This is a genomic window from Algoriphagus yeomjeoni (assembly GCF_003259505.1).
Taxonomy (GTDB): Bacteria; Bacteroidota; Bacteroidia; order Cytophagales; family Cyclobacteriaceae; genus Algoriphagus; species Algoriphagus yeomjeoni.
On sequence record NZ_QLLK01000015.1, the window covers coordinates 1 to 57,671 of the forward strand.

At 39.7% G+C, this 57,671-nt stretch carries 54 protein-coding genes (1 of these 54 running past the window's edge); 23 read left to right on the plus strand and 31 right to left on the minus strand.

Annotation, left to right across the window (positions count from 1 at the left end):
- On the minus strand, positions 1-2,178 hold a 2,178-nt coding region (locus LV83_RS18940), incomplete at its 3' end, for a DUF7507 domain-containing protein (protein WP_158530628.1).
- Between the two features lie 422 nt (positions 2,179-2,600).
- On the opposite strand from LV83_RS18940, the gene LV83_RS18945 reads away from it, so the two are divergent.
- Both LV83_RS18945 and LV83_RS18950 read left to right on the plus strand, forming a co-directional pair.
- The gene (locus LV83_RS18945) at positions 2,601-4,034 is read left to right on the plus strand and encodes an aldehyde dehydrogenase family protein (RefSeq protein ID WP_111613143.1); all 1,434 of its coding nucleotides are present in this window, start codon (positions 2,601-2,603) and stop codon (positions 4,032-4,034) included.
- A gap of 2 nt (positions 4,035-4,036) precedes the next feature.
- Positions 4,037-4,912 (plus strand): alpha/beta hydrolase, encoded by an 876-nt coding sequence (locus LV83_RS18950; protein WP_158530629.1) that lies wholly within the window; start codon positions 4,037-4,039, stop codon positions 4,910-4,912.
- A 34-nt stretch (positions 4,913-4,946) separates the two neighbouring features.
- On the opposite strand, the gene LV83_RS18955 is transcribed toward LV83_RS18950, so the two are convergent.
- Together LV83_RS18955 and LV83_RS18960 are read right to left on the minus strand one after the other, a co-directional pair.
- Complete coding sequence (locus tag LV83_RS18955) at positions 4,947-5,180, minus strand: hypothetical protein (RefSeq protein WP_111613145.1); 234 nt, start codon at positions 5,178-5,180, stop codon at positions 4,947-4,949.
- Positions 5,155-5,757, minus strand: coding sequence for an RNA polymerase sigma factor (locus LV83_RS18960; RefSeq protein WP_111613146.1), 603 nt, complete (start codon positions 5,755-5,757; stop codon positions 5,155-5,157). The genes LV83_RS18955 and LV83_RS18960 overlap by 26 nt, the downstream gene beginning before the upstream one ends.
- 349 nt (positions 5,758-6,106) lie before the next feature.
- On the opposite strand from LV83_RS18960, the gene LV83_RS18965 reads away from it, so the two are divergent.
- A complete protein-coding gene (locus tag LV83_RS18965; RefSeq protein ID WP_111613147.1) occupies positions 6,107-6,451 on the plus strand; it encodes a DUF3127 domain-containing protein in 345 nt (114 codons plus the stop codon).
- Positions 6,423-6,926 (plus strand): hypothetical protein, encoded by a 504-nt coding sequence (locus LV83_RS18970; protein WP_245947101.1) that lies wholly within the window; start codon positions 6,423-6,425, stop codon positions 6,924-6,926. Before LV83_RS18965 ends, LV83_RS18970 begins: the two co-directional genes overlap by 29 nt.
- On the opposite strand, the gene LV83_RS21490 is transcribed toward LV83_RS18970, so the two are convergent.
- Genes LV83_RS21490 through LV83_RS18985 form a run of 4 tightly spaced genes read right to left on the minus strand, consistent with a single transcriptional unit; the run spans position 6,923 to position 10,575 of the window.
- On the minus strand, positions 6,923-7,066 hold the full coding sequence (locus LV83_RS21490; RefSeq protein ID WP_170124587.1) for a hypothetical protein: 144 nt from the start codon (positions 7,064-7,066) through the stop codon (positions 6,923-6,925). The genes LV83_RS18970 and LV83_RS21490 overlap by 4 nt on opposite strands.
- A 37-nt stretch (positions 7,067-7,103) precedes the next feature.
- Entirely contained in the window at positions 7,104-7,619 is a 516-nt protein-coding gene (purE, locus tag LV83_RS18975) for a 5-(carboxyamino)imidazole ribonucleotide mutase (protein ID WP_111613148.1), read from the minus strand.
- Positions 7,616-8,761, minus strand: a complete 1,146-nt coding sequence (locus LV83_RS18980; protein ID WP_111613149.1) for a 5-(carboxyamino)imidazole ribonucleotide synthase — start codon at positions 8,759-8,761, stop codon at positions 7,616-7,618. The genes purE and LV83_RS18980 overlap by 4 nt, the downstream gene beginning before the upstream one ends.
- Positions 8,762-8,805: 44 nt before the next feature.
- A complete protein-coding gene (locus tag LV83_RS18985; RefSeq protein WP_111613150.1) occupies positions 8,806-10,575 on the minus strand; it encodes a MutS-related protein in 1,770 nt (589 codons plus the stop codon).
- A gap of 110 nt (positions 10,576-10,685) precedes the next feature.
- Between LV83_RS18985 and LV83_RS21495 the strand changes: the two genes are divergently transcribed.
- The 3 genes from LV83_RS21495 to LV83_RS18995 are packed head-to-tail and all read left to right on the plus strand — an operon-like array spanning position 10,686 to position 12,448.
- Positions 10,686-10,859 (plus strand): hypothetical protein, encoded by a 174-nt coding sequence (locus tag LV83_RS21495; RefSeq protein ID WP_170124588.1) that lies wholly within the window; start codon positions 10,686-10,688, stop codon positions 10,857-10,859.
- Between the two features lie 25 nt (positions 10,860-10,884).
- Positions 10,885-11,715 carry a hypothetical protein gene (locus tag LV83_RS18990; protein WP_146613764.1) on the plus strand — a complete coding sequence of 277 codons (831 nt, stop codon included), beginning with the start codon at positions 10,885-10,887 and terminating at the stop codon, positions 11,713-11,715.
- Positions 11,716-11,770: 55 nt separating this feature from the next.
- Positions 11,771-12,448, plus strand: a complete 678-nt coding sequence (locus LV83_RS18995; protein WP_111613152.1) for a nitroreductase family protein — start codon at positions 11,771-11,773, stop codon at positions 12,446-12,448.
- Between the two features lie 49 nt (positions 12,449-12,497).
- Here LV83_RS18995 and LV83_RS19000 read toward each other — a convergent pair whose 3' ends face one another.
- From LV83_RS19000 to LV83_RS19010, 3 genes are read right to left on the minus strand one after another with little or no spacing between them, the layout of a single operon-like run.
- Complete coding sequence (locus LV83_RS19000) at positions 12,498-13,352, minus strand: mechanosensitive ion channel family protein (RefSeq protein WP_111613153.1); 855 nt, start codon at positions 13,350-13,352, stop codon at positions 12,498-12,500.
- Between the two features lies 1 nt (position 13,353).
- The gene (locus LV83_RS19005) at positions 13,354-14,082 is read right to left on the minus strand and encodes a methyltransferase domain-containing protein (protein WP_111613154.1); all 729 of its coding nucleotides are present in this window, start codon (positions 14,080-14,082) and stop codon (positions 13,354-13,356) included.
- Positions 14,082-15,158 carry a type III polyketide synthase gene (locus tag LV83_RS19010; protein WP_111613155.1) on the minus strand — a complete coding sequence of 359 codons (1,077 nt, stop codon included), beginning with the start codon at positions 15,156-15,158 and terminating at the stop codon, positions 14,082-14,084. Before LV83_RS19010 ends, LV83_RS19005 begins: the two co-directional genes overlap by 1 nt.
- Positions 15,159-15,310: 152 nt before the next feature.
- On the opposite strand from LV83_RS19010, the gene LV83_RS19015 reads away from it, so the two are divergent.
- A complete protein-coding gene (locus LV83_RS19015; protein WP_317046702.1) occupies positions 15,311-16,258 on the plus strand; it encodes a UbiA family prenyltransferase in 948 nt (315 codons plus the stop codon).
- On the opposite strand, the gene LV83_RS19020 is transcribed toward LV83_RS19015, so the two are convergent.
- Positions 16,255-17,370 carry an NAD(P)/FAD-dependent oxidoreductase gene (locus LV83_RS19020; RefSeq protein WP_111613157.1) on the minus strand — a complete coding sequence of 372 codons (1,116 nt, stop codon included), beginning with the start codon at positions 17,368-17,370 and terminating at the stop codon, positions 16,255-16,257. The genes LV83_RS19015 and LV83_RS19020 overlap by 4 nt on opposite strands.
- A 107-nt stretch (positions 17,371-17,477) precedes the next feature.
- Here LV83_RS19020 and LV83_RS19025 point away from each other — a divergent pair, with 107 nt between their 5' ends.
- Both LV83_RS19025 and LV83_RS19030 read left to right on the plus strand, forming a co-directional pair.
- Positions 17,478-20,003, plus strand: a complete 2,526-nt coding sequence (locus LV83_RS19025) for a zinc-dependent metalloprotease (RefSeq protein WP_111613158.1) — start codon at positions 17,478-17,480, stop codon at positions 20,001-20,003.
- A 267-nt stretch (positions 20,004-20,270) separates the two neighbouring features.
- On the plus strand, positions 20,271-20,678 hold the full coding sequence (locus LV83_RS19030; protein ID WP_111613213.1) for a Fur family transcriptional regulator: 408 nt from the start codon (positions 20,271-20,273) through the stop codon (positions 20,676-20,678).
- Here the strand turns inward: LV83_RS19030 and LV83_RS19035 are convergent.
- Complete coding sequence (locus LV83_RS19035; RefSeq protein WP_111613159.1) at positions 20,675-20,902, minus strand: hypothetical protein; 228 nt, start codon at positions 20,900-20,902, stop codon at positions 20,675-20,677. The genes LV83_RS19030 and LV83_RS19035 overlap by 4 nt on opposite strands.
- A 150-nt stretch (positions 20,903-21,052) precedes the next feature.
- Between LV83_RS19035 and LV83_RS19040 the strand changes: the two genes are divergently transcribed.
- The gene (locus tag LV83_RS19040; RefSeq protein WP_111613160.1) at positions 21,053-21,526 is read left to right on the plus strand and encodes a YcxB family protein; all 474 of its coding nucleotides are present in this window, start codon (positions 21,053-21,055) and stop codon (positions 21,524-21,526) included.
- 200 nt (positions 21,527-21,726) lie between these two features.
- Here the strand turns inward: LV83_RS19040 and LV83_RS19045 are convergent, their stop codons facing one another.
- Complete coding sequence (locus tag LV83_RS19045; protein WP_111613161.1) at positions 21,727-22,233, minus strand: fasciclin domain-containing protein; 507 nt, start codon at positions 22,231-22,233, stop codon at positions 21,727-21,729.
- Positions 22,234-22,421: 188 nt separating this feature from the next.
- Between LV83_RS19045 and rlmH the strand changes: the two genes are divergently transcribed.
- On the plus strand, positions 22,422-22,895 hold the full coding sequence (gene rlmH / locus LV83_RS19050; RefSeq protein WP_111613162.1) for a 23S rRNA (pseudouridine(1915)-N(3))-methyltransferase RlmH: 474 nt from the start codon (positions 22,422-22,424) through the stop codon (positions 22,893-22,895).
- A gap of 268 nt (positions 22,896-23,163) precedes the next feature.
- Complete coding sequence (locus LV83_RS19055; protein WP_146613765.1) at positions 23,164-23,982, plus strand: hypothetical protein; 819 nt, start codon at positions 23,164-23,166, stop codon at positions 23,980-23,982.
- Positions 23,983-24,257: 275 nt separating this feature from the next.
- Here the strand turns inward: LV83_RS19055 and LV83_RS19060 are convergent, their stop codons facing one another.
- The 3 genes from LV83_RS19060 to LV83_RS19070 are packed head-to-tail and all read right to left on the minus strand — an operon-like array spanning position 24,258 to position 27,167.
- Positions 24,258-24,773, minus strand: coding sequence for an FKBP-type peptidyl-prolyl cis-trans isomerase (locus LV83_RS19060; protein WP_111613164.1), 516 nt, complete (start codon positions 24,771-24,773; stop codon positions 24,258-24,260).
- Positions 24,774-24,795: 22 nt separating this feature from the next.
- Positions 24,796-26,481 (minus strand): capsule assembly Wzi family protein, encoded by a 1,686-nt coding sequence (locus LV83_RS19065; protein WP_317046703.1) that lies wholly within the window; start codon positions 26,479-26,481, stop codon positions 24,796-24,798.
- A 20-nt stretch (positions 26,482-26,501) separates the two neighbouring features.
- A complete protein-coding gene (locus LV83_RS19070) occupies positions 26,502-27,167 on the minus strand; it encodes a hypothetical protein (RefSeq protein ID WP_245947102.1) in 666 nt (221 codons plus the stop codon).
- 138 nt (positions 27,168-27,305) lie between these two features.
- Here LV83_RS19070 and wecB point away from each other — a divergent pair, with 138 nt between their 5' ends.
- A complete protein-coding gene (wecB, locus tag LV83_RS19075) occupies positions 27,306-28,406 on the plus strand; it encodes a non-hydrolyzing UDP-N-acetylglucosamine 2-epimerase (RefSeq protein WP_111613165.1) in 1,101 nt (366 codons plus the stop codon).
- A 1-nt stretch (position 28,407) separates the two neighbouring features.
- A complete protein-coding gene (locus LV83_RS19080; RefSeq protein WP_111613166.1) occupies positions 28,408-28,896 on the plus strand; it encodes a cupin domain-containing protein in 489 nt (162 codons plus the stop codon).
- 47 nt (positions 28,897-28,943) lie between these two features.
- Here the strand turns inward: LV83_RS19080 and LV83_RS19085 are convergent, their stop codons facing one another.
- The 5 genes from LV83_RS19085 to LV83_RS21500 form a co-directional block, all read right to left on the minus strand.
- Entirely contained in the window at positions 28,944-31,847 is a 2,904-nt protein-coding gene (locus LV83_RS19085; RefSeq protein WP_245947103.1) for a TonB-dependent receptor, read from the minus strand.
- Positions 31,848-31,928: 81 nt separating this feature from the next.
- Positions 31,929-33,167, minus strand: coding sequence for a hypothetical protein (locus LV83_RS19090; RefSeq protein WP_111613167.1), 1,239 nt, complete (start codon positions 33,165-33,167; stop codon positions 31,929-31,931).
- A gap of 186 nt (positions 33,168-33,353) precedes the next feature.
- On the minus strand, positions 33,354-34,325 hold the full coding sequence (locus LV83_RS19095) for an AAA family ATPase (RefSeq protein ID WP_111613168.1): 972 nt from the start codon (positions 34,323-34,325) through the stop codon (positions 33,354-33,356).
- 191 nt (positions 34,326-34,516) lie between these two features.
- Entirely contained in the window at positions 34,517-35,134 is a 618-nt protein-coding gene (locus LV83_RS19100) for a pseudouridine synthase (RefSeq protein WP_111613169.1), read from the minus strand.
- A gap of 10 nt (positions 35,135-35,144) precedes the next feature.
- Entirely contained in the window at positions 35,145-35,321 is a 177-nt protein-coding gene (locus LV83_RS21500; protein ID WP_170124589.1) for a hypothetical protein, read from the minus strand.
- 140 nt (positions 35,322-35,461) lie between these two features.
- Here LV83_RS21500 and LV83_RS19105 point away from each other — a divergent pair, with 140 nt between their 5' ends.
- A complete protein-coding gene (locus LV83_RS19105; protein ID WP_111613170.1) occupies positions 35,462-36,586 on the plus strand; it encodes an amidohydrolase in 1,125 nt (374 codons plus the stop codon).
- A 279-nt stretch (positions 36,587-36,865) separates the two neighbouring features.
- On the opposite strand, the gene LV83_RS19110 is transcribed toward LV83_RS19105, so the two are convergent.
- From LV83_RS19110 to LV83_RS19120, 3 genes are all read right to left on the minus strand, one after another.
- Positions 36,866-37,645, minus strand: a complete 780-nt coding sequence (locus LV83_RS19110) for an NIPSNAP family protein (RefSeq protein ID WP_111613171.1) — start codon at positions 37,643-37,645, stop codon at positions 36,866-36,868.
- A 151-nt stretch (positions 37,646-37,796) separates the two neighbouring features.
- Entirely contained in the window at positions 37,797-40,127 is a 2,331-nt protein-coding gene (locus tag LV83_RS19115; protein WP_111613172.1) for a M1 family metallopeptidase, read from the minus strand.
- A 77-nt stretch (positions 40,128-40,204) separates the two neighbouring features.
- Entirely contained in the window at positions 40,205-40,786 is a 582-nt protein-coding gene (locus LV83_RS19120) for a HupE/UreJ family protein (protein WP_111613173.1), read from the minus strand.
- 83 nt (positions 40,787-40,869) lie between these two features.
- Between LV83_RS19120 and LV83_RS19125 the strand changes: the two genes are divergently transcribed.
- Positions 40,870-41,364 carry a DUF6702 family protein gene (locus LV83_RS19125; protein ID WP_111613174.1) on the plus strand — a complete coding sequence of 165 codons (495 nt, stop codon included), beginning with the start codon at positions 40,870-40,872 and terminating at the stop codon, positions 41,362-41,364.
- Positions 41,365-41,581: 217 nt separating this feature from the next.
- Here LV83_RS19125 and LV83_RS19130 read toward each other — a convergent pair whose 3' ends face one another.
- From LV83_RS19130 to LV83_RS19140, 3 genes are all read right to left on the minus strand, one after another.
- The gene (locus LV83_RS19130; RefSeq protein ID WP_111613175.1) at positions 41,582-43,093 is read right to left on the minus strand and encodes a RagB/SusD family nutrient uptake outer membrane protein; all 1,512 of its coding nucleotides are present in this window, start codon (positions 43,091-43,093) and stop codon (positions 41,582-41,584) included.
- 27 nt (positions 43,094-43,120) lie between these two features.
- Complete coding sequence (locus LV83_RS19135; RefSeq protein ID WP_111613176.1) at positions 43,121-46,198, minus strand: SusC/RagA family TonB-linked outer membrane protein; 3,078 nt, start codon at positions 46,196-46,198, stop codon at positions 43,121-43,123.
- 512 nt (positions 46,199-46,710) lie between these two features.
- On the minus strand, positions 46,711-47,247 hold the full coding sequence (locus tag LV83_RS19140; protein WP_111613177.1) for a 2'-5' RNA ligase family protein: 537 nt from the start codon (positions 47,245-47,247) through the stop codon (positions 46,711-46,713).
- A gap of 104 nt (positions 47,248-47,351) precedes the next feature.
- On the opposite strand from LV83_RS19140, the gene LV83_RS19145 reads away from it, so the two are divergent.
- Entirely contained in the window at positions 47,352-48,266 is a 915-nt protein-coding gene (locus tag LV83_RS19145; protein ID WP_111613178.1) for a universal stress protein, read from the plus strand.
- A 255-nt stretch (positions 48,267-48,521) separates the two neighbouring features.
- Positions 48,522-49,193 carry a class I SAM-dependent methyltransferase gene (locus LV83_RS19150; protein ID WP_111613179.1) on the plus strand — a complete coding sequence of 224 codons (672 nt, stop codon included), beginning with the start codon at positions 48,522-48,524 and terminating at the stop codon, positions 49,191-49,193.
- On the opposite strand, the gene LV83_RS19155 is transcribed toward LV83_RS19150, so the two are convergent.
- The 4 genes from LV83_RS19155 to rbfA all read right to left on the minus strand — a co-directional run bounded on the left by LV83_RS19155 (position 49,190) and on the right by rbfA (position 53,797).
- Complete coding sequence (locus tag LV83_RS19155) at positions 49,190-50,977, minus strand: ABC transporter ATP-binding protein (RefSeq protein ID WP_111613180.1); 1,788 nt, start codon at positions 50,975-50,977, stop codon at positions 49,190-49,192. The genes LV83_RS19150 and LV83_RS19155 overlap by 4 nt on opposite strands.
- A gap of 249 nt (positions 50,978-51,226) precedes the next feature.
- Positions 51,227-51,826: a hypothetical protein gene (locus tag LV83_RS19160; RefSeq protein ID WP_111613181.1), complete on the minus strand. Its 600-nt coding sequence runs from the start codon at positions 51,824-51,826 to the stop codon at positions 51,227-51,229.
- Between the two features lie 346 nt (positions 51,827-52,172).
- Complete coding sequence (locus tag LV83_RS19165) at positions 52,173-53,399, minus strand: FtsX-like permease family protein (protein ID WP_211320508.1); 1,227 nt, start codon at positions 53,397-53,399, stop codon at positions 52,173-52,175.
- 11 nt (positions 53,400-53,410) lie between these two features.
- Positions 53,411-53,797 (minus strand): 30S ribosome-binding factor RbfA, encoded by a 387-nt coding sequence (gene rbfA / locus LV83_RS19170; RefSeq protein ID WP_111613183.1) that lies wholly within the window; start codon positions 53,795-53,797, stop codon positions 53,411-53,413.
- 173 nt (positions 53,798-53,970) lie between these two features.
- Here rbfA and LV83_RS19175 point away from each other — a divergent pair, with 173 nt between their 5' ends.
- The 4 genes from LV83_RS19175 to LV83_RS19190 form a co-directional block, all read left to right on the plus strand.
- Positions 53,971-55,269, plus strand: coding sequence for a hypothetical protein (locus tag LV83_RS19175; RefSeq protein ID WP_146613766.1), 1,299 nt, complete (start codon positions 53,971-53,973; stop codon positions 55,267-55,269).
- A 123-nt stretch (positions 55,270-55,392) separates the two neighbouring features.
- Positions 55,393-56,772 carry a hypothetical protein gene (locus LV83_RS19180; RefSeq protein WP_111613185.1) on the plus strand — a complete coding sequence of 460 codons (1,380 nt, stop codon included), beginning with the start codon at positions 55,393-55,395 and terminating at the stop codon, positions 56,770-56,772.
- 244 nt (positions 56,773-57,016) lie between these two features.
- Complete coding sequence (locus LV83_RS19185; RefSeq protein WP_111613186.1) at positions 57,017-57,625, plus strand: DUF4255 domain-containing protein; 609 nt, start codon at positions 57,017-57,019, stop codon at positions 57,623-57,625.
- Positions 57,622-57,671, plus strand: the beginning of a protein-coding gene (locus LV83_RS19190; RefSeq protein ID WP_111613187.1) for a hypothetical protein. Its footprint extends 1,078 nt past the window's final position; only the first 50 of its 1,128 coding nucleotides appear in the window; it begins with the start codon at positions 57,622-57,624; the stop codon falls past the right edge of the window. The genes LV83_RS19185 and LV83_RS19190 overlap by 4 nt, the downstream gene beginning before the upstream one ends.

The window sequence follows — 57,671 nt, forward strand, 5'->3', positions numbered from 1 at the left end:
CAGTTTCGTAATGCTAAACTCTTCTTCCTGGATCGCTGTCACCTGCTCATCGGCAGTGCGCTCTTCCTGACCAAAGGTCGCTGTCGCGGTGTTGTCCACCTGACCTGCGTCCAGATCGTCCTGGTCAATCGTATAAGTAGTCACGATCACCGTGTCCGCCTGTGGAGCCAAACTCGTAATCAATTGGCTCAGGCCAGTCAACGGATCCGTTACCAAAATGCCTTCCAACGTCACGTTGCCATCATTGGTCACCGTGATGTCGTAGCTGATTTCGTCTCCTACCGCATCATACGTCTGTGGCGTCGCCAGTTTCGTAATGCTAAACTCTTCTTCCTGGCATATAGGTACAATCGTAGGCGTGTCATTATCCACAGCTGTCCCAGAAAGATCTGACACAGTTTTACCATTCGCCACTCCACTAGCAGTGGCCTGGTTTTCTACTTGTCCATTTTCAATGTCTGTAGGAGTAATCGTATAAGAAGCCGTGTAAGTCCAGCTTTCGTTTACATCCAAAATAGCATCCCCATTTCCATTATTAGAAAGAGTAAAGGATACAGCTGGGTTTGGAGCCTGAAATAATGGATCTGAGAGCTGAATGTTGCTTAAAGGAAAGGCTCCATTATTTGTAAGTAAAAAGCTGTAATTGATAGTTGGATTTAAAGTCGGATCCAAACAATCTTCTCCAGAAGGTCCATTTGTAGCAGCCTTTACTAAAGTAAGGCTGCATGAATCCACTTTTATTGTGACTAAAGCCTTTGTGCTTTCGCATTCTCCAGACTTAATCTGGCTTATGTAATAGGTAAATGTACCTGCAGTTGTTGTTGAAATACTAGGCGCCGCAGCTAGGGGATTCATTGCCGAATCATACCACTTAATAGTATATCCCTGTGCGGGTGTAACAACAGGTGTCTTATTTCCATCACCTATACAATAATCAAAAGAAGCAACAGCGGGAGCTGGCGCTTTATTTGGTATGGTTACACTTGTAGTTGTTGTTTTAGGACATCCTTCGCTTAAAAATGAATAAGTTACTGTGTATGTACCTGGGGTGCTATTAGTCAAATCAATTCTTCCCGTTTGAGAATCTATTGATAAGCCTTGAGTTGAAGAAAAAACACCACCAAGAACACCATCTAGCGTTACATCGGCAAAACTATTGCATAGGTCAGCAGGACTATAACTTATCTCAGCATTCCCTAAAACCAACTTCACTGGAACCGGTGCCACAAAATCCTCTAAAGAAGCAGTTGTAGAGCTAGAGGATTTAGTTTTTACAAAGACAGTCCCAATAGTCAATCCATCACATGGATTCCCTATCCCGGTAAAAAAAGCACTAACATTAATTGCAGCCTCAACAAACTGAAACTGAGAATAAGTATTAGTACCAAAAGCTCCTAAAGGTGCACTTACAGAGCCGGAACTATTAGTTGCGGCAAAAGCTATTGGACCAGGAAATTGTTCAATGTAATCATAATTTGTGCCTGAAATTAAACTCCATCGGTAAAATCTTACTATCGGATTAGACCCGCCGTTGGTATATTCAACAGAAATTAAAAAATCGCCAATAGTTCTTCCATTGTGTGGGCCTGATGCTGTAAAGGGTCTATTGTTACCTGAGGTACCTGTTGCGGCAATAGTCCCCTGTAAAAACTCAAAATCAATGTAACTAGTACCATTAGTCTCTAATCTGTCCGCACCAACAATGATCCATTGATCATTAGTAGCGTCTTCTGCAAGATGGACAAAAACATTCCCAATATCAGATTTTCCAGAAGTACTATTTAATTGCCATTTCCAAGTGTTATTTGGATTATCATTAAATTTTCCTCCACCTTGAAATACATTATCAGTAGAAGGTGAATATGGATCTTGAAACCTAACGGTCCTAACCACATTTACAGGGGTCCCATTAGCATTAAACAGGAACCCACCGGATCCAGAACCACCTTGAACCCAGTCGCCAGCCCCATTGGTTGGAGAGTTAGATATGAGATTTCCATCAATTTCAAATCCTCCTGCAGGAGTAGTAACTGGTACTACTTGCCCAAATGAAAAACTTGAGATAAGGAAAATTGCGAAAAGCAAAAAGAGATTTTTCCTCAAATGAGACTTTTCCCCTAAAAAATTATTGCTGCTGATATTCTCATCTATTGGATGATCGTTTGACATGTGATCCATATCGTTAGTATTTAAAATTTCTCGAGTACGTAAAAATTCTCTCATAACCTTATTAATGTATTGATAGAAGCTCTAAAACTGTTTTTATCAGAATTTTATATTGAAATACCTACATATTCAATGCAAAAACTCCTGGTAAAAAAAGTGGCTTGATATCCCGGTAAACCTATAAATCAAACCACACACAATTATCATAGCCACATTTATGTCGTAAAAGTACATTTAATTGTATTTCATATCCAAATAATTCTGCAAAAAATATTACATGTAATGCAATTTTATAGATATGAAATTATTGTTATTGTGTTTAAAAGTATATTTAATTAAATAGTTATGGTTAATTTTACCAGAATTCCTCTCCAAACCAAATGAGATTATAATCCTATTTTTAGGGAGAAATTAAATTCCTTGTTGATAAAAAAATGATTAATACAGACTCATCTTTAAAAAACCCAAATCCAGAAATTATTTTTCGGTCTCAGCGTGAGACTTCCCGTGAATGGAGAAATTCTTCTTATGAGGAAAGGGTAAGTCGATTAAAAAAAATAAGAAACTGGATAAAAGATAATCAGCAAGCGATCCGTGAAGCGCTAAAGAACGATTTTAGGAAGCCTGAAGCAGAAACAGATCTCAGCGAAATATTCCCAGTAACTGCTGAAATCAATCATAGTATTAAAAACCTGAAAAAGTGGATGAAACCTAAATCGGTCTCAACTCCACTTCCCATGCTAGGAACATCCAGCAAAACATATGTAGAGCCTAAAGGCACTTCACTGATTATATCTCCATGGAATTATCCCTTTAACCTAACTATTGGCCCACTGATTTCAGCCCTATCCGCGGGCTGCACAGCCGTGATAAAGCCCTCAGAGATGACTCCTCATACTTCTGAACTGGTCTCCAAAATGATTTCTGAGCTTTTTGAACCAAGTGAAGTCGCTGTAGTTTTAGGTGAAGTTGAAGTTTCAACCGAACTACTTAAACTACCTTTTGACCATATATTTTTCACTGGAAGCCCGGCAGTTGGGAAAATTGTCATGAAAGCTGCAACTGAAAATCTAAGTTCAGTCACGTTGGAGTTGGGTGGGAAATCTCCTGTTATTCTAGCAGAGGATGCTGATTGTAAAGATGCTGCAGAAAAGATCGTTTGGGGAAAATACGTTAATTGTGGACAGACGTGCATTGCACCAGATTATATATTAGTCCATGATTCTCTCCAAGAGACTCTCATCTTGGAATTGAAGGTAGCATTACAAAAAATGTACGATCCTGATTATACTGGAATAGAAAAATCACCTGATTTGGCTAGGATTATAAATGATAAGCACTTTGAAAGACTGATTGGAACTATAGAAGATGCTTTATCGAAGGGTACTGAGATAGCATTCGGAGGAAAATATAACCCAGAAACCCGCTACATTGACCCAACTCTTTTAACCAAAGTTGATGATGAAATGCAGGTTATGCAGGAGGAAATCTTCGGCCCCATCCTACCTATTTTAAGCTACAGCACCTTAGAAGAAGCTATAGAATATGTCAATTCTAAACCAAAGCCATTAGCACTTTACTATTTTGGTAAGAATCAGGAAAATACTTCAAAAGTTTTAAAGGAAACAAGCTCAGGGAATACTGTACTTAATGATTGTGTAATCCATTTTCTCCATTTGGAATTACCATTTGGGGGTGTAAATAATAGTGGAATCGGAAAAGCACATGGTTATCATGGGTTTTTAGCTTTCAGCAATGAAAAAGGGGTGCTCAAGCAAAGAGTCGGACTTAATAATGCAACTCTGCTAAGGCCACCCTATGGTATAAAGGCAAAACAAATTATTGCTTCACTGATTAAATGGTTTTGAAAATGAGGAATAGGTTTTATTGCGTCTCTAAAAAAATCACATTTGGAATATTTATTCTTGGCGCTTTTTGGAGCTGTACTTCCAATGGAGATGAGACCCCATCAGAGAGACTCGAATCATTAGACTTATCCGATCAATCGTATGGATCAGAACCCAATCAATTGATGGATGTGTACTTACCTGCCGGTAGATCAACAACAAATACCCCCCTACTAATATATATTCACGGGGGAGCCTGGGTAGAAGGTAGCAAAGAAGAATTTAAACAATTTAGATCATCCCTTTCGGCTGCTTTGCCAGATTATGCTTTTGTATCTATCAACTACAGCTTATATAACTTTACAACTGGCACAAATAAATTTCCAACCCAAGAAAATGAGGTAATAAAGGCGATAAACTATATCCTTAGCAAATCGCTTGAATGGAATATTTCTGACACTATAATACTTGCAGGAGCAAGTGCAGGTGGACATTTAGCATTATTACATGCCTACAAGCATGAATCAGTTGGCAATGTAACAGCTGTGGTAGCCTTTTTCCCTCCCACCGATCTAGCTGAATTATATGATTATAGCTTCCTTACAATTACTGGTCTCGGAGGACTTTTAGGAAGCAGTCCAATGGAAAATCCTACAGCCTATGCCAATTCCAGCCCAATTACATTTATTGATGGTGAGTCAGTTCCGACTATATTTTTCCATGGCACAGCAGATAACGTAGTACCTTTTTCCCAAAGTGAAATTTTAGAAGAAAAATTATCTAAGGCTGGTGTAAAGCATGAATTTACCAAAGTCCTGAATCAGGGACATGGATTTACCTTAGAAACTTATCCTGTATTGTTTCAGCAAGCAGCAGCCTTTATCAAGGAACAGCAATAAAAAATCCCGCCAAAAGAGCGGGATTACCATATTTTCAGACTCGCTCGAGTCCCGTAGATTGGGCTCTCGATTTGATCGCCTGTACTACTTTTTCCGAAGGTTGAAGCTGGATTTGATCCATCTGCTCTATTGTGCTCAGCATTTCTACGTATTCTTGCATCAGTGATTCATCACTGTGTAAGGCTTGCACTAAGAGCTCTTGTTCTACCTCCGACATTTCCTGATAAATATATCTTACCAGATCATTTGGGGTAAATGGTTTTATCATATGCAAAATTTAGTTGTTTCATCTTCTTCCGCAGATGGATTAGCGCGTATCGCATCCTTCCAAGAGCAGTATTAATACTCACACCTGTCTGATCTGCAATTTCCTGGAAACTCATATCCAGATAATGACGCATAATCAGGACCTGCTTTTGAGTTTCGGGAAGCTCTTCGATCAGGCGCTTCACTAGCTCAATATTCTCATCCCGTACCTGTCGGTCTTCCACATTTTCCTCAGCAAATCTTAGCGAGTTAAATATATTAGAACCATCCTCCATCAGTATGGTTGGATATCGCTTGGCTTTTCTAAAATAATCAATAGCCAGATTGTGAGATATCCGCATCACCCAAGGCTGAAACTTCCCCTCTTCGTTGTATTTGTCTGAGTTAAGTGTTTTTACCACTTTCACAAACACATCTTGAAGTAAATCTTCAGCTACCTTCTGATCCTTAACGATCAAAAATATTGTGGTGTACATTTTACCTTTATAGCGATCTACTAATAGATCAAAGGCAGCATCACTACCATTTCGATACTGTGCAATCAATTCGCTGTCCTTAGGACCAATTCGTTTACTCATTTTAAGTTGGTTTATTATAAACGTAAAGGTCTAGGCCATAGTATCCAGTAAGGGTGAAAGAAAAAGAAAGATTTTTAAAAGTAGGATTTCGAAAACAACTCTGCAAAGAAAATTCAAGGATTTTATTTCACAAAGCATAAGAAGAACACAATCCAAATTTTATTTTTCAAATAAAGACGAAGGCGATATTTTATTTGAAACATACAAAATCCAGACTACTCATTAACCAATGTTTATGCCAAAAAATGTTAAAATTCACATTAAGAGCAAAGTAAATTGAACCTGTCCAAACAGAACATTTCAAGTGCTTTGTGTAACTTCGCGTAGATAGAAATTTAAAATAAATACAATGGAATTGAGCGGAAAAATTATCCAAAAACTACCCGAAGTAGGTGGAACATCAAAAAGTGGTAACTCTTGGAAAAAGCAAGAATATATACTGGAAACCCCAGGGCAATATGCTAAAAAGGTTTGTGTATCAGTTTGGGGAGATAAAATCGATCAATTCGCCATTTCCGAAGGTGAAAATGTAACCATGAGCATAGACGTAGAAAGTAGAGAATACAATGGTCGGTGGTATACTGAAGTGAAGGCTTTCAAAGTAGATAAAAATGGCGGTGGATCGGCCCCTTCAAATATGCCTGAAATGGATACTTTCCATTCGGATGGAGAAGAAGATAAATTACCTTTCTAAAAACTTCGGTCCTATGTGGGATGATGACGATGATGATGAGTCAGGATGGGATGAAGACGATGAATTCGACGCGCGCAAGGAACACGAAAACATCTATAAGCACCCATTAATGAAAAAGGCAAAGGACATCTTTGCCTTAACTAGAGCGTTGGTAGGAAGTCTAGATGAGGCTCGAAAGGAGCTTTATGGCAATATCATGATGGAAGACGCGATGGTTTTGAGTGCCAAATTCGCTGCTGCAGAAGCAATTTCTGACTACGTACTCAAAATGGAAAAGGCTATGATCATGAAAGTTCATGCGAAAAGCCTTAATACAATGACTTATCAACTAGGAATGGAAGAAACCCACGCAGAGGAGCACCTAGAATTGCTTAGAGAAGCTGTAGAGGAATATCGCCTGCTTTTTATTGAGTGGCAAAAGGGATTTGACTCTTCTGAGAGAAATGATGACGGATGGGGAATCTTTACGGATTAACCACTTCCAAATTGGAAGCCGAAATACGCCCCTACCCCCATCAAAACCAACGTGATCACTCCCATCAGGACTAACACATCCAACGGAACTTCCCAAGGCACATCTCCGATTTTAAATCGAATTATCTTTTTCCAATTCATAGCATCAAGTAAAAATGCGGCTCAAGAGCCGCATTTTTTATTTCTTTAAAATCTCTTTCCAGCCTTTCGCTTCTATCTGAGCGGCTGACTCCTCTACTTTTTCCTTCAATGTCTTTTTATAAGTATCCAAGCTTTCTCCAACTTTAGAATCGAATGATCCCACAATTGAAGCCGCAAGAATCCCGGCATTTTTCCCACCATTCAACGCGACTGTTGCTACAGGAATACCTCCTGGCATTTGCAAAATTGACAAAATGCTATCCCAGCCATCGATGGAATTTGAGCTTTTGATAGGAACTCCGATTACGGGAAGGCTAGTCATCGAAGCTACCATTCCCGGCAAATGCGCTGCTCCACCAGCTCCAGCTACGATTACTTTGATCCCACGCTCTCGAGCAGAATGTGCATAATCAATCATGCGCTGTGGGGTTCTGTGTGCAGAAACTACTGTTAGCTCATAGTTTACTCCCAATTCCTCTAGCATTTGCGCAGCTTCTGCCATTATCGGAAGATCCGATTGGCTGCCCATGATAATTCCTACCTGTGGATTCATGATATAGATTTGATTTTGATTAACTCTTTTATTCGCTGCGCTTTTTCTTTCAAGCCTGCAACGGTATCTGATACTACCGTCACATGCCCCATTTTTCTAAAAGGCTTTGTTATTTTCTTGCCATACAAATGAATGTAAACACCCTGCTCTGCAAGTGCTTCTTCCTGCCCTTCTACCAAAACTGGCCCTGTAAATCCATTTTCTCCAAGTAAATTTATCATTGCAGCCGGGCATCTCAAGTCAGGATTTCCTAGCGGCCAGTTCATCACGGAGCGTAAATGCTGCTCAAACTGCGAGGTATAATTAGCCTCTATGGTATGGTGACCACTATTATGTGGACGCGGCGCAACTTCATTGACCAGTACTTCCCCATCTTTGGTGACAAACATTTCTACAGCCAAAATCCCTACCATTCCAAGTTTGAGAATCACATCCTTAGCGATCTCTTCAGCTTTTTCTGCTACTTCTTTACTGATCTCTGCTGGCGCAAAAAGAAACTCTACCAAATTAGCCGTTGGGTGAAAAGCACACTCTACAGCAGGATAAGCGATCAAATCCCCTGCCTCATTTCTTGCTACAGTCACTGCAATCTCCTTATCGAAATCAATCAATTTTTCTAATAAACCCGGAGCATCAAATGCTTTATCCAAATCAGCTTCCGACCTCAATACCTGAACACCACGTCCATCATAGCCTTCTTTACCCAGTTTATTTACAGCAGGAAGAAAATCAGCATGGTGGATAACTTCGGCTTTATCCGAAGTCAGAATAAAGTCCGCAGTAGGAATCCCGTTCAGTTGATAAAACTGTTTTTGCTTCCGCTTATCTTTTATCAAGCTCAGTATATCAGGCTGTGGATAAACCTTCTTTCCTTCACGCTGCAATTTTTCAAGTGCCTCGGTATTAACACTTTCAATCTCCACCGTGATTACATCACAGCCGTGACCAAATGCATACACAGTATCAAAATCTTTCAGCGATCCAACCGTAAATCGCTGGGATAGATCCTTGCATGGCGCGTTCGGATCTGGATCCAAAATGTGGATATCCTGATTATAGTTGATTGCCGACTGAATAAGCATTCGGCCCAATTGACCTCCTCCGAGGACTCCCAAAATGGGTGATTGCGATGGTATTGCCATAGTTTATTTGTAATCAAAAATAAGATAATCTCAAGAAACAGAACTCACTTTTCTTGATGAAAACGAATTCCCATCAACTCCATGAGTTTATGTGCATTGAAACTCGGGCATGCCCCCCGTTTAATTTTGTAATCAAAATCAATAGTTTGATCTTGGATCTCAGAATGAAAACTGAAATTTCTCACTGAACTCATTCTTTCCTCCAAGTCTGCTAATTCAATATCGTGAGTACTGATGATTCCAAACGCATTGGTGTCATCCACTTGCCTAATCAATGCTTCTGAGCCAGCAATACGATCTTCCGTATTTGTGCCCTTTAAGATTTCATCCAGCAGAAAGAAAATTTGCTCTCCTTTTTCGATCCGATCTATCAATTTCTTAATCCTGCTGAGCTCCGCATAAAAGGAGCTCACACTTTCTCCCAAATTATCCGAATTCCGCATACTGGTGTAAAGTTGAAAGTCACTAAACCCAAATTCCTCAGCGAAAGGTCTTAAACCTAGATTGACCAACACACAATTAATCCCGAGCGTTCGCATAAAGGTGGTCTTTCCGCTCATATTTGCCCCAGTAAGCAAAATGACTCGCTGATTCACATCAATCTCGAAGTCATTAGGAACCGCAATTCCAGGTGAAAGCAACGGGTGAGAGACTGACTTTGCTTTGATTCCCTTTTCTATAGAAACAATCTTTCCTTTTCCACCGACTTCATTTTCAAATGCTCCTAAGGAAATTAACACTTCCCACTCTACTAGCTGAGCTGGAAAGTGAGCAACTAGATGACCATGTTTTTTCTTCCAAGAAACTAGCTTGACGTATAAAAACAAGTCTGTCCAAAAAATGAAGTTGATCGGGATATACAGGATATTAATCCGGTTTTGAATCCAAAGTCCTAAACTATCCAACTGATCAAAAAGTGTCGAAGCATTAACCTCTTTGGTGAGAAATGGAGCCTGCATCTCCTTCAGAAGGGGTGAATGCATCTGTTCCTTTTCCAACACAGCCAGCCAATAACGATAGGTTTTCAATTGATGACGACTTGGAATCGACTCAGCGGCTTTTTTCAACGGTTTAAAAACCATTCCCAAAAAGACCATACCAATCAAAACCCAAACACCGAAAAGTGCTCCAGGGACTATTCCTATAAATATTAAAACGGAAAGGGTCAAACCTCCAATTGGACCTAGGAAAGCACCCATGGTAATTAACAGTGTACTCTTATCACTTTCTTCCAGCCATTTGGTCCAGCCAGAATTTGATTTCTCCTCATTGTAAAAAGCAATTCCTATGCTTTCCATCGCTTGAAGAAACTTAGATTTTAAGGATAACTCATGGGAGGCTTCTCGAAATGCCCCTGCTTTGTCCAAGTCAAACTCAGATTTCATTTTGGAAGCAAGGGTTTCCTTGCCTTTCTTAGAGACCGTGTGATTCAGGAGTTGGAATAAGGAGTGGTCTCCAAATAGATCCAAGTCATTGGAGAAAGGATGAGCTTTTTCTTGAAATTCATTACCAGCATCAAGATCTTTTAGGTTTCTTCCAACTCGCTTTTCTCTAGCCAGATTCATGGTCTCAAGCGCTAAATAAATAGCCTCCTGATCTTTTTGATAATTATACTTTCTAATCAAAGAAATGAAAATGGCTACCGAGACTCCAAAAAACAATAACCAAACTGGACTCTCCGCTACCGCCAAAACAAATAATCCTCCCATACCAAAAAAGACTAGCAAACGCAATAAAGAGTAGGTTCCGACCTTACTTTTGACAGCTTTCAGCTTTTCCGGCAGATTAGAATTTTCAAAATCAAATCCTTTCATGCCCAAAGATAGGAATTGAATCAAGCTAACTAATCAAATTGGCGCAATCCTTGACACCTATTCAAATTTTTAGCAAGTCCTGGACGTTTATCATTAACTATATTGGAATTATGAAAAATACCAAACCTAAAAAAACGACTGAAAAGGAAATAGAACCTGAGGACTGGGACCTTTCGGAGGGAATGGGAATTCTACCTGACGATATCTCATTTACTCAAAACATAGGCTGTGTAGGCGGAAAGTCCAAAAAGCCAAACAGTTCAATAAAGAAACCAACTAAATAATTACCAAAATCTATCGTAAAATACCATGAAAAACACACTTAACCCCGCAATTTTATTTCTGATGATCTTCGGCATCATGCTCGTATACAGCTGTGATATGAATGAAGAACCGCCAGTACCAAACCTTGCAGTTGTCAATGAAGACGTGGAAGTCAATATGGCATTTGAGGATTTGGATAACCTTACACTCTCAGTTCTGAGCACTAGCGGACTCAGCGCAAGAACTTCTGTAAATATCCCAGCTTCTACTATTTGTGAAGGAGCAATAATCACCTTAGATGAAAGCACAAAGACAATTAAAGTTGATTTTGGTGATGGCTGCACCAGCGAGAATGGCGTTCTTAGAAAAGGGGTCGTGAATTTGGCCTACACTGGCAACCTATTAATAACTGGTGCAAAAATCACCACCACATTTGAAGGCTATGAAGTCAATGGTTATAAAATCGAAGGCACAAGAACGCTTACTAATAAAGGTGTGAGCCTCGAGAATGGCACGATCACTTTGGAAGTAAAAATCCAAAATGGAAAAGTTACTTGGCCTGATAATACGTTTGTCACGTTGACAAGTGACCAAGTCCGTGTCATCAAACTTGGTACACAAGGAGAATATGAAGCTTCCATTACAGGTACAGCCTCCGGCACAAGTCGTGAAGGACTTAACTATACAACTTCAGTTACTGAGGCATTGGTTTACACAAAAAGCTGTATTGATTCAGGAGTGAGAATCCCAAGTTCTGGCATATTGGCGTTTCAGTACAATGGTATTGATATTACTGTAGATTACGGAGATGGAGCCTGCGATAAAATGGCTACAATCTTCTATCCAAATGGATCGTTGCCAGTTACACTGGATTAATTCAATTCCAATAATAAAATCAAAACGGCTATCTTTCGATTTAGCCGTTTTTTTTATGGACAAGAAAATAATTGAAGGTTTTGAGCATGTCAGATATGAGCGTCCTCAGCTCAGTCTTGAGGAAATGACCTTGCGATCGGAACAATTTTATCGGGAAATGGATCAACGTAGGACGGTTAGAGAATTCGATTCGCGTCCAGTTCCAATCGAGCTTTTGGAAAACATCATCCTCACAGCAAGTACAGCTCCCTCCGGCGCGCACAAGCAGCCATGGACTTTTTGCTTAATCTCAGATCCTGCTATCAAAAAGAAAATCAGAGATGCTGCCGAGGAGGAGGAAAAAATTAGCTATTCGAGCCGGATGCCGGATCAATGGAAATCTGATTTGAAACCATTGGGAACAAACTGGGAAAAGCCTTTTTTGGAAGAAGCTCCCTATTTGATTGTGGTGTTTAAGCAATCCTATGGAATGGAAAACGGTGAAAAGGTACAGCACTATTATGTGAACGAATCTGTGGGAATTGCCTGTGGATTTCTAATAGCTGCAATTCACCAAGCAGGACTCACCGCAGTGACCCATACGCCAAGCCCGATGAATTTCCTGAGTGAGATTCTTGCAAGACCATTTAATGAAAAACCCTATTTACTAATTCCAGTTGGCTATCCAAAGGCAGAAACCTACGTCCCAGATATCAAAAGAAAGTCACTTGATGAAATCATAAAAAGGTTTTAAAAACAGAAAGGCGATCGTTTGATCGCCTTTCTGTTTATTGAGCTTCAAATTAAGAATTTGCCTCTTCTTCTGCTGCTTTCTCTTTAATTTGATGTACTACGCGTTGAGGGAAAGGGATTTCAATTCCTGCCTTTTCAAATTCCGTGTTGATCGCTTCCATCCCGTCAAAGTGCATAGGCCACAATTCACTTGATTTGGCCCAAACACGAACCACCAAGTCCAACGAGCTATCTCCAAAATTGGTTAGTGCTACGAAAGGTGCAGGGTCTTTCAGGGCGCGAGGATCATTTTCGAAGATATTCAGGATTATTTCCTTAGCCTGTTTAATGTTAGTGCCATAAGCCACCCCGACATTCAGTTCTGTTCTTCGAGTTGCTTGGGTACTCATATTTACGATATCTGAATTTGCAAGACTACCGTTTGGAAGCACGACTTCTTTATTGTCGAAAGTCATCAAGTGAGTGTACAAAATCTGAATCTTGTCTACAGTCCCTGTATGACCTTGAGCCACTATTACATCTCCGACTTCAAAAGGTTTAAATCCTAAAATCAGAATACCCCCTGCAAAATTTGAAAGAGAACCTTGCAATGCCAAACCTATAGCCAAGCCTGCAGCACCAAATATAGCTACTGTAGATCCTAGTGGTGCTCCCAAAATACTGGCCACACCCATGAATAAAGTGATGTATAATACGATTTTAACAAACCCAAAAAGAAATTCATTTAGAGAAGGATTAGTCTCCCTCTTTTCCATGAAATTTCTCAATCCCTTTAAAAGTGCATTTACAATAAGTTTACCTATAAAGTAAAAAATTATGGCAAATATGATTCTTGGTACTATTAAGTACGCCAAGTCTATCGCACGTTCATAAAATGCATTTACCGTTTCCTGAGAAAATTCCATGTTAATTAATTTTGGTTGATGATTCTTTAAAATAAATAGTCACTTGCCAACGAAAAGCCCAATGCCAGCTAATTTTAAAATTTTCTATAAGTGCAGACTGCAAAACCCTTTCCCAATCTGATCTCGAAAAGCTCCGCAAAACCGATAAACATGCATCATTCCGAACCATTTTTGACTTGCTAAATACCCGAGTCAACCACTTAATACTATAATATGCAAATGGATGTCTGTGCAAATCGTTAATGACTATTCCTAAGCGGGATTTTGCTCGAAGAGAGTCCAGCAATGCTACTAACTCGCTGTCTGTAAAATGATGTGTAAAGAGCGTACACGTAGAGATATCAACTTTTTCAATAGAAAATTCAGCTTCAAAGACATTTTGAGTTTCCCAAGTGACTTCTGTTAAGTCAAATAATCTAACCCGCGCAAGGTCAATAATGTTCCTGTTTGCGTCGATTCCAATAAAATTAACCGCTTTTCCACGACTTTTGGCCCAGTTATTCATCACTCTGATCATATCACCACCACCGCAGCCAATGTCTGCTACGGTATAGGAATCTTGTGGATAGCTCTTAAAAATCTTTGCCAAGCCAGCAGTAGTCACATAATTTCCCCCCAGCCAGCGGTTAATGGTTTTTAGCTCGCGCAAAGTCTGATTGAGTTCTTCCCCTGAGCAATTGAGGTCATCCATCAATTCTTTCTCTTCACTTCGCTGCGCAAATTTGCCCATCACTTTTCCAAAAGTAAAGTTTCTAACGTAAGCCCTGGACCAAATCCCATAGATAGTATATCTCCTTGAATTTGCTCGTCACGCATCATTCGCTCTAATACAAAAAGTATGGTCACTGACGACATATTTCCAAATTGCTTGAGCACTTCCATTGCATGAGCATTGACCGATTCTTCCAGGCCGAATGCCTCTTGAACTTTCTGGAGAATCTGTTTTCCTCCAGGATGAATCGCAAAGTTATCCACTGTGGATAACTTGAATTTCTGCTCAAATTTCTCTTTCAATTGGCCAATACCTTGATCCAGAAGGGTTGGAATGTACTTACTTAAACGCATCTCAAAACCAAAATCTCCGATCCCCCAAGCCATATCTTCCTCGCCATCACGAAGTACCTGACTTAGGTAAGATTTGATTTTCAAGCCCTTTTCAGACCGCATCACCAAAGCCGCAGCTGCACCGTCGCCAAAAAGTGAATTTGCAAGAATATTATCCTCCACATATTCCTTCTGAAAATGCAAGGTGCACAACTCCACACAAACCAACATCACTTTTGCATCCGGCTCAGCTTTCACTATTTTATCTGCCAATTTCAACCCTGTAAATGCAGCATAGCATCCCATGAAATGAATGCAATAGCGCTCCACTGTATCCTCTAGGTTTAGACTTTTCATCAAGGCCAGCTCTACTCCCGGAGCCATCATTCCGGTGCAGGACACCAAAATTAAATGAGTAATCTCCTGTGCTTTTACATCAGATTTTGAAAGGCAATTTATCACCGCCTCTTCGCAAAGATTCGGAGCGGTCTGACGAAAAACTTCCATCCTAGCCTTTGTGCCAGGGAAGGGTTCGAAGTCCTTAGAGTTTGGAAAAAAAGAAAAGTCCTTGGGGTCTGACTTTTCAAAATCATTCAACACACTATAGCGACTGGTAATGCCGGACTTTCTGTACAAAAAACCTAATTTCCTTGACTCCACCTCATCCAACTGATGCGCCTTCTGCATAAAGCTGGCTATTGCTGACTGATTGATAGGATTGCCCGGATTTGACACGCCTATGCTTACGATTCCACTAGTCATAAAGAGAAGTTCGAGTTTGGGGAAGTTGACTTCATGTATAAAAATTTAGTTGGTCTTGCTTCTATCATTAAATAAACCCTTGAATAATTGATTGACCCAATTCCAAGTTCTATTGATCAAGTTAATTGAATATATCTAAATTGGCTGAATGCATGGTAACTATCTCCCTCTGGAATAGTTATCAGCCCAACCTCATTTACGATATGATCTCTATTTCTAGCCTTAAGCATCTTCGAATTCCCTTTTCTCTCTTTTTGATGCCCATCTTTTTCTTTGCTTTGGCACTCACTCCCAATCATAATGAGTCGAGAATACTTTGGGTTTTTATTGCACTTCATCTTTTTCTCTACCCATCAAGTAATGGCTACAACAGTTATTTTGATAAAGACGAAGAAAGTATCGGCGGGCTGAAGCATCCACCAAAAGTCACCAAAGACCTTTATTGGCTTTCACTGGTCTTTTTCCTGGTTGCGATTGGAATCGGTGTAAGTATCAATTTCAGTGTTGCGATTATGATTTTGATTTATGGACTGGTGAGTATGGCCTATTCTCATCCTTCCATCCGGATCAAAAAGTATCCATGGCTGAGTTGGTTCATTGCTGGATTTTTCCAGGGATATTTCACCTTCGCCACGGCTTATGCTGGCCTGAGCAATTTAAGTTATGAAGTACTTTACAAGCCACATGTACTGATCCCGGGACTATTGACCAGCTTGATGCTATGGGGAAACTATCCGCTGACACAAGTTTATCAACATGGAGAAGACGCTCGGAGAGGTGACCGAACGCTAAGCTTATTCTTAGGAATCAAAGGCACTTTCCTCTTTTCTGCATTGACATTTATGGTGACTGGCGCAGGATTCGCATGGTTTTTTTTGGGTCGAAATCAACTCGATATTCTTTGGATTTATCTAGCTGCGATGACTCCGATTATGCTTTACTTTTTGATTTGGTTTAGTTTTATCCGACTGAATCCTACGAAGTATGCGAATTATAACTGGGCTATGGGGATGAATTATTTCTCGGCATTAGCACTCAATGCATTTTTCATTTATTACTTTCTGGAAAACACGCAGATATTACAAGCTTTGGGTTATTAAAAAGGTTTTCCGTGGGTATTTTTTATGATTTGGTCTGAAATAAAAGGAACATGCTGAATCAACTTTCTTGTCAAAATTGACGCTTGATAAGAACCGAAAAGACGCTGAACCTTCCTGCCTAGCCAGAGTCTCCGCTCAAAAAGTGATTTCCAGGAATGCACATATCGCGCTTCAATTTCTTCTCTGGATTTTCCTTCCAAAATTGCTTCCGCTGCCAATTTCCCAGCATGAATAGCCATAGCCATTCCATTGCCACAGAGTGGAGTGATTAATCCCGCAGAGTCTCCTGCCATGAGAATATGATTTTCCACAGGTTTTTTTCGTTCAAAATTGATCTCATTAATCACTTCTGGCTTGTCAAAAAGGAACTCACTATCTGTGAAAAATGGTCTCAGGCTGGGGTTTTTCCACAATACTTCTCGTTCCATTGCTTCTATCGAACCATATTTTCGGAGCTGTTCCCGATCTCCGAGATAGCACAAGTTAACTTTACCTTCCTCTATGGTATTCAATCCACAATACCCTCCTTTGAAGTTATACAGTGCTACAGTACTTCTATCGAAATCTGTTTTTATGTGATATTTAACGCCGATATAAGGACTTCTCTTTTCGATGAAAGCTCGGTTTAGCGTTTTGTCCAGTTTTGATCTCTTACCAAAAGCTCCGATTACATTTTCAGCCCTCAACTGTGATCCATCGGCCAACTCGAGCCTGAATAAATTCTCTTTCTCATCAAAGACCACAGACTCTACTTGAACTCCCGTTTGTACAGCACCACCTTTTTCTAGCACTTTATGGTAGATATGATCATCTAGCACATAGCGGCTAAGCCCAAATCCTCCAAGGTCTAAAGGCGTTGAAACGCTTTTCCCAGCAGTATCGGAAAACAAAAACCTGTTGATCTGAGGCAATTCAAATTGACTTGGCAGCAGGTCTTCCCGTTGTAAAAAATCAAGTACTTCATTAGATAAGTATTCACCACAGACCCTATGAAAAGGATAGCTTTTCTTTTCGACCAAAAGTACTTCTCGTCCGGCCTTGGCCAATAAATAAGTTGAAATCAAACCTGCCAGTCCACCACCAATTACAACTGTATTGTGTCTATCGTTCACAGTTCTGCCTTTAAATTTATATATACACCGTTCATCAAAAATGGATGCTCTTTACAGATCCTTTCTAGAAATTCACGGTTTAGAAAATACCTAACCAAATAATAACTATGAGAAATACGCTACCCAAATTACTCAGGAGATTAACATTAGTCCTTGGTGTAATGGGTGTGATGTTTTATTCTACGGATACTTTTGCTCAGAAAAAGAAGAAAAAGGATGCCAAGAAAGAAGCGGCTACACCAGCAACCCCTGCCAAACCAAAAGGTAATGATTCAGATCCAAAACCTTACAAAGAGGTAATCACTGCCAAGGCAAAATCAAAAGATGGCCTTTTCAAGGTCCATCAGATTGAAGACAAATACTATTACGAAATTCCAGATTCCCTTCTAGGAAGAGACATGTTGATGGTCACTACCATTGCCAAAACTGCCGATGGAATTGGCTATGGTGGAGAGCGCACCAATACGCTAATGCTTCGTTGGGAAAAGTACAACAACGATATTCACTTGAAAGTTATCTCTGTAAATAATTTTGCAGCAGATTCCCTTCCTATCGCCTTAGCGGTAAAAAATTCCAACCTGGAGCCAATCCTACAGAAGTTTGCTATCAAATCTCTCGCTACAGATTCTACTGGAATCGTGATAGAGGCGACGGATCTATGGGCAAAAGATGTACAGGCAGTTGGCCTACCTAAAAATGAGCGTACGCAATATAAAGTCACTCGACTAGATACAGACAGGTCGTACATAAGTCATATCAATACGTATCCAATCAACATTGAAGCGCGGTACGTGATGACTTATCTTGCAAATGACCCTCCATCAAACAGTTCCACTGGTTCAATTACATTGGAGATGAACTCTTCTATGTTACTACTTCCGAAAGAGCCAATGAAGCAACGATTGGGCGATCAGCGTGTGGGATGGTTCAGCCGTTCTATTGTAGATTATGGAGCTGATGCTCAAAAAGCGCAGAGCCGTACCTTCCTTGACAGATGGAGACTAGAAGTGAAGGATGAGGACATGGCGAAGTTCAAGGCTGGCGAATTGGTAGAGCCTAAAAAGCAGATTGTTTATTACATAGATCCTGCTACTCCTAAGCAGTGGATCCCTTATTTGATCGCTGGAGTGAATGACTGGCAGGTTGCTTTTGAGGCAGCAGGTTTCAAAAATGCCATCGTTGCTAAACTAGCTCCTACTAAAGAAGAAGATCCTACTTGGAGCCCTGAAGATGCGAGATATTCTGTGATCAGATATTTTGCTTCCGATATTCAAAATGCGTATGGACCTCACGTGTCTGATCCAAGATCAGGTGAAATATTAGAATCGGATATCGGATGGTATCACAACGTAATGAACCTATTGAGAAACTGGTTCTTCATCCAGACAGCTGCGATCAATCCTGAGGCACAAAGTGTGCAGTTCAAAGACGAAGTGATGGGCCGCTTGGTACAGTTTGTCTCTTCTCACGAAGTAGGTCATACGCTTGGACTTCCTCACAACTTTGCCTCTTCTCATGCTTATCCAGTGGAGAAACTAAGAGATGCGGCATTTACCAAAGAAATGGGAACAGCTCCTTCAATCATGGATTATGCGAGATTTAACTACATCGCTCAGCCAGGGGACGAAGGTGTCAGCTTAATGCCAAACGTAGGCCCTTATGATAAATATGCCGTTGCTTGGGGCTATAGACCAATTCCTGATGCTGCTACTCCAGAAGATGAGTTGGCAACTTTGGATAAGTGGATTTTAGAAAAACAAGGTGACCCGATCTACCGATATGGACGTCAGGGAAATAGCTATGACCCTACTGCTCAGAGTGAAGATTTAGGGGACAATTCTATGAAAGCTTCCGAGTATGGTATCGCTAACTTGAAGCGTATCATGCCTAACCTGATGGATTGGACTTCAGAGCCGAGTAAACCTTACAAAGATTTCGAAGATCTGGAAGAAATGTATGGACAGGTGATTACGCAATTCAATAGATATATGGGTCATGTAAGAACCAATATCGGTGGTGTAGCTGAAGTTTACAGAGCTGTTGGACAGGATCTACCAGTGTATACACATACTTCAAAAGAAATTCAGAAGTCAGCTGTTGATTTCTTGAACAAAGAACTTTTCACTACGCCAGAATGGATGATGCAAGATGACATCTTTGCCAGAACAGAGGACTTTGGAGCATTGGAAAGAATTCGTGGAGTACAGGCAGGCACGTTGAATTCAGTACTTGACTTAGGAAGACTAGGCCGAGTAATCGAAAACGAAGCCTTGAATGGTAATGAAGCATATAAGATGACAGAGCTATTCGATGACCTGAGAAAAGGCATCTGGACTGAGCTATCGTCCGGTAAGACAATTGATGTTCACAGAAGAGCATTACAGAGAGCTTACATTGAGCGTATGGAATATTTGATGACCAGCGATGGCCCAACTATTCCAGCTAACTTCAGAAGATATGTAGGCCCGCAGATCAATGCATCACAGTCAGACATCAGGCCGATGGCAAGAGGTGAATTGAAAATCTTACAGAGAGATATCAAATCAGCAATTGTTAGAACTTCAGACAGAATGTCTAAGCTTCACCTAGAAGATGCTTTAGAAAGAGTAAATACTATTCTTGATCCGAAGTAAGAGTTTGAAAATATAAAGTATAAATGGGCGTCAGTTTTGGCGCCCATTTTTTTTAAAGATCTCTCGCGGCGAAGCAACGACGCAGCGATTTCCTTTTTATCTTTTTTAATCAGGATCTGCTTTTTTATAAGTAACTCACCTTTGAAAAATTTGGGCACAACAATCCGTGATTGTAATAGTAAAAAAAAACGTTGCGTCGCCACTCCGCTGCGAGAAACGAATGTCTTGAAATCAATTTTTGATTAGTTTTGTTTCAAACACATGAACATGTCATCACCACTTTCCATACTTCAAAGTCATAAACTACGCATCACAGATTGTCGTCAGGAGATTATCCGAGAGTTTCTGGACAAGCAGGTGGCTTTGGCTCACTCGGATTTAGAGGAATCGCTGGATAGCCAGTTTGATCGGGTGACGATTTATCGCACACTAAAAACATTTGTAGACAAAGACGTAGTGCATAAAGTTCTCGATGACAGTGGAGCCACTAAATATGCGCTTTGCTCTCATGAAGAGGCAGATCATAATCACGAACACGTCCATTTCAAATGTGAAATCTGTGGAGAAACTACCTGTCTAGAATCTATTACCCTTCCGAGCATCAAACTACCCTCAGGCTTTAAAAAGAAGGAAATGAATTTATTGGTGCAAGGAGTTTGCAATAAGTGTCATTAAAATTCGACGGGCTCAGGAATTCTCGATTTTGGTGAATCACTTGGCCATTGCACCCCTGGAGGTAAATCTATCTTTGGTGGTGTAAAATCCTCTACTCCGCCATCTCCATCATCTTCACTCCTACCACCCTTTCTTAAAGAGTTTTTAGTCATAGTCGCCATGACATATATCAAGATGACATATGCCAAACCACAAAGGATCAAATCGATTACAAGACTGCTCATCGCTAAAAGTTTGAGATAATATAATTGAATACAAGATTTAAATCAATGGTAGAGCCGATTTGTTTTCGAATAAAGATGTTTTTTATGATTTAAGCGGGCTTGCTAATTCCCTTGGATAGGTGGATATTTGCGCTCTGAAAAAGAAAAGTGATGATAGTAAAAACAAAAAAATATCAACTCCCTACTGGCACCTATATCAAAATGGCTTTGGTCAATGTTTTGAAGGAACAATGGTGGGTTATCCCAATAGCATTAGTAATTATGTGTGGTTATTTTTGGATTCCCTCGATTTGGTGGATCATCGGCGCATTGATAGCATACGGACTTTATGTGCTGTTTTGGGCGATCCAGTTTACAGGAGTGACTCAAATGGAGCAAAACAAGGTGATTTTCGATAAAATGGCTTATGAAATCGACAGCCGTCAAATCTTGATGAAAATCAATACCAAACAAGGCATGCCCGTGCAATGGAACATGATCAAAAATGCAGAAGTAAGAAAAGACGCTTTCGTTCTTTATATGTCCAAAGCTCAATTTATACATCTTCCTTTCCGGATTTTCAACTCAGATAATGAGCGAAAATTTATGGAAACAATCCTAAAGCGTAAGGAACTGATCAAATAAGCACCTCCCAATACATCGCAAAAAGCCTCCTTAAATTGGAGGCTTTTTGCGTTTTACAGGTATAGATATCTAATTTACCAATCGAGAAATTACAGAAAATTTTATCTCTGATTTTAAAAGCTAGACAACATTTCAGGCTTTCACAAAAAAAAAGCCCATCCAAAAGGATAGGCTTCAAAGGGTTGAAAACAACTTTTCAATTACATTGGAGGCATGATCACTGTATCGATCACGTGAACTACTCCATTATCTGCTTCAATATCTGCAGCTGTTACTGTTGCATTGTTGATCATTGCTTTTCCATCCATCAAAGTCACTTTGATTGAGCTTCCTTCTACAGTTTTTGCCATTTGACCGTTTTTCAAGTCAGAAGACATCACTTTTCCTGGCACTACATGGTAAGTAAGAATTTTTACCAATTGAGCCTTGTTTTCTGGCTTTAGTAAATTCTCTACTGTTCCAGCTGGAAGCTTTGCAAATGCATCATTTGTAGGAGCAAATACTGTAAATGGTCCGTCTCCTTTTAAAGTACCCACCAAATCACCTGCTTTCACAGCTGCTACCAAAGTGGTTAAGAAATCTTGAGAAATTGCCAAATCAACAATATCGGCTTCAATTTTTGTCTCATGGACTGCATTCATTTTTGGTGCAAAAGAAGATGCAACTATTAGCATCGTGAGCATCATTACTATTCCTAATTTTTTCATTGTTGTTAAGTGTTAATTTTAAAATTGGTTGAATACCCCTATAACACTACTTATAATCAATTGTTTTTCAGTTTTTTAAGAATTGTCTTTCATTCGGTGATGAAAAAACATGTACGTATCAGACACCCCAATTTTAGACCTTTCAGATACATTTATAGACCATAAATAGAAATTCTAGATATTTGGGAATGCAAATAAAACTTATCGCGATAGGCAAAACTGACAACAAAGCAATCATTTCTCTGATCGAGGAATATAGTAAGCGCCTGAATTTTTATATCAAGTTTGAATTTGAAGTGATTCCTGACCTGAAAAACACTAAATCTCTTTCTGAAATCCTCCAAAAGGAAAAAGAAGGTGAATTGATTCTGAAAAATATCATCCCTGCAGACGAGGTAATTCTATTGGACGAGCGAGGCAAAAGCTACAGTTCTATGGATTTCTCTGAGTTTCTACAAAAGAAAATGAATAGCGGACTTAAGCAATTGATTTTTATAATCGGTGGGCCTTATGGCTTTTCTGAAGCAGTTTATGCTCGCGCAAACGGTAAACTTTCCATTTCAAAAATGACTTTTTCGCATCAAATGATTCGCCCATTTTTTATAGAGCAGCTTTATAGGGGATTTACTATTCTGAGAAATGAACCTTACCACCACGAGTAAAAGTATTCAATCTCTATATTTTCTATTGACAATTTCAATTTAGCATCTGCGTATTTTATTGTCAAAAAAACTTTCAAACTACCTACCTCAACATTTATTCAAAAACTTGAAGCTATTCCTGTTCTCTAGCTAATGCAACTGAGACTTAAAATTGAGCTCTTTCATTACTCCAATGTTAAGTTTTGGATCATCATCTGGTTTAATGTTACCAAATTGTTAACTTTACGTAACATTGATCGTGCTTTTAATAACATTAGCTTCACTCAGATTGAAAAAAGTAATACTCACATATCTTTTATTATTCACCATCGGCATTTTTGCCATGGCTCAGGATGGTATGGGAATTTCTGAGGATTTACGTTTTGACAATAATTTAGAGAAGGAGCTTTGGGAGGCTGGTCAACAAAGTCCATTCTTACTTTTTAGAGCAGTGCAGGCTGAAAAATCTCTTTCTGATGTCAAATGGGATAATTTACTAGCTGACCTGGACAAGAAATACGATAAGAAAGGAACACACTTAAATGTGCTCCGCAATATTTTCGAAAAATCTCATCAGCAGCTATTCAAAACCTACGAGCAACATTCCACATTCAATGATATGCTTGAAGAAGGCAAATATGATTGTGTTAGTGCTTCCGCTGCATTGGCCCTTCTTTTAGATAGATATGGGTTTGAATACAAAGTTGTAGAAACGGATTACCATGTTTTTATAGTAGTGAATCACGAGGAGAAAGACATTATTTTAGAAAGTACGCTACCAATTGGTGGAATGATTACAGCCCCGACGGAAGTTGCTTCCTATTTACAAGGTTATAAAGCCGATGATTCAGTAGAGCTCAAGTCACTTAATCAGCGACTAGGGGCGCCAAAAGTAGATCTCTCAGACAATGCAATTTTTAGAAAAGTCAATTTGACTCAATTAGCAGGACTACAATATTACAATGATGCAATCTCCCACTTTAATGATCAAAGCTTTGAAAAGGCTTCTGTACAATTAAATAAAGCATTGAAGCTTTATAATTCTGCGAGAATTGAAGGCCTTAAAGCATTGGCTGAAGAGCAGGCTAATCTACTAGCCTCCAACTAAAAATGACCTCCCAAAGGAGGCCAAAACCTGTTGGATCAATCACCCCTGTTGTCCAAACAGTCTATCGAAAAAACCTCACTCCAATTTTTTATTATTAGTTAGGCCATAAATGCCACGAAGAAACCAATGAGCAAAGCTTTTTTTATCACTCCGATAATAACCTCCTCAGTCATAAGAGTTAGGATCATTTGATTCCTCAAAAATATTCAGATTTGTAAACTCACCCTATACGACAAATGCCCTATTCTAAGAACAGGGCATTTGAAAGGGTCAATTTAGTGATGATGATGTCCATCTGGACCGTGAGCATGTCCATGTTCCAGTTCTTCAGGCAAGGCGTCTCGAACAGAGATGATTTTACCTTCAAAAGACAGGTCATATCCCGCTAGTGGGGGATTGAAGTCCATATGAACACCTTTATAATCAATCTTGGTAATCTCTCCTCTGATCTGTCCACCCTTATTATCCTGCATAGGAATTACATTTCCTATTCGAAGAAGATTCTTATTAGTCTTTCCATTTTCCTTGAAATTAGCTTTTGGAATTATGGTTTTTTTCTCTTCCATATAATCCCCATAGGCATCATCAAACCCAAGATCTGCAGTGAATTTGTCTCCAGCAGACTTGCCTAGCAATGCATCTTCAAACTTAGGAAACACCTCTCCGGCGTTAAACAAAAAGTAAAAGGGCTTATCTTCTGGAACAGTTTCATAAGGAACCATGCCTGTCTCTCCATCATCTACTTTCAGGTCATAGCATACTGCTACCACTTTATTCTTTTCTATTTTCATAATTCTATTGAATCAAACTTTACTAGTTGAAAACATACGCCACACCTACCTGACCTACGAAGTTTTTCCTGTCGTAACCCGGCACAAAATATTGATCTGGACTATTTTCCAGATACCATTTGTAATTCAATGTATTGACATATTGTAGTCTGGCATTTACCAAAACACTTCCAAACTTCCAGTCTCCAATTAAAGAAGGAACTAAATCCACGTATTTGTTTCTCCAGTCTTTGGAAGCTTCATATCGGAAATAATAAAAGTCATTATTGTAGACAATTCGCTCCATTTGGAAACCTATTCTATTCATCTTATTCACCCAGGCAAACTCTACAAATATGACATTACTTCCCGGACCATTCCCTACTCCTAACACCTGACCGTTTTGGGTATAGCCCTCTACTACATGGTCATGGATGTACCAAGTTTTAAGATTTCGTATGTTTTCTCTTATGGATTGACCTGTTTGGGTCATCTCGGAACTGATCTGAAAATAATGACCCGGTTTTTTTAAAGTCATCAAGTGTGAAAAGCCAAAAGTAAAAGCTCGACCAGACTCAGGTGTAATGATGAAATCACTCATTGTGCGATCATTGTCTCGAGTTCCATATTCTCCATAGAACTCAAAGTGCCCTTCCGGACTTAACCATCTGAAAAAGCCAGAACTGAATTGCTGTCTTCTTTCCTGAATAGGATCTACTATGTTTTGAGCTTTTTTCCTGCCGTTGAAAATAGGAACAATATCTCCAAGAGTTGAAATATCACTACGATACATGTGATTAGTGGAGCCGTAACCCAAAAATAATCCCGGCACCCATTTAGGCTGATAAGTCAACACTATGCCTGACAAGAAGCGTTTGTTATCTTCTGACTTTGGCATAAGCACTGGATTCTCCTGAATTCTATAATCAGATAAAGGAGGCAGGTAACCAGAGGATCTCAAGAATCCTCCAATCATTTGACCTTCAAATGATCCAATCTTTGTCTTTACTGGTTTGCGGGTATTTGCAGTAATATGGATGAATCCGGGGGCATTATTACCCAGCAATAGAGAGCTACGTCTTCCTGGTCCCCACCAAAGATTCTCTGTAGAAATACCTATTGAATATTCACTGAAATTAAAGCGAAGGCTGGACTGCCCAAAATATGCTCTATTATATGGATCCCCACCAAATCGCTCTGGCATGTCTATCCTGTTCATATACTCATAGTAAAACAAAACAGTAGCTTGATGATCTATTGGAAAGCCTTTGTAATCTTTATTTTGAGCAAGTAACAATTCCGGTTGAAATTGTAGACTTACAGGACCATATTCTAAATAAGCTCCAGCGCTATACAAACTTTGCATTCCCCTATTTGGAATAAAAGCACCATCATTCACTCCAAAAGCATAAGCAGAGTTATACTGAAATTTTGCAATCGCTGGCAGAAGTAGAAACTTACCTTGGTTATTCTTCCCAAAAACCTTGTTGACTTTGGAGGCGCCCAAATCAACCACAGAGCTATCGAGGTCAAAGCCATATTTTATCCCGAAGGCATCGACAGGATATAGGGGTCTGATCATAAAAGAAGATGCAGAGTCCAAATGTCCCAATAGCTGAGCTCTTCTTAAATAATCATCCAATACCGGAGTGCCTACTGGGACGGTCTGAGCGAAAGAAGAAATATTGAGCAAAAGAAATAGCAATAATGCCCCAAAAAAACTATTCAAAATTTTCCCTGTCTTCATCATCATTTCAAGGTAAGGGCTTCAATAGTAATTTTAGCTAGAGACCAAGATTCATCACATAAGGGATCCGGTGAATTATCTGCCACTAATTCTGAATTCATATAAACTCTTGTATTGGGATTACTATGGTCAATAATCTTTGATATACTATATCTGGTGGTATAATTTGGTAATGCACCAAAAAGACAAATTCCCGGCATATTCGTCTGAATCGCTCCTGTTTTAGGTCTATTTTGTTTGAAGAAATTATCAGGGTAAGATTGATAAAGGCAATAGGTGGATTCACAAGGGGTATTGGAAAATGAAGTTCTAAAAACCTCTTCACCATCGACCCCAAAAAACCATTGATCTGGGCCATTACCATTATCTGAGGCATTTCCATCCCATGAATCATGGGCTAAGACCTCAAGAGTGATTTTTAATAGATTGTGGGAAGGAAGGCCAGATAAATTAACTGCAATTTCCTCATTATGATAATAGCCAACTACAGTATCATTTTCAAAAATGATAAGCCTGCCGTTTTCAAATCCTGCCAAATCTAGATTTGAAAAATCATTGAAATAGACCACTTGTTCTGACTCCAATGTTTCAGTACATGAGAAAAATAACCCCAAAGTCAAAAGAAGTAAAAGCTTCTTTACGGCTTTTGACCAATTATAATAATCCATCAAATTCAAATAGTTAAGAAAATATAACCCTGCAAAGAAACAAAAAAGGAGCCAAATGAGACTTACCAAAAGAACGCTAATTTTAGCCGATGCCTCTAAAAGGATTTACTATTTTTGGGCTGAATATAAAAACAAGCAATGGCTACTTTTACTATTGTCGCAGGTGCGCGACCCAATTTTATGAAAATTGCGCCTATCATCCACCAATTCATCAAAAAGCAACAAGATGGCGCTCTGGTCAAGTTTCGGTTAGTTCATACTGGACAGCATTATGACAAAAAAATGTCTGGCGACTTTTTTGAGCAACTCAATATTCCTGAACCTCATGCAAATCTAGGTGGCGGCGGAGGTACACAAGCAGAACAAACCGCGGCGATTATGATCGCATTTGAAAAAGAACTCCTGGTAAATCGTCCAGACCTTGTACTAGTTGTAGGAGATGTCACCAGCACACTTGCCTGCTCTATTACTGCCAAAAAACTTCAAATCGATGTCGCTCATGTAGAAGGAGGAATTCGATCAGGTGACTTGACAATGCCTGAAGAAATCAATAGAATGGTAACTGACAGTATCACTGACCATTTTTTTACGACTTCAGAAATTGCAAATACTAACCTGAGAAAAAGTGGCTTTGCCGAGGAAAAAATTCACTTCGTAGGCAATACGATGATAGATACATTGATGGCTCAGATGCCAAGATTCCAAAAACCGGAAGGTGAAATCTTTGAAAACCTGGCGACTGGAAATTACTTCGTGATGACCATGCATCGCCCTGCAAATGTGGATCAGGAGCACAAGCTTAAAGCTATGATCGATGCTATTTTGGAAGGAACCAAAGGGTTACCTATCATTTTTCCGGTGCATCCAAGAACCGCTAAGAATCTACAGTCTCTTGGAATAGATGCCCCAAATCTTCACCTGTGTGAACCTTTGGGATATTTGGAATTCAACTATTTGGTAAAAAATGCGAAAGGCGTAATCACAGATTCTGGTGGAATTACAGAAGAAGCATCGGTCATGAACGTCCCTTGTATTACGCTGCGAGATAACACCGAGCGACCAGAAACCATAAAACTCGGTACAAACGAACTAGTTGGCACCGATCCGGCTAAGCTAAAACCTTACTTGGAAAAAATCATGAAAGGGGAATGGAAGCAATACCAAGGAATTCCACTTTGGGATGGCAAAACAGCCGAGCGTATTGTAGCTATATTATTAAAACCTTACCCAGCAGGCTAAAATGAATGTTGTAGAACGAGTTGCCTTTTTAGTTGACAAGTTAAATCTCTCCCCACATCCTGAGGGAGGTTTCTATTCGGAGACTTATCGATCTGATGTGAACATTGGAACAAATTCTGGCAAAAGAAATCTAACAACAGCGATCTACTTCCTGCTTACTTCTGAAAACGTATCAAAATTCCATCGTATCAAAAGTGATGAGCTTTGGTTTTTCCACGAAGGGAGTACGTTGACTGTGCATAAGTTGACAGAAAAAGGCCATAAGCAACTTTCACTTGGAATCCCATCAAGTGGGAATAACACTGCTCCGCAACATTTGGTCGAGGCAAATACAATTTTCGGAAGCTCTGTGGACGAGCCAAACAGCTATGCGTTAGTTTCATGTGTGGTATCTCCCGGTTTTGATTTTGCTGATTTTGAACTGTTCGAAGCCAACTATCTTCTAGAAAAATACCCTGATTCATCAAGCATCATCAATAAATTGACATAAAAAAAGGCTCCATTTGGGAGCCTTTTTCAGTTGTGATAGTTGGTTTATTAGAATGAGAAAGCTACTCTGAATGTCATTTTGGTACCTGGTGAAAGGCTGCTGAAAATTTGGTCTTCAGCTTCATATGACTTGTAAACAAACTCTCTTCTAGAATTTAGGATATTTTGGACACCAAAACCTGCCTGCAAACGCTCATCTGCACCGAACGTCTTGTTGATGTTCAAGTTTAAGCTATTGAATGGTACAGAATACGTATCAGTTCTGTTACCAAAGCCAACATACTGAAGAGACGAACCTTGAACGTTGTAGAATACACCAGCTTCCCAACCAGTTGTAAATGAGTTGTAGCTCAAACCAGTGTTGATCAAATAAGGTGCCTGTCCCGCCATGTCACGTGTATCTTCAATTACCTGACCTTCTCTAGCTGTCAATGATCTTGATCTGAATTCAGATTCAGACATTTTTATCTGAGACTTAGTGATCGTTACGTTCGTGTTCCAGGAGAAATTCTCGAAGCTAGGAGCAATGAATTTCAGAGATTTTCTGAATTCAAACTCCAAACCAGCAACCGTACCATTTCCTACGTTTCTAGGCTGGAAAGTTCCTGGATCAGCCAAGAACTGAACCATTTCGATAGGCTTTTCGAAAGTCTTGTAGAAAGCACTTACTGAAAGCATTTGACCTCTTTCCTGAAAGGCTTCCCATCTCACATCAAAGTTATTGACGTGAGTAGAAACCAAATTACCATCCCAAAGAACTTCAGTTCCACCATTGGTAGTTTCAGGATAAAGACCTCCAATAAATGTTCTACCTGTGATTGGATCAAGGATTTCTGCGTAAGAAAGTTCTTTGAAAGAAGGTCTTGCGATCGTTCTAGAAGCCGAAGCTCTTAGATTCTGATTTTCTTTCAAATTGAAAATCAAATTAACAGTTGGGAAGAAATCCATGTCATCCAATACCTCAACTAGATCATAATTGATCGTACCAGTCTGGTTAGTACCAGTGTAGTATTGATTGTATTTCTCAACTCTCAAACCAACGATAGCTTTTAATTTATCTGCAGGATTTGCCTCGACAGATACATACCCACCCATGTTTGTAGCGATGGAATTGTAGGCATTTGCATTAATCGGAATAAAATCCGCATTATATCTCACACCGTTTCTATTGTCAGCTGAGAAAAGGTTTTCATCAACCAATATCTCGTTAGGGTCACCAGTAAACTCTGAGTTTCCTGTCGCAAACTGGAAACTTTGGATATTGAAATCACGCTGTTTGAAGACATAATTTCCTCCAAATTTAACTTTACCTTCTCTAGCGAAAAGCGTTAGGTTTTTAGCAATATCGCCTTTGGCTACAATGCTATACTCTTCAAGATCTCTCCAGATTCTAGCAGGAAGTCCTACTTCAGTTGATACAGTGTTAGTTGGCTCTCTGAATCTTGTGAACCTGATATCTGGATCAGCGATTGTTGACCTAGTTGGAGCAATCTTCCAATTGAACTCCCAATCATTTCCATTGATGTAATGAGTTCCTGCAAGCAAAATATTTGTCAGGCTTCTTTGGCTATATTCCAAGTTGTACTGCTTGGCCTCGAAGTTTGCTCCTAAGTTTGTGTTTACAAAGTCGAATTGACCTGCTTTTGATTCACCGTTTTGTAGGTGCATCAGGTTCAATTTGAATTTTGAATTGTCTGTCTTCAAAGCGATTCCAGCAAGTCCGCCTAGCAATACGTTATTCACTCCGAAATCACCACGCTGTCTTTCCAAAGGCTCAAGTTCTGTTTGATTTGCCTCTCTTGGCTTAGCATACAGGTTATATTCTGCATCCTGATAGAACTCCGTCTCATTCTTATAGGTTAGGGCAAAGTTGTACCCCCAAGTTGCTTTTGATCTCGTAAATTGATTTCCAAGGGAAAAGCTAACGCCAACATCCATCAAGCTATTTGCTCTGTAGCCACCCAATGTTTTATTGAAGTTTCCAAGAATCTCTTGATACTCCATTCCTTTTGGACCAGTTGGATTACCCACTGCATCACCGTACTGAGGGATATCGGTACTTCCGTCTGTAGGAATAGCTCTTGTGCCATCATCAAATCCTAAAAAGTCAGTGTTGCCACCATCGTATTTCAAATAATTTGAATTGAAGTGCATGGATGGGTTGATGCCTCCACTTAGGCTCAAACGCATTGTTTTTTCCTCAGGAAAATCCTTTGTTTCAATATCTACCACTCCACCTGTGAAATCAGCAGGAAGGTCAGCAGTGAATGATTTAGAAACGATAATGTTATCGATCACATTGGTAGGAAATATATCCATCTGGATCGTATTTCTATCTGGATCAAGGCCTGGAATATCCACACCATTCAAAACAGTTTTGGTATACCTGTCACCAAGTCCTCTAACGTAGATGTATTTACCACCTTCTATGGAAACACCTGTCACACGCTTTACTGCAGAAGCTGCATCTCCATCACCAATCTGACGGAACGTGCTTGCAGAAATACCATCAAGAAGGTTTGCTGCATTTCGTTTTACAGAAAGCAAAGCTGATTCAGTAGTTCTGATCGCAGATGCGGAGACAGTCACTGTCTCTAGATCTGAAGCTACCTCAGCCATCATTAGATCACTGATTACGTTTACTTCTCCAGCTTTTACTAACACCTCTGTAAGATTGATAGTAGAGTAAGAAATGTAAGAAACCTGAAGTGTGTAGGTTCCTGGAGCAACTTTAATCTCGAATTTACCATCGAAATCTGTTACGGCTCCAGTAGACGTTTCTTTCACTAATACAGAAACACCAAATAGTGGTTCGCCTGTGCCTTCTTCGAAGATAGTACCTCTAATGGTACCGTTTTGGGCAAAAACAAATCCTGCAAATACTTGAGAAAGCACTAGCAGAACTAAAATCAGAAATCCCTTCATGAGTGGATTAGTAGATTGATTTTTCATACAGCAATTAGAATAAATTTTGAAAGAAGGAAGAAAGTGACCTTGCAAGTTCTTTCTCCCTTCTTTCAAAAGTGTGTTTGTTTATTTTAGATCAGAAATAGAGCCTGAGGCTGCGGTCCAAGACCAAGTGTTAGCAAAAGCAGCTTTATTTGCACCTACAGTATTTGCACCAGCAGCTACCAAAGTTGCAGAAGCAGCAGTACCATTTTTGAAGACGGTAGCCAACGTCACGCCATCAGCTAGAGTAGCTTCAAGATTCATGAACTTCAAAGTTCCTTCAGCGAATGTCGCTAGTGTTTTGTCTCCGCTTAGTGATAAATCGCCACGACCTTCAGTTGTTGCTGGGTCAGCAAAACCTGTAAAGTAAAGGTTTTCAAAAGTACCTCTGGCTCCATCTCTGAAGTCGGCCATTTCAGCTACTGCATTACCTATTATAGTTCCGTTTTTTAAGGTGTGACCTGCATTGAAAGATCCTTCTGGACCATCTATTTCTAACGCGTGATCTGTTTCAGCACCAGAAACTACGATGAAGTTATCCAAAGTACCAGACCAAGCTTGATCAGTATCCAGTGCATCATCACCTGCATTCCATACAATCGCATTTTTCACACTTACAGAACCACCGAACCATTCGATTCCATCATCCTGATTCGCGATCACTTCCACGTTTTCGATTACTGTACCAGACCCAACTGCACCCAGTGTAAGACCATTGATTTCATTTCCTTCACCGATGTTTGCACCTCCATGACGGATAGAAATGTATTTGATAGTGCCTGAATTATCCTCATCATTTGATCCACCGTAAAGTCCGTTTGTATCGGATGGCGGGATACCTTCAATTTGCACTTCGGTAACATCACCTGCAAGGGAAGCCTTAGCATTTCCCAAGACGATCAAACCTCCCCAAAGACCAGAAAGATCCGGATCAAGATTAGGAGAGGCAATCTGACCTGGCATGATTTCATCAGCGACTGTAGTGAATATGATCGGAGAAGTTGCAGTTCCTTGTGCGTCAATTTTACCACCTCTAGCGATGATCAAAGCAGTAGCGTTAGATCCAGATCCAACTTCACCTTTTACGATTACACCTGGCTGAATTGTAAGTGTGTTACCAGAAGTAACAGTAATTCTACCTCCTAGAACATAAGTTTTACCTGTCTCCCAAGTTGTATTGGAAGTGATGTTAGTATTTACCAGCAAAACATTATCTGCTCCTGGATCTACAGGATCTACTGGTTTGTCATTTCCGTCTATACAGCTTGTGAATCCAATCACGATTGCTGCAAACATGAATAATAGGGAATTGAACTTTTTCATTGGTATAGTATAATTGAAATGGTTTGCCTTTTTTGACACTGCAAATCTGCTTCAATTATTCCCCTCAAGAGAATTTTCCGAATTATGCTTTTTTTAATATTGTTTACAGAATTTAATATTGGAATAACAAAAAGTGCATAAAAAAAGGCTTCTCTCTCGAAAAGCCTTTTTTTGCAGAAATAGCAGTTATTTCAATGTTACCGATTTGTTAATGGGAACTTTCTCCATCAAAATTTTGACTAAATCCCTTGTATTAATTCCGTCAGCTTCTGCCTCATAATTGAGAATTATTCTGTGATTTAGCACATCTTCCGCTATTTCCTTGATGTCTTCTGGTAATACATAATCTCTTCCATCCATGAATGCAACCGCCTTAGATGCTAAGTTTAAGTTGATACTTGCACGGGGAGAAACTCCAAATTGAATGTACTTGGCTTCTTCTTTCAGACCATATTGCTCCGGAAATCTAGTCGCAAAAACCAACTCTATTATATAATGCTCTAATGGCTCGGCCATTTTCACTGAATTGATCTGATTACGTATTTCAAAAATTTCTTCTTTGGAAAGAATTGCATTCACCTCAGAGCTGAAAGACATATTCGCCATTCTGCGCATTACTTCCATCTCATCAGCCTTACTTGGATAGTCAATGTGAACCTTCATCATGAATCTATCCACCTGCGCTTCTGGAAGTGGGTAAGTTCCTTCCTGATCCACTGGGTTTTGCGTAGCTAGTACCAAAAATGGTCTATCCAACAAATAAGTAGTATCACCAATAGTCACCTGCTTTTCCTGCATGGCTTCCAAAAGTGCCGACTGAACCTTGGCCGGAGATCGGTTAACCTCATCCGCCAAAATCACATTGGAGAAGATCGGACCTTTCTTCACTTCGAAGCTTGCTGCCTGAGGATTGTAGATCATCGTACCGATCAAATCCGCTGGAAGCAAATCCGGTGTAAACTGAATTCTGTTGAAATCAAGATGAAGCACTTTGGCCAGCGTATTCACCGTCAAGGTCTTCGCCAAGCCCGGTACACCTTCCAAGAGAATGTGCCCATTGGTAAAAAGTCCAATCAAAAGTCTGTTGACCATTCTATCCTGGCCTACGACTACTTTCTTTACTTCCTGTATTACGTCTGCTATTTTTTCCTGATGCATGGAATCTAAATCTTTGAGTGCTTTTTAATCGGAGACTAAAATAGAGGTTTTTGTCCCAAAGGACAATCTTAAATCTTAGAAGCGGTAATGCCTTACGATTAAAGGGATTTTATGATTTTTTAAGAAGGTATTTCTCGCGGCAGCAAATTGTCTCTCGCGGCGGCGCGGCGACGCAGCGAGAATTTTAAAGCTTAGCGTCTCGACCTATTCCCCTGCGTCTTTTTAAACCCTGTCAACCCCAACTTATGATAAATCGTTGTTTCATCGATCTCCTGCACTTCTCCTACTTTAAATCCCTGAATGGTCAATTTCTCCATGGACCAGCGAACAAGTCTCAAGGTAGGATGACCAATGGCAGCAGTCATTTTACGGACCTGGCGATTTTTTCCTTCGATCAATGTCAAAGAAACCCAAGTGTCCGGGATCGAAGCTCGATAGCGAATCGGAGGATCGCGGTCTGGAAGTGCTGGAATTGGATCCAAAACCTTAGCGATCGCAGGCTTGGTTTTGTAATCTCTCCCCTCCACATTGATCATCACTCCTTGCATCAATCCTTTTAGAGCTTCTGGTTCAGGAGCTCCCTCCACTTGTGCATAGTATGTCCGCTGGTGTCCAAATCGAGGATTGAGCAGATGATGATTTAGAGATTTGTCATCCGTAATAATCAGAAGTCCCTCTGAGTCCTTGTCAAGCCTGCCTACAGGGTACACCTCCTTAGGAAAATCAAAAAGAGAGGCAAGTGTCTGCCCCTCTCCAGAAAATTGACATAAAACCCCAAAGGGCTTATATATAATGAAGTATCTAGCCAAAGTCAGTTAATTAACTGCCGCAGCCTACGCAATCAATGCTGGAATCGGTCGGCTTCACACCGTCACGTTCCATCTTGAGGTTGTGGATTTTGTCACGAATCTCCATGTCTGCAAACATGTCACCGGTGATTTGTGATTCCAAAGCTTGGATTTGCTCGTTGTAGTTTTGAATTTGTGCTTCGCTCATAAAAGTTAGATTAAGGGTTGAAATGATATCCTAAAATAGCCAGCGATCTTGAATAGTTCCTGATCAAAGCTTCATTTTTTTCGTCAAAAATGATTCCAACTGAGCAGTAGAAACTTACCTTTCGAAAATTTATTAGAATAATGCCTCTTTCAGAACTTATAAATCTTCGCCAACTCTTACATCAAACCCCAGAGATTGCCGGTGAAGAATCTGCCACAGCGGAGAAGATTTTATCCTTTTTTACAAACCTCAAACCAGATCAATCCATCCAAAATCTAGGTGGAAATGGGCTTGCTTTCGTTTTTAAAGGGGAAAATCCAGGTAAGCGAATTTTGTTCAGAGCTGAACTGGATGCCTTGCCTATTCAGGAAACAGGTGAACCAAGCTATAAAAGCAAGACTGAAGGGAAAGCTCATCTTTGTGGTCATGACGGCCACATGACGATCATTTGCGGGCTGGGAGAAAAGCTAGCTTCCCAAAGGCCTCAGCATGGTGAAGTCGTTCTTCTTTTTCAGCCTTCAGAAGAAACCGGAGAGGGTGCAAAAAGGATCTTGGATGATCCGAAATTCGAGCAAATCAAACCTGATTTTGCCTTTGCTCTGCATAATCTCCCGGGATTCCCGCTCCATCAATCAGTGATCAGAAAAGGAACATTTGCCGCAGGAAGCACTGGTTTGACTATTGCCCTCACAGGAAAAACAGCACATGCCGCTCATCCGGATGCAGGGATCAATCCTGCTCAAGTCACCGCACGATTGATCCAAACCCTTCCCAAGCTTCCAGAAAAGCTAAAGAACTTTGCGTTGGTCACCGTAATCCATGCTGAGCTAGGAAGCTTGGCTTTCGGGACTAGTGCGGGTAGGGGAAGTTTGAGCTTAACCATCCGGGCTTTTGATCAAAAAGATCTAGATGGCTTGATCGAAATGATAAAGACAGAAGCCAGCAGAATCGCTTCAGCTGAGAAGCTTGGAATAGAATTCAGTTTAGTGGAATCATTTGCCGTTTCGAAAAACGATCCAAATGCGGCAGAAATTGCAGAAAAGTGCATTGAGGAATTAGGCTTGGAGATAGTAGAAAAAACAGAACCATTTCGTTGGTCTGAGGATTTTGGGCTTTTTAGTCAAAGTTGTCCTGCCTATTTATTTGGATTAGGCTCAGGAGAGAATTGCCCCCAATTACATGAACCTACCTATGATTTTCCAGATGAACTTATTGAAACAGGAATCAGAATTTTTGAGGGAATTGCAAGGGAAGTGAATGGGTAAGAAAAGACCTTCCAGGCTTTGAAAACCTGGAAGGTCTGGTTAAAGTCCAGCTTCTAGAGAAGCAGGCCAACAGGCAGAAGCAGGACAACAGTAGTTTACAGTCACAGTGATCAGTTTCAGGCTCATGTTCTCATACCACTTAACTAGCTTGGTACAAGGCTCCCTTAAAACTAGGGCAAAATCAGCCATTTTCAGCTAATGAAAATCCTGCGCGCTCTGTGAAAAACTCAGTGCCCACTGCGGTTAAAAACCCGACTTGCGCCAGCTTTTTACTTTCAATTACAGATCTGAATACTCTGCCGGGTATAGCAGTCTGGTGTCGTTACGTGATACCGTATTGGCATATTCTGGTAAGTCTTTCATCCCTGCCCAATCTGGATCAGCACCGAATTGCTTCCAATGTTCATTTCTGATGTCCATGTTTTCATGGGTAGTCATGTAGACTAAGTTTGGCATATTCGCCCCAGCTATCGTTTCAGCATAGAAAATCGGACTGCAGTTTAGCTTCTCGAAGATGTCCATTTCACCGGAATTAAACATCTTCACTTTCGCTTTGTACAAACGCTCAGTCGCAGCCTCATAGCTTCTCAATTCGTAAACTCTATCTTTTTTGTCATTGGTCAATTTAGACTCCGCAAATTTCGGCTGTCCAGTCATCGCTTGAAGAATTGAGGTCTCTATTCTTTTGTAAGGTGGGTTGTCAAAGACTGCATTGATATACGCACTGCCAGCAGTTTGGTAAGCCGCATCTTTTGCCAATTTGCCTTCCAACCCCATAAATTCATCCATTGATTTGAATGGAATGAATACATAAACTTTTTTTCCAGCATCAGCTTGGGTGGAAATAGGTTTGAATACTCCGACTTTAGCAATGCCATTCCTATGGGCTGCAGGTATAAAAGCATTTTCCAAATAATTATCCAACATCGCCTCTTGAGCTGGCGAATCGATATGATAAGTTTTCAATTCGTAAATATCTCTTTTTTGTGCCACCAAGTTAAAGCTGAGCAGCAGGCAAAAAGCAAAAAAACCGAGTGATAATGTTTTTAATTGTTTCATTTTTTAGGTTTCAGGTTAAGAATGGGTAATTGATTTGTAATCTAAAGCAAACATTGAATTAAGCAGTCCTGTTCTAACAATCCTAAGAGAACTTTAAGAAAGTTGAAATATTGCTTCAAATGAAAAAAGCCGACTTTCGCCGGCTTTTTTCTTATTTATTGTTTTGTGCTTTCTTCATCGGGTTGCTACCAATAGATGTTCCTCTAGCAGCTCCTGAACCTTTAAACAACTCAAATCTGCTTGGCTGAAGCTGAGCTGGCCAGTAATTGTTCGACTCATCTATATCAGCAGTCTCTCTTCTTGGATCGAGAATGATTTGAGTGACTTCTTTTTCTTTCACAAATACTTTTGTGACCTGAGTTTCATTCTTTCTCCAGATTTCCACAGGAATACGATCGATCTCAGAAGTGCCATCAGCATATTGGAATTCCAGGATGATCGGCATCACCAAACCACCCACGTTTTTGAAGGTGATTTCATAGAAATTCAAATCACTTTCCATCAGCTCCTTTTCCTCTGGAGAAAGGCTAGCCATAAATTTCTGATAGCTTTCCTCGTCTGCTGGAGTTACTGTGAAAGGATTATAAGAAGTATAGAAATCACGCGTAGCTGGGTTTGCTTCAATTACGGTCTCTTGGATATCTGTCCTATTAAACTCTTTGGAAACGTAATCTTCTTCTCTGTCTGCTTCTGCCTTCATCGCTGCCATTCTCTCAGCTGGAGTACGGTTCTCCATTTTGTACAAGGCCACATTCTCTATAGCGATATCTACAGGCTCCGTGCCATAGAACCATCCTCTCCAGAACCAATCCAGGTCAACTGCAGAGGCATCTTCCATTGTACGGAATAAATCATCAGGCGTAGGATGCTTAAACATCCATCTTCTTGCGTACTCTTTGAATGCATAATCAAACAACTCTCTACCCATCACCGTCTCACGAAGGATGTTAAGGGCAGTAGCTGGTTTCGCGTATGCATTTGGGCCAAACTGAATGATGTTTTCAGAATTTGTCATGATTGGCTCAAGCGTATTCACGCTGCTTTTCATATAAGGTACAATCTTGTGCGCAGGACCACGACGGGAAGGGAAATTGCGATCCCACTCCTGCTCAGCCATGAATTGCATGAAGGTGTTCAATCCCTCGTCCATCCAAGTCCACTGACGCTCGTCAGAATTGACTATCATAGGGAAGAAATTATGTCCTACTTCGTGAATAATCACACCGATCATTCCGTTTTTCACGGCTTCAGAATAGGTACCATCTGTATCCGGACGACCATAATTGAAGCAAATCATAGGATATTCCATTCCATTTGCAGCCTCTACAGAAATCGCAGTTGGGTACGGATAATCGAATGTGTGAGCAGAGTAAGATTTGATCGTATGTGCAACTACTCGGGTAGAATACTGACCCCAAAGTGGATTCGCCTCTTTTGCGTAATAAGACATAGCCATCACATCTTTTCCACCTTGTTTCACTGCCATTGCATCCCAGATAAATTTGCGGGAAGAAGTCCAGGCAAAATCACGAACGTTCTCAGCTTTAAACTTCCAAGTTTTCTTAGCAGTAGATTTGCCCTTTTCCAATTCAGTTGCTTCATCCTGCGTACGGATGACCACTGGATTATCGTATGTTTTCTTAGCAGTATTCCATCTATTCAGCTCAGTTGCAGAAAGCACCTGGCTTGCATTTTGAAGTTCGCCAGTCGCTCCGACCATGTGGTCAGCAGGCACAGTGATGTTCACTTCATAATTTCCAAAAACCAAAGCAAACTCGCCTGAGCCTAGGAACTGCTTGTTTTGCCATCCTTCAAAGTCAGAATAAACAGCCATTCTGGGGAACCATTCAGCCATGGTGTATAAGTAATTGCCGTCTTCTTTGAAGTACTCGTATCCTGGACGACCGGAGATATAGCCAACTCTATTTGTAATGTTGAACGTCCAATCTACCCCAAAAGTAAAGCTATCCCCAGCCTTCAAAGGTGTAGGAAGATCAATACGCATCATCGTTTTATTGACAGTGACCGGAAGTGGATTGCCTTTCGCATCTTTTACTTCCAATACTTTGTACCCAAAATCATCATTTGCCCAAATGATTCCTTCAAGCGTACGAAGAGTCATTCTAGAACTAATAGAGCTTTCGGCTGCTTTGGGAGAATCAGAATCCGGTCCGCGCTGGTTTTCCTCCAGTTGAACCCAGAGGTACGTCAGCTGATCAGGGGAATTATTGATGTAAGTGACTTTCTCAGATCCTTTGATGGATTGATTTGCATCATCAAGCTCCACGTTGATCACGTAGTTTGCCTGCTGCTGCCAGTACATGTGACCTGGAGCTCCAGATGCAGTTCGGTAAACATTCGGAGTTCGCAGCATCGGGCCAAGCTGCTCAAATCGCTCAGCATGATTCTGCTCTGATTGCTGCGCAAAAGCAGGAAAAATCCCTGTAATTGCTAGTGCTGTAAGTGCAAGTAGTTTTTTCATTATGTAATTATTTAGGCTCAATTCTATTATTTATCTCAATTCATCAGCTACCGATCAATCAGCAGCTAAGGTATTTCTTACCAATATTTTGCTTCTAACATCAGCATTAGCGCCACTCCAAACACCATGGACGCCACGACTAAAGTCCATTCTTTGCGGCTCACACCCGCCAATCCTACCAAGATCGATGTGGCTAGAAGAAAAATCCCCACGATCACCAACTGACCCAATTCCAATCCGAGATTGAATGCCAGCAATGGCTGCCAAATACTTGCCTCTTTGCCCAAAAGACTTCTTAGGTAAATAGAAAATCCAAGTCCATGAATGAGACCGAAGAACAGAGCGAAAACATAATTAATCGAAAGTCCTTTGCCAGACGCGGGTTTTGGTCGGAGAATTGTAATGAAGGCAGTGATCGCGATAGTCACTGGTATCAAAAACTCTATTAGATCAGAGTTTATGCTGATCAATCGAAACGTAGCCAGAGCCAAAGTTAAAGAATGACCAATAGTGAAAGCAGTGACTAATATCACGACTTTGCGCCAGTCTCTAGGAATAAAGACTGCACAAAGTGCCAAAACAAAAAGGATATGGTCATAGCCATGGATATCAAGAATATGCTCAAGGCCTAGACGAAAATATAACTCAAATGAATTCATAAGAAGGGTGAAATACCTCTAAAGAAGTAAATTGCGCAATTATACGTCATAATTGGCAGAAAAGACAGGCAACAGAACACCAAATGCAACAGTTTTACTTATACATGATCAGCTTGGGATGGCTGGTATTTGCACATCCTTTTCATATCAGCTTGACAGAGATTAAATGGAATGCTGAGACTGAGCATATAGAGATTTCGCAGAAGATTTTCTGGGATGATTTAGAGATTGGGCTGGGAGATTTTCACGATGAATCCATTGATTTTCTAAATCCAGCTAATAAGGAAAAACTCAGCAAGCAAATTGAATCCTATCTGCAAGAGAAAAATACGATTTGGATTGATGACAAATCAGTATCCCTGACTTTCATTGGCTATGAAGTAGAGGAAGATGCAGCTTGGTTCTACCTTGAATCCGAAAAGGTAAAAGAGCCAACAGCTGTTAAAATCAAGAATAGTTTATTGCTCGACGATTTTCCTGATCAAAAGAATGTAGTCCAAGTTTACTTCGAGTCTAAGAGCCCAAAAAGTATAATACTCGGTAAAGGAAAGGAAATAGGCATATTGAAAAAGAATTGATCTTAGGCGCTAAAGTATAATTCGCCATGACATTTAACTGTATTTGCTTTCGCTACTATCAGATTCCTCGCTTACTAACTAATTATTCTGAGGTTTTGAGTCATAACTCTTTTCAGTTCCGGTATTGACTTATATTTTTCTTTTCTTAGGGAATAGATTTTTCATGAACAAAAAAGTCCGACCTAAGGCCGGACTTTTGATTTATGATCATTCCCAATTAGTAACCAGGATTTTGCTCTATCGGTGCAGAGATATTGGTTTGGATTTCTGTCAGTGGTATAGGCCAAACAAATAAGTGGCTGCTATATTCTAGCGAGTGATCCATTGGAATAACTCCTCCCTGATAGAAGCTGATATTTGTAATAGATCTTGTAGTTGCTTTCATCGGAATACCAGACATTAAGCCTTCTCCAGACAATCTGTGAATATCTGGCCATCTTCTACCTTCAGCAAGTAATTCAATTCTTCGTTCATTCAAGATCGCTTGTAGTGTACCGTCACCTAATCCTTCTACAGTGTACATTGGTACTGAAGCAGGCAATGCACGGCTTCTTACTGAGTTCAATAAATCAACCGCTTCCATCATTTTACCAGTTCTTGCATTTGCTTCGGCGGCATTAAGAACTACCTCTGCAAATCTCAAGATAACATTAGGGTCAGTGTAAGTCACAGCATCCTGATATTTACTAGTGAAGATACCTGTTGTACTCTGAGAAGTCAAAAGACTTCTTCGAGTATCAGCAGGATCCCAGAAGTCTGCTCTCCAGATGATTGGGCTTATTTTCACCAATCCTCTAGCACCATTATTCGGGTTGCCATACATAGCCGGAAGTGCACCGTTCACCCCTGGGTTTGCCTCAGCAGAGTTTACAAAGGAGAAAATATTATCAGTACTTGTACCACCTCTAAAAGGAGTAGCTGGGTTTGCAGTGATCGCATATTTGGAAGCCAGCTTTGTATATTCTGCCAATACTCCTGGCCAATCTTCCATGTGCAATTTCACTCGAGACTTCAGTGCAATTGCAGCACCTTTATTTGCTCTAAATGCACCACCTTCTGGCAAAAATCCTTCAGCTGCATCTAGATCTTGTAGCAACTGTGCATAATCTTCGCTTACAGTTCCTCTTTGTACAGCCTCCCCATCAGGAACTTTGGTCACGTCATCGATACCAAATGTTCTGTAAGGAATACCTAAAGAGGAAGGATTATCAGAATAAGGTCTTGCAAAATGGATTAACAATTCGTGGTGAGCCAAAGCTCTCAAGAAAAGCATCTCGCCTTTGTATGCATTGCCCTCGTCAGTTGTCAATACACCATTAGTGACAGCTACATCCAGATTTTCCAAAATAATATTTAGCCTGTTGATCATTCTGTAAAGAGAGATCCACATACCAACGTTGTTGGCAGAAACTGGGCTATAGGAATTGTTGTAGGTGATTTCGTAGAAGGCCTGATCGTTATACATATCTTCACCTCTCATGTCACCTTGTTCCACGTTTGCTGCTCCGAACGGATAACCACGCTGAACCGCATTTGCATAGAAACCTCTCTGTGCTGACTCATACACACCTAATACTGCAGATTCGATACGAGCGCCTGTAGAAAATGCTTCTGAATCAGGGATAAGGTTTGCAGGTACCAACTCAGTTACCTCACATGCACTGGTAAAGCCCAATAAGGCTACACCTACTAGTGCCAATTTGATATTTTTTATCGCGAATTTTTTCATAATAAATATTCTTTTCGGTTTGAGTGATTAGAAACCTACGCTAATACCAAGCGTGTATGTACGGATGACCGGAGCTACGTTCGAATCAACACCAAAGCTAAGTTGACCTGAGAAAGAGTTTGCTTCTGGGTCAAGTCCTGAATAACCCGTGAATGTGAAAGGGTTTTGAACTTGGGCAAATACACGTGCATTAGAAATTGCTCCACTAAAAGCCGACTGTAAGGCACTAACTGGCACAGTGTATCCAAGGACAATGTTTTGGATTCTTACGTAATCACCTTTCTCCACAAATCTTGAATTGGAGACTGAGTTTTGCCACATATTTTGATCCTGACCTGAGTAAAGCTTAGGAATATCAGTCACCTGACCACTTTCAGTCCATCTTGTTAGGATACTTGCTTGGTTATTTGAAAAGCCTTGGCCTAGAAGTCCTCTAAGAGATTCATTCATGATGTAGTTTCCACCTGAGAATCTTGTGAAGATTTCAGCATCAAAATTTCCAAATCTGAAATTGTTTGACCAGCCACCTTGCCACTTAGGCAATGTGTTTCCAAGGTATTCCTGAGTAGGACCAGAAGCAGCCACAGACACATCAGATGGATTAGCTGGGTCATATTGTTTAAAACCTAAGGCACCACGTACTAAATTATACTGCACAATGTTGTCTCCAGATCTGTATAGAGGGTTACCATTTGCAGCGTTTACTCCTTCCCATACTACGCCGTAAAGCTGAGCGATAGGGTTTCCAACCTCAGTTCTATTGTAAGTTCCAGTTAATGGGCTGATCAAATTAGTAACCTCGTTTTTGATGTAGGAAATGTTGAAATCAGTATCCCATGAGAATTTACCTCTACTAATTACATTGGAAGCTACTCTAAGCTCAAAACCAGTGTTCTCCATCTGGCCCACGTTCTGGTTGATGCTGTTACCTGGTACGCCTAATGAAGGTGCAGTAGGAGCAGCTAAGATTATTCCGTCGATATTATTTTTGAAATAATCTGCAGAAACAGTAATTCTTCCTAAAGTCATATCAAGACCAAAGTTCAACTTCTTGGAAGTTTCCCACTGTAAATCAGCATTGGCAATTCTATTGTAACCAATACCTGCACCAGCACCACCCAAAACTGGGCTATATCCACCGTAAGCTGCAAAAGAATCAATACCTGTATTTCCTACTTCAGCATAAGAAGCTCTCACTTTGAAATCCGAAATCAATTCAGAATTGAAGAATGCTTCATCAGAAACTCTCCATCCCACAGATCCACCAAAGAAAGTTCCTCTTTGGTTTTCTACTGCCAAATCAGAAATTCCGTCATTTCTTACCGTGAAAGAAGCCAAGTATTTGCCTTTGTAGGAATAATTGAATCTACCGAAATAAGAATCATACCCTCTTTCGGTGTAGCCACCACCAGAGAATTGATTATTGTAAGAACCAGTGATTAGGTTATTTCTTCTGAAATAATCATCAGAGATGTCAGTACCCGAAGCACTGAATCCATAGAACTTAGCGAATTGGTATTCCAAACCTGCAGTAAAGTTCAAATTGTGGTCTTCAGCGATAATTGTCTGATAATTCAAGGTATTCTGCCAGTTCCACTGGAAAGCAGGATTAGCAGCCATGAACACACTACCATTTGAACTTCTACCGTCACCATGTCTTGCATCCAGTGACTGGAAATCGTCCGCCATAGTTAAGTCAACACCGATTTGAGTTCTAGCAGTAAGACCATCCAAAATATCTACTTCACCATAAGCGTTGCCTATTATTCTGTGCGTACGGCTTCTATAAATATTGTTTTTCAATACAAAACCAATGTTAGGTATGTTGTTGTCTGGACCGGCTAGGTTGTTTCCAAAACCAGTTGTAGCACCATTTGCTGTTACATTGAATCCATCAAAAGCAGTATTAGCTTCATCATAGATTGGAACGTTTGGCAAAGAACGTGTAGAGTTGTAAATCGCTCCCGAAAGAGAGTTAGAACCGTTATTTAAACCAAATATCTCAGTATATGAATAAGACATAGAAGTACCTACTCTTACCGCTTTCGAGATATTATGATCCACATTTCCTCTAAATGAATACCTGCTTAATTCATTTGGTCTTACAGGAGATTCCTGATCAGTGAAGCCTAAAGAGAAGAAGTATTTAGTAGCTTCAGAACCTCCAGCAATAGAAAGATTGTGCTGCTGAGTAAATCCTTGTCTGAATACTAGATCTTGCCAATCGGTATTTACACCTGGTGCAGCTAGTTCTGATTGTCCCGCATTTGTTCTCTTTTCGTTTGCTATGGTTACCCATTGGTCCCCAGTAAGTAGGTCAAAAGTATCTACAGCTTCATTGATACCCATTGAAGTGCTGTAACTCACTTTAGCTTTGCCTGTAGCTCCTCTTTTGGTAGTAATTAGAATCACACCATTTGCTGCTCTAGAACCATAAATAGCGGAAGCAGAACCATCTTTCAATACCTCGAAAGAGGCAATATCAGCCGGATTAATGTTAGCTAATGGATTAGCATCGTTGACAGATGATCTGTCGGAATTGACTAATGGAACTCCGTCAATTACGAAAAGTGGGCTTGCACTAGATGTCAAGGAGTTCACGCCACGAATACGGATGATTGGAGCTGATCCTAAAATACCGCTTGGGGTGGTTACCGACACACCTGGAGCTCTACCAGCAAGTTGAGATTCAAAAGAAGGAGCTACTAGATTCTCAATCGCTGATGCATCGATAGACGCAACAGAACCAGTGATTTCTCTTCTTTCCTGGGTACCGTAGCCTACCACTACTACCTCATTGAGGGTTTTTACATCCACATCCAATACCACATTGATAACGGAATTGGAACCAATTGGCATTTCCTTAGATAAGTAGCCAACAAAACTGAATACAAGGGTAGTCGCGTCAGCTGGAGCTTGGATCGAATAACTTCCGTCCAAATCAGTGATAACGCCTATTGTAGTACCTTTAACTACTACACTAGCACCTGGAACACCATCTGGCTCTTCAGCCGAAGTAACCCTACCGGTTATTGGCTTGCTCTGCGCCAAGACTGACACCAAAGTCAGAATCGCGAAAGCAAAGGTTAATAAAACTTTCTTCATAGATTAATCATTTACGTGGAGTGAAATTTGACGCGAATATTAAACCGAAAGTTGGTATTTCAATAGTCCACAACTTGCACTTAATCAACCTGATAAAATACTTTATTTCGAAAATTTGTTAAAAATTGAAAAACAGAATTTCAAAGCTCTCCATCTTTATATTTCTCAGATTTTTATTTCTCATTTTTCACTTTTTACTCTTAAAAAATCTGAATTTCTCTTAAAAAATTCTGAATTTGATTCTTTTATACCTAAATGATTAATACGGCCTAATGCACTAAAATTCTTTTTGGACTAATTATCCAAACAAAATTCTTTTAATCAATTAGTTTACTGAGAAAACCTCCAATTTAATCTGAGAAGATAAATTTTAAAAAAAATTCAAAAAGAATAATATTTTGAACTATATCTATTTCGCAAAATATATTTTGTTTTAATGAGAATTAAAAAAAATTCAGTTTTTATCTGTATTTCGCTAAAATGAGTAACAACAAATAAAAATGAGCCTCTTTTTATAGTTTTTTATACAACTTCCACACCCTATCTACTCTTTTTAAAAGTATTATATTAGAAACGTCTATTTTCTGAACCAGTCTTCTTTCAGCCACAAAGTGAAGAATATTCTGAAACTGAGCTTTCTTAATATCCTTAAAAGCTACGGTCATATGCGGGTGATAATTTCGATCACTCAGCTCATCCACTAGATTTAATTCCCTTTTACAAAAGTTTTTTAAGTCATTTTGAAAATCATATAGATCTTGGTCGGCATGGACATCTAGGTAGATGACCCGCTCCCCAAATGTTTTCACTCCTTTTATAGTTAGGGTCATTGGCTTATAATCGCCTAAAAAGCCTTTTAGTCTCTCTATTAGCTTCTCTTCCTTTGCCTCATTGTAGGTAAAGGGCATTTTAACTGTAATATGGGGCGGAGATTTCAAAGCGTATTTTGCTTGGAAGCGATGCTTGATCTCCAACTTTAGATTTGTTACCCGTTCTTCAAACTCACCTTCAGGCACGATAGCCAAAAAATATTTTTGCAATAGTTTCATCCCGCTAAATTACCTTGAAAAGGATTTCATCAAGTAAAAACAGAAAAACTATTCGATTAACTGGATCAAAGTTTTAAATTAAGGGGAATAAACACCAAACAACTATGAAGTATTTTTATAAGGCTATGATTGGCCTTGATCTAACCGAGATGGATGACATCCTGATCAAAAAAACGATAGTTTTCCTAAAATTCTTAGGAATAGATAAATGCTATTTTGTGCATGTCTCCAAAAACCTAGCAGTTCCTGATGAAATCCTTAAAGACCATCCAGAATTATTAGCTCCAGGCGATGAGTCTATCGAGGCTTTGATCAAGACGAAATTAGAGGAGTTTGATTTTCCTGAATCGATGGATATCGAAGTTTTTGCAGAAGAAGGCACAAACCAACTAGAAACTCTGCTAAGATGGGCTAAGATCAAGGATGTAGACTTAATTATTATGGGTAGAAAAGAAGAACTGCAAGGAACAGGCTCTCTTGCCAAAGGGATTGCCAAAAAAGCTCCTTGTTCAGTCTTACTTTTACAGGAAGGTAGAAATCCTGGACTGCCAAAGAAAATAATGATTCCGTCGGACTTCTCTGATCACACTGATTTGATCTATGATTTTGGTGAAAGAATCTCTGAAGAATTAGGTGCAGAATTAATTCCTGTCCATCTATATGAAGTCCCTCATGGATATTCAAAAACAGGAAAATCCTTTGAAGAATTTGCGGACATTATGAAAGAAAATGCCCGACGGGACTTTAGACGATTTATCCAAAAGTTCAACCACAAAGAACTTGAGTGTAAATTCATTTTGAACAACGGAGAAGGTCAAGGTAAGGCCTTATTAGAGGAGGCAGAGAAAATTGATGCCGATATGATACTGCTAGGATCAAGAGGAAAAACTAAGTCAGCCGCAATCCTGCTTGGTAGTGTAGCCGAGAAACTAGTTTTGGTTAATAACCGCTTGCCCATGTTGATCTTCAAGAAAAAAGGTGAAACAATGGGCTTCTTTGAAGCGCTGTTTAAAATCTAGTGAAGTTTACTGAGAAAATACATACCTGATCACCTTTGCCCTCCATATTATATTGGAGGGCTTTTTTTTGAAGCTCTAGGTTAGGATAGAAAAACTTCTTAACAGACTTAAAATCGAGTTTATTAGCTTTTTAGATTTGAATTAATAAACCTAGATTTTACTCAAAATTCATTTCAATCTTAAAATTGAGCGAAGAATCCCGCAGGCTGATTACTTTTGTGATTATTTGTTAGCTGAATCGCCTAAGGGCAACGCATGAGTTTTATTTCGAATTTCTTTTCACCTTCCGACAATCCCAATTCTTTGGGAGCCAAATTTAGAAACCAAAGACAAAAAGATTTTGAAGATTTATTCTTTCGGAATTTTTCCAAAAACGATCCAATTCGCGTTCTTGATGTAGGTGGAGCTTCGTATTTCTGGGATACCAGCAGCCTTCCTTCTCTGCCAAATATTGAAATCACACTTCTCAACCTAGGCAAAGAAGACACCACTCATCCTAAAATAAAATCCGTCGTTGGTGATGCTACAAGTATGCCTGAGTTTGCCGAAAACAGCTTTGACCTTGTCTTTTCCAACTCTGTAATTGAACACTTGTATACTTGGGAGAATCAGCAAAAAATGGCGAATGAAATCATGCGCGTGGGTAAAAAGTATTTTATCCAAACACCAAATAGGAAATTCCCAATAGAAGCGCATTACGCAATCCCTTTTGCCCAATATTTACCGCATAAGTTGCTTTATTTTTTACTTACAAAAACAAAAGTGAGTAGGCTTCAGAAATGGGACCCAACGCACGCAAAGCAATACTTGGAGGAAATTCGCTTACTCGATCAAAAAGAAATGCAGCAACTTTTCCCAGAGTCTAAAATCTATCAAGAAAAATTCATGGGCATGATCAAATCAATATGCGCCCACAACTTGGGTTAATCTGCAAATTGTAAACGAACCAAGTTGGCATAAAACCCATCTTCTCTAGTGAGCAGATCGACGTGATTGCCTTGCTCGACTATTTCACCATCGCTTAGTACATATATCCTATCCACCTTGCGAATAGTAGCGAGCCTATGAGCAATGATAATGGTAGTTCTTCCTTTCATCAACTCATCTAATGCTTCCTGCACCAAGTGCTCTGATTCCGCATCCAAAGAAGATGTAGCTTCGTCCAAAATCAGAATGGATGGATTTTTCAATATAGCCCGAGCAATTGCAACACGCTGTCTTTGGCCACCAGAAAGCTTGATCCCTCGCTCTCCTACCAAAGTATCTAGCCCTTCAGGGAATTGAGAAATAAACTGCCAGGCATTAGCTTTCTTAGAAGCCATTATAATTTCTTCTTCAGTCGCTCCAGGCTTGGCATACTCGATGTTCTCACGTATCGACCCGCCAAATAGCAGAACTTCTTGGGGCACCATTCCCACATGGGATCTAAGGTTTTGCAAATCCCACTCACTCAATTGACGATCATCTACTTTAATTGCCCCTTTCTGCACATCATAGAAGCGCATGAGCAATTGAATAATCGTAGATTTTCCTGCACCGGAGTGACCTGCCAATGCAACTTTTTCACCTGGGTTGACATAGAAAGTCAGATCTTTCAGCACTTCCATTTCTGGTCGGGTCGGATAATGAAATCCAACCTGATCAAAGGAAATTTTACCTTGGAAATTATCCGCTTTTTGCCCTGCAATTGATTCCGGCTCTTCGTCTAATATTTCCAAAACCCGCTCTGAGGAACCTATGGCTTTCTGTACCTGCCCATAAATATCTCCCAATCCAGCTATAGATCCGCCTATAAATGTAGTGTACAGTACAAAAGAGACTAGCTCACCTACACTCATTTCACCGGAACTGACCAAGCTAGCGCCGTACCACATCACCGCTACTATACCACCAAACAAAGCGAAAATGATAAAGGAAATAAATGCTCCACGGTATTTAGCAGCACGCAAAGCAACACCCACTACTCTGTTCAATCCAGTACCATATCGAGCTGACTCGAACGCTTCACCAACAAATGATTTAACTGTACTGATAGACTGTAGCGTTTCCTCCACTATCACATTCGCAGCAGCTAATTCATCTTGGGTACTTTTGGAAAGCCTTCGGATAAATTTTCCAAAAACCATAGCTATCACCACCAAAACGGGGAAAGTAGCTAGCATGAATAAGGTTAATTTTGGCGTATTCACCATAAGGAAAATCACTCCAGCAATAAGCGTCACAACCTGTCGAAAAAGCTCCGCAAGCGTAACAGAGAAAGTGTCCTGAAGCATACTGACATCAGAAGTAATTCGGCTGATCAATTCTCCTGTCCTGCGCTTATCAAAAAATGTCATCGGAAGGCGTACCATTCTAGAGTATAGTGCAAGCCGGATATCCCGCATAGACTTCTCAGAGACTAAGGCAAAAAGCCAAACTCTAAAAAAAGAAAAGATACTTTGCACAGCAAGAATCCCAACTAAAATTAAAGCGATCGAATTGATGTCGCTTACAATCCAGTCAGTGCCTTGCGCGGTGTCGATAAGCTTGCCAGCTACAAAAGGAAAGGTGAGCAGCGTAAGTGAGGAAAATACAAGGAAAATCAATCCTAGAAAGAAGGTTCCTTTATACGGAATCAAAAACTGAAAAATGCCTCCCAGTTTACTTAAATTCTGCTTATTCAACTTCCTCTTCTCACTCTCTTCCAAAGCAGTTCCTCTTTTCTTAGCCATCCGTTAATTTTGGTATTGAGGGCACAAACTTAAGGCTTTTTTGTAAGGATTTCCTCAGTAAAAGTGAAAGCTTTGACAATCAACTTAGACTACTAAATCAATTTAATAATCGGGCTCCACTTTCACCTTAGCTATCCTAAATACTAGAACGGAAAAAACTGACCAAAATCAGCCTAGGCTACTGAATAAGTTTCTTATTGCTTTTGAAATGATATGAGAATAAATAGCTGCTGCTGTGGAATGAGGCAACTATCTGCCCAATTGCGCATCAACCAATTCCCGCTTTAGTTTACGCTCACGTTCAAGCATATTCTTTCGATGATTTTCAAATTCTTCCTGAACTTCCGCCAAATCCTTCTGTGCCTTTTTGATTTTTCTGAAGCTGGTGAAATATTGAAAAGAAAAAATAGCAAGCGCTCCTGCCAATACTGCCACCAGAATCCACATCAAAGAAGAATAAACCCCTTTGTGGATTCCCATTCCCAGAAATGAAAAATTATCTTTTTCAGCAATTGCAGCTAACTTCTCAGCTTCAGCGGTTGCCAAAATTGCTTTCAAATTATTAATTGAGTCTTTCTCATTGACAATCAATAGTTTTAGATCGCCAACCTCGGTTCTCATGGTACTCATAGAATCAAGAATATTAGCTTTGAGCTGATCCAAATTTGACCGCTTTACAACCTTATATTCTTGGAAATTATTTGACACATTGTAGATATATTCAAATTGACTATCAATCGTGCCGGATTCAAGGGATCCTTTATCTTCGGAAGCTTCTTGAGCAAATGTGAATGAAGGGAGAGCAATAAAGAAAATTATGATAAGGAATAGGGAGAGTATTCTTTTCATTTGGGAAGTAATTTACAAACTAGGGTGAATTGCGTGTTTTTTCAATAAACATGCCTAGCTCACAATTTAAGGCCATTTTTTAGAAGTATACCAAAGGCCTCAGAACAAATTTGCTGCTAAACATTGATTTGCAGCGTATTATAAAAAATATTGATTTTGATTTTTTAAAATAATTTTTGAAATGGTTGTACTCAGAAAAAATTGACTGGTTCTTTTGCCTGAGATTGTGGTTGTCAGAGAGGTGCTATTTATTCATAAACTAAAAAAGGGTTTGACTCTACAAAATTCCAACTTTTATACAGAATTCAAATTTGGGAAAAATGATCCATCTGCATAGCCAAAGAATTTAAATTTCCTTGACGGTATCTACTTGAGAAGCAATCCAGGCTGGTCTTGAAGAAGCTAAAAACGTGATCCCAATCATCGCTATGCTGATCCAGAAAAAGTCACTCCAGATCATTTTGACAGGATATGCATCTACTACTGCTGATGAAATACCAAGAGATACCAACCCAAATGTCTCTTGAAGAAAGCAAACCAAATATCCAAGCACAAGCCCAATCACAGCACCACTAAAAGCAATCATAGCGCCCTGCTTCAAGAATATTCTTCTTATTAATTTCTCGGGTGCTCCCATAGCTTTCAGCACAGCAATGTCTTTCTTTTTTTCAATTGCCAACATACTAAGGGAGAAGAAAATATTGAAGGAGGCTATCGCCAGAATAAAGGTAAGAGTGAGAAAGACAAATAGCTTTTCCATCTGAACAGTCCGAATCAAACCGGCATGTTGCTCATCTGCATTTTTCACAAGAAAGCCTTCTCCTAAATGTGCCTTCAGCGTTTTGTGGACTTCAGCAATAGAGTATCCTTCAGCAACTTTCACTTCAAGTGAAGTTCTTTTATCACCGTATTTTAGCAGCTTCCTCACAAAAGAAAGTGGCGCTATCACATATTCATCGTCAAACTGTCTATCAATGCTAAAATAGGCAACTGGGTCCAAGAAGGCAGTTTCATAAAACTGAGAGGGATCGATGGTTGCTGCGCTTCTAGGTGCTTTAGGATAATAGATTTTCAAAGGCACATTGACATTTTCCAGATTGACTGACAGAAAAAATCCTACACCTCTCCCGAGAATTGCTGCAGGGTTAAGTTCAGTACCTAGTGTAGTATCTCCCCAAAAGTAGCCTCTGGCGAATCTTTCCTGATCCAGAAAGTTATCCGATACTCCCTTTATTCTGCCAACCATCTGATTGCCATTGTAATCAAGCAAGACATTGTCCTCAATGACCTCCGTTAGAATTGCTACGCCTTCCAAGGTTTTGATACTATCCAACCATTCTTCGTTGGTCATAAAACTTTTCCCAACGGCCGCCTCAATTTTCAACTCCGCATCGAAGCTGGCAAAAATACCACGAATCAAATCTTCCAAGCCATTGAATACAGACATCACAATCACCAAGGCCATGGTGCCCACTGCGACTCCTATCATAGAAATCCTGGACAAAATGGTGATGAAGTTTCGCTTCTTTTTACTGCGAAAATATCTGGAGGCTATGAAAAAACTGAGATTCAACGATAGCTAGATTAATCCTCTTCTTCTTGATCCTCTTCCTCAGGAGGTGCTGGCGGAATGGCAAGATTAGAAATCACCTTGTCCATGTGTTGAGCATAGGCAGCCGAATCATCCGGGAAAAATGCGATTTCAGGAATTACCCGAACTGATTTTCCAATTCTCTTGGCTAATTGGTGCCTGATTTCCTTTTTGTGCTCATTGATCAGATTAAATGTTGCTTCTGGATCAGCTAATAAAAAGCTCAGGTAAACTTTTGCCAAGCCCAAATCAGGGCTCATCATTACACGAGTAATCGTCACCATAGCACGTCCGACTAGGTGTTTTGATTCTTTTTGAAATATATCTCCAAGCTCTTTTTGTATCAGCTTGGCGTATTTTTGTTGTCTTTTACTTTCCATATGAAGTATTTGTGGTACAAATTTAGCGAAATAGTTGGGCAAGCTTTAATTTCGGGCAAAACCAACCTAACACTCTTCTCAAATTCACCTTGTTCAGCTTTTTCAAATTAAATGATCCCTTCAGGCTAATTGGCATAGGAATATACGTTCTACTGCTGACATTCGTCTATTTGATGCTAAATCCTTTCCCTATTACCAATCCACAATTAATGTGGATGCTGCTTGGAGAGCGCTTAGGGCAAGGTTATTATTTATATCAAGACATCATAGATGACAACGGTCCTCTTTCGGCGGGGTTTTTCACCATTATGGATTTACTGTTTGGCCGTAGCCTTTTCGCTTATGAAGTGGTAGGAAGACTTTTAATTTCCTTCCAGATCCTTTATTGGAATTCTATTTTGATCAAGTTCAGGGCTTTTGACATCAATACCTATCTGCCAGCTATCGTCATGGCTGCTCTTTTCCATTTTTCTTTTGACCTATTGAGTCTTAGCCCGGCATTATTGGGTAGCACATTTTTAATACTTGCTCTTGGACAGCTTTTTTCGCAAACCGTATTGCAAAAAGACACAAGTGAATCTACCTTGTTAATTGGAATTTATGCTGGATTGGCCACAGGCTTCCAGCCAAATTATATCCTTTTTTTGCCCTACATGATATTCACTGGAATTGCCATCAGTAGCTTTTCCTTCCGGCAGTTGATGCTCTCTTTAGTTGGGTATTTTCTGCCAATTTTGTTGATTACAGTGTTTTATTTTTGGAACGATGGATTGGAAGAAGCTATCCAAATCTGGCCTCTCACTTTTCTATCGGAAAAGTATGAATATCAATCCCTCATAGATTGGCTGATTCTTGGAATATTTCCTCTTTCCTTAGCTGTGGTAGGTTATTTTATAGCCACAGTATTACGTGGGTCAACTATCAACCAGCAAAAGCAAAGGCAACTTATCCTAATCTGGCTGCTGTTTTCAGCAGCAGAATTTTTCATCATCAAAAAGCAGGCGGCATATCAATTAGTGATTTTGATTCCCGGGCTGACTTACCTGATTACTCAGTTCTTCCTAACTATCAAAAAGGAAATCATTGTCAAGATTACATTTTACCTTTTGGTTATAGGTCTTCCAGCTACTGGAATATGGTATTGGAATCAAAAAATCGCAGATTCGGAATATTTTGTAGGGCAAAATGAAGCTAGATATTCTGATGCTATCCTAGTAATGGGAGACGATCTCGCCCCTTACCTTGACGCCAGAATCGGTGGTCCATTTCTAAATTATCGCTTGAGTAAGCTGTATCTTGATCAAGATCGGGATTTAAGAGAAAAGGCAAGGCTTTTTCAAATGCTTCAAAAGCAGCTACCTACAAAAGTGCTCGACCCTAATGGCGATTTTGAGAAATTACTGAAGCAATTTCCAGCATTGGAGAGCCAATACAACAAGACTTCTAAAGGTGTATTTACTTTGATAAAATAGGGTTTCCCTTGTTTTAGACACCAAGGTTGGAAAGAGAACTTATATTTTAATCATTTGATTATCAGATAAATAAATAGTACTTTAGGCCTAATCGTCCCTTTTTTATGCCTTTAATACTTTTTTATGGAATCTATCAACCAATTGTTAGAAGCATGTACATTACCAGAAAAAACCCAGTTGGTAGAGTTTGCTAAAATCAAAAACCCACCAAGCTCAAAGAAATTGATGCTCATGAAACTCTTTGTGAACCAACCTGGGCTTAGCGATACAGAGTATTCTCAAAAAATCTACAAAAAGCCGGAAGGTCCAGCCTATTTTCAACTCAAGAAACGAGTGAAAGATGAGTTTGAAGAACTTTTTCTACTGCTTAAGCCAACTTGTATAAAAAAGGAAAATCAGCTTCATATCGAATGCTCAGAATTACTTTTGAAAAGCGAGCTTATTCTGGCTAGAGGCATACGGACTGAAGGTTCTAAATTATTAGAACGAGGGCTAAAAATGGCTATAAAGAACGGCTTTCACGACTTGGTTCTGACTATTTACAGTATCGCCGCGCGATTTGGGATTTGCGAGGTATTGAATAATAATGACCTTCCTGAACTTGAAATTGCGATCAAAAGCCATTTGCAATTATTAATCAAGGAAAACTATAAAAATCCAGAAGATCAAACGGAGTCAAAAAATGAGCACTTAAAGACGATGATCCGTCAACTTAATTATAACCGAAAATCCTGGTTAATTCTAGATGATATTAATCGATCAATACAACACAAGGATTATGAAAACGCCCTTTCTCAGGTAAATGAGGCAGAATTGGATTTGAATCAAAATAACGAATCCCGAACAAAAGATGAGTTACTATTAACGAAGACTTCTATACTTCTTGCTAAGCGGGAGTATACCGAAGTATTGGAGGAGTGTATATACTCAGTAAACCCAAGTAAATTTTCAATTGAAAATAAACTTAGATACTCCCTAAACCATTGGTATGCCTTATTTCATTTAAATAAGATTGACGAAGCACAGCAAATCCTCCGTAATAATTTGATGAAATTGGATTCCGATCAAGATAAAAAATGGAGATATCTAGAAGCCTATATTCAATTCAAACAAGGCAATTTTAAAACTGCATTGAAAGAAATTCATTCTTGCCAGAAATACCTGAAGAATAATTCTGACTATTATTTGGGTTCAAAAATGCTGGAAATAATGATCCTTTTCGATCAAAATGATCAAGACTGGTTAGAATATAAAATTGAAAACTTTAGGAAATTAATTTCAAGATATAAATGCAAGAAACTTATACGCATTCAATTGGCATTTCAAGTTTTTTCAAAATTACAAAAATCACTTTTTAAAGCTTGTTTAATAGACCTGGTCAATGATCCAATTCTTAGTGATCTTCAAAATGAAATTGAAGGCTTGGAGTGGAGACCTGCCTCCTCTGAATTAATTCGATATGATAGCTGGATCAGCGCAAAGGTGAATAGCCAAATTTCCTAATTTCCAAAGCTACCAATCAAATGAATCTTTTGAAACGATCAAAACTTTCTTGATTTTTAAGATAGAGTAATGTCATTAATTAAAGATATTTTTAAACTAATCAAATGATTTTCAGCTAATTGTAATTTTTTAATTCTTAATTATTGCATAATTCAGCTATATAATTTCCTGTCAATTTCGAGCTAGGTTCAATACCTTGACAAAGGTTTTTAACCATCTTTTTCACATTATTTTTTCTAGCGATATGATTCATTCTACACTGGAATTTTTGACTGCAGAATTGAACGCCTTTATCAAACTTAAGGTAGGCGATACGATGGGGAATAGAATTTATCTCTCCAGTGTCACTAATGAATCTGGGCTCGCTATTCCAGATCAAAGCCTTGGTCTGTCACTAATAAATATAGAAGAAGAACGCACGATTAAAGAGCAGCGAAGCACCTATATCAATGCTGTAGGTAAGACTGAAAAGCGAAACCCAGAGATTCAACTGAATCTGTATGTGTTGATCACCGCGAATTTCCAGAACAAAAAATTAAACGATTCCTCGGATGATTATGTGGAAGGGCTCAAGCAATTGGGATACGCCATCGCTTTTTTCCAATCCAAGAATGTATTTACCAAAGAAAACAGTCCAGGCTTGGCAAACTTCGATCCTGAGCTTTCAAAAATTGTAGTAGAGCTATACAGTTATTCTTTTGAGCAGCTCTATAACTTCTGGACTGTAGTAGGGGCAAAATATCTGCCCTCCGTCTTATATAAAGTTAAGACCTTGAAAATTCAGGAAAACGCAATTCAGGAAAGCGGCGATCCTATTGAAAAAATTCATCTCGATACACTTCATAAATCATGAGCATCATCTACACACGCCTCGGCGAAGTAGCGCTTCGCCATGACTT

Coding starts and splice junctions, on each gene's coding strand:
- LV83_RS18945 (WP_111613143.1), top strand. CDS start 2,601: ATGATTAATACAGACTCATCTTTAAAAAACCCAAATCCAGAAATTATT.
- LV83_RS18950 (WP_158530629.1), top strand. CDS start 4,037: ATGAGGAATAGGTTTTATTGCGTCTCTAAAAAAATCACATTTGGAATA.
- LV83_RS18955 (WP_111613145.1), bottom strand. CDS start 5,180: ATGATAAAACCATTTACCCCAAATGATCTGGTAAGATATATTTATCAG.
- LV83_RS18960 (WP_111613146.1), bottom strand. CDS start 5,757: ATGAGTAAACGAATTGGTCCTAAGGACAGCGAATTGATTGCACAGTAT.
- LV83_RS18965 (WP_111613147.1), top strand. CDS start 6,107: ATGGAATTGAGCGGAAAAATTATCCAAAAACTACCCGAAGTAGGTGGA.
- LV83_RS18970 (WP_245947101.1), top strand. CDS start 6,423: ATGGAGAAGAAGATAAATTACCTTTCTAAAAACTTCGGTCCTATGTGG.
- LV83_RS21490 (WP_170124587.1), bottom strand. CDS start 7,066: ATGAATTGGAAAAAGATAATTCGATTTAAAATCGGAGATGTGCCTTGG.
- purE (WP_111613148.1), bottom strand. CDS start 7,619: ATGAATCCACAGGTAGGAATTATCATGGGCAGCCAATCGGATCTTCCG.
- LV83_RS18980 (WP_111613149.1), bottom strand. CDS start 8,761: ATGGCAATACCATCGCAATCACCCATTTTGGGAGTCCTCGGAGGAGGT.
- LV83_RS18985 (WP_111613150.1), bottom strand. CDS start 10,575: ATGAAAGGATTTGATTTTGAAAATTCTAATCTGCCGGAAAAGCTGAAA.
- LV83_RS21495 (WP_170124588.1), top strand. CDS start 10,686: ATGAAAAATACCAAACCTAAAAAAACGACTGAAAAGGAAATAGAACCT.
- LV83_RS18990 (WP_146613764.1), top strand. CDS start 10,885: ATGAAAAACACACTTAACCCCGCAATTTTATTTCTGATGATCTTCGGC.
- LV83_RS18995 (WP_111613152.1), top strand. CDS start 11,771: ATGGACAAGAAAATAATTGAAGGTTTTGAGCATGTCAGATATGAGCGT.
- LV83_RS19000 (WP_111613153.1), bottom strand. CDS start 13,352: ATGGAATTTTCTCAGGAAACGGTAAATGCATTTTATGAACGTGCGATA.
- LV83_RS19005 (WP_111613154.1), bottom strand. CDS start 14,082: ATGGGCAAATTTGCGCAGCGAAGTGAAGAGAAAGAATTGATGGATGAC.
- LV83_RS19010 (WP_111613155.1), bottom strand. CDS start 15,158: ATGACTAGTGGAATCGTAAGCATAGGCGTGTCAAATCCGGGCAATCCT.
- LV83_RS19015 (WP_317046702.1), top strand. CDS start 15,311: ATGGTAACTATCTCCCTCTGGAATAGTTATCAGCCCAACCTCATTTAC.
- LV83_RS19025 (WP_111613158.1), top strand. CDS start 17,478: ATGAGAAATACGCTACCCAAATTACTCAGGAGATTAACATTAGTCCTT.
- LV83_RS19030 (WP_111613213.1), top strand. CDS start 20,271: ATGTCATCACCACTTTCCATACTTCAAAGTCATAAACTACGCATCACA.
- LV83_RS19035 (WP_111613159.1), bottom strand. CDS start 20,902: ATGAGCAGTCTTGTAATCGATTTGATCCTTTGTGGTTTGGCATATGTC.
- LV83_RS19040 (WP_111613160.1), top strand. CDS start 21,053: ATGATAGTAAAAACAAAAAAATATCAACTCCCTACTGGCACCTATATC.
- LV83_RS19045 (WP_111613161.1), bottom strand. CDS start 22,233: ATGAAAAAATTAGGAATAGTAATGATGCTCACGATGCTAATAGTTGCA.
- rlmH (WP_111613162.1), top strand. CDS start 22,422: ATGCAAATAAAACTTATCGCGATAGGCAAAACTGACAACAAAGCAATC.
- LV83_RS19060 (WP_111613164.1), bottom strand. CDS start 24,773: ATGAAAATAGAAAAGAATAAAGTGGTAGCAGTATGCTATGACCTGAAA.
- LV83_RS19070 (WP_245947102.1), bottom strand. CDS start 27,167: ATGGATTATTATAATTGGTCAAAAGCCGTAAAGAAGCTTTTACTTCTT.
- wecB (WP_111613165.1), top strand. CDS start 27,306: ATGGCTACTTTTACTATTGTCGCAGGTGCGCGACCCAATTTTATGAAA.
- LV83_RS19080 (WP_111613166.1), top strand. CDS start 28,408: ATGAATGTTGTAGAACGAGTTGCCTTTTTAGTTGACAAGTTAAATCTC.
- LV83_RS19085 (WP_245947103.1), bottom strand. CDS start 31,847: ATGAAAAATCAATCTACTAATCCACTCATGAAGGGATTTCTGATTTTA.
- LV83_RS19090 (WP_111613167.1), bottom strand. CDS start 33,167: ATGAAAAAGTTCAATTCCCTATTATTCATGTTTGCAGCAATCGTGATT.
- LV83_RS19095 (WP_111613168.1), bottom strand. CDS start 34,325: ATGCATCAGGAAAAAATAGCAGACGTAATACAGGAAGTAAAGAAAGTA.
- LV83_RS21500 (WP_170124589.1), bottom strand. CDS start 35,321: ATGAGCGAAGCACAAATTCAAAACTACAACGAGCAAATCCAAGCTTTG.
- LV83_RS19105 (WP_111613170.1), top strand. CDS start 35,462: ATGCCTCTTTCAGAACTTATAAATCTTCGCCAACTCTTACATCAAACC.
- LV83_RS19110 (WP_111613171.1), bottom strand. CDS start 37,645: ATGAAACAATTAAAAACATTATCACTCGGTTTTTTTGCTTTTTGCCTG.
- LV83_RS19115 (WP_111613172.1), bottom strand. CDS start 40,127: ATGAAAAAACTACTTGCACTTACAGCACTAGCAATTACAGGGATTTTT.
- LV83_RS19120 (WP_111613173.1), bottom strand. CDS start 40,786: ATGAATTCATTTGAGTTATATTTTCGTCTAGGCCTTGAGCATATTCTT.
- LV83_RS19125 (WP_111613174.1), top strand. CDS start 40,870: ATGCAACAGTTTTACTTATACATGATCAGCTTGGGATGGCTGGTATTT.
- LV83_RS19130 (WP_111613175.1), bottom strand. CDS start 43,093: ATGAAAAAATTCGCGATAAAAAATATCAAATTGGCACTAGTAGGTGTA.
- LV83_RS19135 (WP_111613176.1), bottom strand. CDS start 46,198: ATGAAGAAAGTTTTATTAACCTTTGCTTTCGCGATTCTGACTTTGGTG.
- LV83_RS19140 (WP_111613177.1), bottom strand. CDS start 47,247: ATGAAACTATTGCAAAAATATTTTTTGGCTATCGTGCCTGAAGGTGAG.
- LV83_RS19145 (WP_111613178.1), top strand. CDS start 47,352: ATGAAGTATTTTTATAAGGCTATGATTGGCCTTGATCTAACCGAGATG.
- LV83_RS19150 (WP_111613179.1), top strand. CDS start 48,522: ATGAGTTTTATTTCGAATTTCTTTTCACCTTCCGACAATCCCAATTCT.
- LV83_RS19155 (WP_111613180.1), bottom strand. CDS start 50,977: ATGGCTAAGAAAAGAGGAACTGCTTTGGAAGAGAGTGAGAAGAGGAAG.
- LV83_RS19160 (WP_111613181.1), bottom strand. CDS start 51,826: ATGAAAAGAATACTCTCCCTATTCCTTATCATAATTTTCTTTATTGCT.
- rbfA (WP_111613183.1), bottom strand. CDS start 53,797: ATGGAAAGTAAAAGACAACAAAAATACGCCAAGCTGATACAAAAAGAG.
- LV83_RS19175 (WP_146613766.1), top strand. CDS start 53,971: ATGCTAAATCCTTTCCCTATTACCAATCCACAATTAATGTGGATGCTG.
- LV83_RS19180 (WP_111613185.1), top strand. CDS start 55,393: ATGGAATCTATCAACCAATTGTTAGAAGCATGTACATTACCAGAAAAA.
- LV83_RS19185 (WP_111613186.1), top strand. CDS start 57,017: ATGATTCATTCTACACTGGAATTTTTGACTGCAGAATTGAACGCCTTT.